General features: G+C 53.2%; 48 protein-coding genes and 1 riboswitch (1 of these 49 only partly in view). Of the genes, 27 read left to right on the forward strand and 21 right to left on the reverse strand.

All coding sequences use genetic code 11. The annotated features are described in order from the left end of the window. The 13 genes from ftsW to leuO form a co-directional block, all read right to left on the reverse strand. A protein-coding gene (ftsW, locus tag ABIB59_RS21715; RefSeq protein WP_047371825.1) for a cell division protein FtsW crosses the window boundary here: on the reverse strand, positions 1-1,046 show its 5' portion. The gene continues 199 nt to the left of window position 1, outside the view; only the first 1,046 of its 1,245 coding nucleotides appear in the window; the start codon lies at positions 1,044-1,046; its stop codon lies beyond the left edge, outside the window. Continuing rightward, entirely contained in the window at positions 1,046-2,362 is a 1,317-nt protein-coding gene (gene murD / locus ABIB59_RS21720) for a UDP-N-acetylmuramoyl-L-alanine--D-glutamate ligase (protein ID WP_071193646.1), read from the reverse strand. Before murD ends, ftsW begins: the two co-directional genes overlap by 1 nt. A 2-nt stretch (positions 2,363-2,364) precedes the next feature. Then, on the reverse strand, positions 2,365-3,447 hold the full coding sequence (gene mraY / locus ABIB59_RS21725; protein WP_039078364.1) for a phospho-N-acetylmuramoyl-pentapeptide-transferase: 1,083 nt from the start codon (positions 3,445-3,447) through the stop codon (positions 2,365-2,367). Then, a complete protein-coding gene (gene murF / locus ABIB59_RS21730; RefSeq protein WP_354037006.1) occupies positions 3,441-4,799 on the reverse strand; it encodes a UDP-N-acetylmuramoyl-tripeptide--D-alanyl-D-alanine ligase in 1,359 nt (452 codons plus the stop codon). The genes mraY and murF overlap by 7 nt, the downstream gene beginning before the upstream one ends. Then, a complete protein-coding gene (gene murE, locus ABIB59_RS21735; protein ID WP_354037008.1) occupies positions 4,796-6,283 on the reverse strand; it encodes a UDP-N-acetylmuramoyl-L-alanyl-D-glutamate--2,6-diaminopimelate ligase in 1,488 nt (495 codons plus the stop codon). The genes murF and murE overlap by 4 nt, the downstream gene beginning before the upstream one ends. Next, complete coding sequence (gene ftsI, locus ABIB59_RS21740) at positions 6,270-8,039, reverse strand: peptidoglycan DD-transpeptidase PBP3 (protein ID WP_039078361.1); 1,770 nt, start codon at positions 8,037-8,039, stop codon at positions 6,270-6,272. Before ftsI ends, murE begins: the two co-directional genes overlap by 14 nt. Before the next feature lie 15 nt (positions 8,040-8,054). Then, a complete protein-coding gene (gene ftsL, locus ABIB59_RS21745; RefSeq protein WP_039078360.1) occupies positions 8,055-8,420 on the reverse strand; it encodes a cell division protein FtsL in 366 nt (121 codons plus the stop codon). Further along, positions 8,417-9,358 (reverse strand): 16S rRNA (cytosine(1402)-N(4))-methyltransferase RsmH, encoded by a 942-nt coding sequence (gene rsmH / locus ABIB59_RS21750; RefSeq protein ID WP_039078470.1) that lies wholly within the window; start codon positions 9,356-9,358, stop codon positions 8,417-8,419. Before rsmH ends, ftsL begins: the two co-directional genes overlap by 4 nt. A gap of 2 nt (positions 9,359-9,360) precedes the next feature. After that, entirely contained in the window at positions 9,361-9,819 is a 459-nt protein-coding gene (gene mraZ / locus ABIB59_RS21755; RefSeq protein WP_039078359.1) for a division/cell wall cluster transcriptional repressor MraZ, read from the reverse strand. 607 nt (positions 9,820-10,426) lie between these two features. Further along, positions 10,427-11,431, reverse strand: a complete 1,005-nt coding sequence (gene cra, locus ABIB59_RS21760) for a catabolite repressor/activator (RefSeq protein ID WP_039078358.1) — start codon at positions 11,429-11,431, stop codon at positions 10,427-10,429. 181 nt (positions 11,432-11,612) lie between these two features. After that, positions 11,613-12,104: an acetolactate synthase small subunit gene (ilvN, locus tag ABIB59_RS21765; protein ID WP_039078357.1), complete on the reverse strand. Its 492-nt coding sequence runs from the start codon at positions 12,102-12,104 to the stop codon at positions 11,613-11,615. 2 nt (positions 12,105-12,106) lie between these two features. Next, positions 12,107-13,831 (reverse strand): acetolactate synthase 3 large subunit, encoded by a 1,725-nt coding sequence (ilvI, locus tag ABIB59_RS21770; protein ID WP_335257398.1) that lies wholly within the window; start codon positions 13,829-13,831, stop codon positions 12,107-12,109. Positions 13,832-14,216: 385 nt separating this feature from the next. After that, positions 14,217-15,161: a transcriptional regulator LeuO gene (leuO, locus tag ABIB59_RS21775; RefSeq protein WP_052249223.1), complete on the reverse strand. Its 945-nt coding sequence runs from the start codon at positions 15,159-15,161 to the stop codon at positions 14,217-14,219. Between the two features lie 636 nt (positions 15,162-15,797). Here leuO and leuL point away from each other — a divergent pair. From leuL to aroD, 9 genes are all read left to right on the forward strand, one after another. Beyond that, positions 15,798-15,884 (forward strand): leu operon leader peptide, encoded by an 87-nt coding sequence (gene leuL, locus ABIB59_RS21780; RefSeq protein ID WP_103244949.1) that lies wholly within the window; start codon positions 15,798-15,800, stop codon positions 15,882-15,884. Positions 15,885-15,975: 91 nt separating this feature from the next. Then, entirely contained in the window at positions 15,976-17,547 is a 1,572-nt protein-coding gene (gene leuA / locus ABIB59_RS21785) for a 2-isopropylmalate synthase (RefSeq protein WP_071193643.1), read from the forward strand. Next, positions 17,547-18,638, forward strand: coding sequence for a 3-isopropylmalate dehydrogenase (gene leuB / locus ABIB59_RS21790; RefSeq protein WP_039078353.1), 1,092 nt, complete (start codon positions 17,547-17,549; stop codon positions 18,636-18,638). Before leuA ends, leuB begins: the two co-directional genes overlap by 1 nt. A gap of 2 nt (positions 18,639-18,640) precedes the next feature. Beyond that, positions 18,641-20,038, forward strand: coding sequence for a 3-isopropylmalate dehydratase large subunit (gene leuC, locus ABIB59_RS21795; RefSeq protein ID WP_039078352.1), 1,398 nt, complete (start codon positions 18,641-18,643; stop codon positions 20,036-20,038). A gap of 11 nt (positions 20,039-20,049) precedes the next feature. Next, the gene (leuD, locus tag ABIB59_RS21800) at positions 20,050-20,655 is read left to right on the forward strand and encodes a 3-isopropylmalate dehydratase small subunit (RefSeq protein ID WP_039078351.1); all 606 of its coding nucleotides are present in this window, start codon (positions 20,050-20,052) and stop codon (positions 20,653-20,655) included. A 397-nt stretch (positions 20,656-21,052) separates the two neighbouring features. Continuing rightward, positions 21,053-23,086: an oxidoreductase gene (locus ABIB59_RS21805; protein ID WP_354037013.1), complete on the forward strand. Its 2,034-nt coding sequence runs from the start codon at positions 21,053-21,055 to the stop codon at positions 23,084-23,086. Between the two features lie 10 nt (positions 23,087-23,096). Next, positions 23,097-23,960, forward strand: coding sequence for a shikimate dehydrogenase (locus ABIB59_RS21810; RefSeq protein ID WP_039078349.1), 864 nt, complete (start codon positions 23,097-23,099; stop codon positions 23,958-23,960). Between the two features lie 11 nt (positions 23,961-23,971). Continuing rightward, positions 23,972-25,183: an MFS transporter gene (locus ABIB59_RS21815; RefSeq protein ID WP_071193641.1), complete on the forward strand. Its 1,212-nt coding sequence runs from the start codon at positions 23,972-23,974 to the stop codon at positions 25,181-25,183. A gap of 30 nt (positions 25,184-25,213) precedes the next feature. Then, the gene (gene aroD / locus ABIB59_RS21820; protein WP_071193640.1) at positions 25,214-25,969 is read left to right on the forward strand and encodes a type I 3-dehydroquinate dehydratase; all 756 of its coding nucleotides are present in this window, start codon (positions 25,214-25,216) and stop codon (positions 25,967-25,969) included. 33 nt (positions 25,970-26,002) lie between these two features. Here aroD and ABIB59_RS21825 read toward each other — a convergent pair whose 3' ends face one another. Beyond that, a complete protein-coding gene (locus tag ABIB59_RS21825) occupies positions 26,003-26,899 on the reverse strand; it encodes a LysR family transcriptional regulator (protein WP_039078469.1) in 897 nt (298 codons plus the stop codon). 228 nt (positions 26,900-27,127) lie between these two features. On the opposite strand from ABIB59_RS21825, the gene ABIB59_RS21830 reads away from it, so the two are divergent. Then, positions 27,128-28,438, forward strand: a complete 1,311-nt coding sequence (locus ABIB59_RS21830; protein ID WP_039078346.1) for an MFS transporter — start codon at positions 27,128-27,130, stop codon at positions 28,436-28,438. Between the two features lie 54 nt (positions 28,439-28,492). On the opposite strand, the gene ABIB59_RS21835 is transcribed toward ABIB59_RS21830, so the two are convergent. Both ABIB59_RS21835 and sgrT read right to left on the reverse strand, forming a co-directional pair. After that, the gene (locus ABIB59_RS21835) at positions 28,493-29,671 is read right to left on the reverse strand and encodes a sugar efflux transporter (protein ID WP_071193638.1); all 1,179 of its coding nucleotides are present in this window, start codon (positions 29,669-29,671) and stop codon (positions 28,493-28,495) included. A gap of 100 nt (positions 29,672-29,771) precedes the next feature. Beyond that, the gene (gene sgrT / locus ABIB59_RS21840; RefSeq protein WP_132439681.1) at positions 29,772-29,924 is read right to left on the reverse strand and encodes a glucose uptake inhibitor SgrT; all 153 of its coding nucleotides are present in this window, start codon (positions 29,922-29,924) and stop codon (positions 29,772-29,774) included. Between the two features lie 87 nt (positions 29,925-30,011). Between sgrT and sgrR the strand changes: the two genes are divergently transcribed. The 4 genes from sgrR to thiQ all read left to right on the forward strand — a co-directional run bounded on the left by sgrR (position 30,012) and on the right by thiQ (position 35,125). Beyond that, on the forward strand, positions 30,012-31,667 hold the full coding sequence (gene sgrR, locus ABIB59_RS21845; RefSeq protein ID WP_335257394.1) for an HTH-type transcriptional regulator SgrR: 1,656 nt from the start codon (positions 30,012-30,014) through the stop codon (positions 31,665-31,667). Between the two features lie 76 nt (positions 31,668-31,743). Further along, positions 31,744-31,844, forward strand: a riboswitch (TPP riboswitch). Between the two features lie 32 nt (positions 31,845-31,876). After that, positions 31,877-32,860 carry a thiamine ABC transporter substrate binding subunit gene (gene thiB / locus ABIB59_RS21850; RefSeq protein ID WP_354037017.1) on the forward strand — a complete coding sequence of 328 codons (984 nt, stop codon included), beginning with the start codon at positions 31,877-31,879 and terminating at the stop codon, positions 32,858-32,860. Beyond that, the gene (gene thiP, locus ABIB59_RS21855; protein WP_354037019.1) at positions 32,836-34,446 is read left to right on the forward strand and encodes a thiamine/thiamine pyrophosphate ABC transporter permease ThiP; all 1,611 of its coding nucleotides are present in this window, start codon (positions 32,836-32,838) and stop codon (positions 34,444-34,446) included. The genes thiB and thiP overlap by 25 nt, the downstream gene beginning before the upstream one ends. Continuing rightward, a complete protein-coding gene (gene thiQ / locus ABIB59_RS21860; protein ID WP_039078341.1) occupies positions 34,430-35,125 on the forward strand; it encodes a thiamine ABC transporter ATP-binding protein ThiQ in 696 nt (231 codons plus the stop codon). The genes thiP and thiQ overlap by 17 nt, the downstream gene beginning before the upstream one ends. Here thiQ and ABIB59_RS21865 read toward each other — a convergent pair. Then, on the reverse strand, positions 35,118-35,882 hold the full coding sequence (locus ABIB59_RS21865) for a DedA family protein (RefSeq protein WP_354037021.1): 765 nt from the start codon (positions 35,880-35,882) through the stop codon (positions 35,118-35,120). The two genes, thiQ and ABIB59_RS21865, sit on opposite strands and share 8 nt — an antisense overlap. A gap of 127 nt (positions 35,883-36,009) precedes the next feature. After that, complete coding sequence (gene araC, locus ABIB59_RS21870) at positions 36,010-36,855, reverse strand: arabinose operon transcriptional regulator AraC (protein ID WP_039078339.1); 846 nt, start codon at positions 36,853-36,855, stop codon at positions 36,010-36,012. A gap of 335 nt (positions 36,856-37,190) precedes the next feature. Here araC and araB point away from each other — a divergent pair, with 335 nt between their 5' ends. From araB to rluA, 7 genes are all read left to right on the forward strand, one after another. Then, on the forward strand, positions 37,191-38,885 hold the full coding sequence (araB, locus tag ABIB59_RS21875; protein ID WP_039078338.1) for a ribulokinase: 1,695 nt from the start codon (positions 37,191-37,193) through the stop codon (positions 38,883-38,885). Positions 38,886-38,895: 10 nt separating this feature from the next. Further along, positions 38,896-40,398, forward strand: a complete 1,503-nt coding sequence (gene araA / locus ABIB59_RS21880) for an L-arabinose isomerase (protein ID WP_039078337.1) — start codon at positions 38,896-38,898, stop codon at positions 40,396-40,398. A 51-nt stretch (positions 40,399-40,449) separates the two neighbouring features. After that, positions 40,450-41,145 (forward strand): L-ribulose-5-phosphate 4-epimerase, encoded by a 696-nt coding sequence (gene araD, locus ABIB59_RS21885; protein ID WP_039078336.1) that lies wholly within the window; start codon positions 40,450-40,452, stop codon positions 41,143-41,145. Positions 41,146-41,290: 145 nt separating this feature from the next. Next, complete coding sequence (locus ABIB59_RS21890; RefSeq protein WP_394373784.1) at positions 41,291-41,923, forward strand: YdcF family protein; 633 nt, start codon at positions 41,291-41,293, stop codon at positions 41,921-41,923. Positions 41,924-42,024: 101 nt separating this feature from the next. Continuing rightward, a complete protein-coding gene (polB, locus tag ABIB59_RS21895; protein ID WP_354037024.1) occupies positions 42,025-44,382 on the forward strand; it encodes a DNA polymerase II in 2,358 nt (785 codons plus the stop codon). A 284-nt stretch (positions 44,383-44,666) separates the two neighbouring features. Continuing rightward, complete coding sequence (rapA, locus tag ABIB59_RS21900) at positions 44,667-47,573, forward strand: RNA polymerase-associated protein RapA (protein ID WP_071193632.1); 2,907 nt, start codon at positions 44,667-44,669, stop codon at positions 47,571-47,573. An 11-nt stretch (positions 47,574-47,584) separates the two neighbouring features. Next, a complete protein-coding gene (gene rluA, locus ABIB59_RS21905; RefSeq protein ID WP_039078332.1) occupies positions 47,585-48,244 on the forward strand; it encodes a bifunctional tRNA pseudouridine(32) synthase/23S rRNA pseudouridine(746) synthase RluA in 660 nt (219 codons plus the stop codon). Between the two features lie 257 nt (positions 48,245-48,501). Here the strand turns inward: rluA and djlA are convergent, their stop codons facing one another. Continuing rightward, positions 48,502-49,317, reverse strand: coding sequence for a co-chaperone DjlA (gene djlA / locus ABIB59_RS21910; RefSeq protein ID WP_047371858.1), 816 nt, complete (start codon positions 49,315-49,317; stop codon positions 48,502-48,504). Positions 49,318-49,512: 195 nt separating this feature from the next. On the opposite strand from djlA, the gene lptD reads away from it, so the two are divergent. From lptD to apaH, 6 genes are read left to right on the forward strand one after another with little or no spacing between them, the layout of a single operon-like run. Then, positions 49,513-51,915, forward strand: a complete 2,403-nt coding sequence (gene lptD / locus ABIB59_RS21915; RefSeq protein ID WP_354037026.1) for an LPS assembly protein LptD — start codon at positions 49,513-49,515, stop codon at positions 51,913-51,915. 45 nt (positions 51,916-51,960) lie between these two features. Continuing rightward, positions 51,961-53,247 carry a peptidylprolyl isomerase SurA gene (gene surA / locus ABIB59_RS21920; RefSeq protein WP_079497271.1) on the forward strand — a complete coding sequence of 429 codons (1,287 nt, stop codon included), beginning with the start codon at positions 51,961-51,963 and terminating at the stop codon, positions 53,245-53,247. After that, the gene (gene pdxA, locus ABIB59_RS21925; protein ID WP_354037028.1) at positions 53,247-54,233 is read left to right on the forward strand and encodes a 4-hydroxythreonine-4-phosphate dehydrogenase PdxA; all 987 of its coding nucleotides are present in this window, start codon (positions 53,247-53,249) and stop codon (positions 54,231-54,233) included. The genes surA and pdxA overlap by 1 nt, the downstream gene beginning before the upstream one ends. Continuing rightward, on the forward strand, positions 54,230-55,051 hold the full coding sequence (gene rsmA, locus ABIB59_RS21930) for a 16S rRNA (adenine(1518)-N(6)/adenine(1519)-N(6))-dimethyltransferase RsmA (RefSeq protein WP_039078327.1): 822 nt from the start codon (positions 54,230-54,232) through the stop codon (positions 55,049-55,051). Before pdxA ends, rsmA begins: the two co-directional genes overlap by 4 nt. A gap of 3 nt (positions 55,052-55,054) precedes the next feature. Then, complete coding sequence (apaG, locus tag ABIB59_RS21935; protein ID WP_039078326.1) at positions 55,055-55,432, forward strand: Co2+/Mg2+ efflux facilitator ApaG/CorD; 378 nt, start codon at positions 55,055-55,057, stop codon at positions 55,430-55,432. A gap of 4 nt (positions 55,433-55,436) precedes the next feature. Then, positions 55,437-56,285 carry a bis(5'-nucleosyl)-tetraphosphatase (symmetrical) ApaH gene (apaH, locus tag ABIB59_RS21940; protein WP_071193628.1) on the forward strand — a complete coding sequence of 283 codons (849 nt, stop codon included), beginning with the start codon at positions 55,437-55,439 and terminating at the stop codon, positions 56,283-56,285. 90 nt (positions 56,286-56,375) lie between these two features. Here apaH and ABIB59_RS21945 read toward each other — a convergent pair whose 3' ends face one another. Next, positions 56,376-57,056, reverse strand: a complete 681-nt coding sequence (locus tag ABIB59_RS21945; RefSeq protein ID WP_317077156.1) for a plasmid pRiA4b ORF-3 family protein — start codon at positions 57,054-57,056, stop codon at positions 56,376-56,378. Between the two features lies 1 nt (position 57,057). After that, entirely contained in the window at positions 57,058-57,537 is a 480-nt protein-coding gene (gene folA, locus ABIB59_RS21950; protein WP_039078324.1) for a type 3 dihydrofolate reductase, read from the reverse strand. Positions 57,538-57,671: the final 134 nt, after the last annotated feature.

Genomic DNA, 57,671 nt, shown 5'->3' on the forward strand with positions numbered 1-57,671 from the left:
CCGATCGAGCAGGCCAGAAAACCCGAAAACCGCTGATCGATTTCCAGCGCCTTGCGTCCGATGGACATGGCGCGGAAAGCGACGAAGAATACCATTAAAAGTGCCAGTACCACACCGATATAACCCAGTTCTTCGCCGATAATGGCGAAGATGAAGTCGGTGTGTGCTTCGGGCAGATATTCCAGCTTTTGTACCGAGTTCCCAAGCCCCTGCCCCCACAGCTCACCGCGACCAAATGCCATCAGCGACTGCGTTAGCTGGTAGCCGCTACCAAACGGATCATCCCAGGGGTTCCAGAACGATGTCACACGACGAATACGGTATGGCTCAGCCAAAATCAGCAGAATCACCGCTGCAATACCAGAGCCGATAATGGCGATGAACTGCCACAGTTTTGCCCCCGCCAGGAATAACATCGCCAGCGTGGTAATAAAGAGCACAACCACGGTCCCGAGGTCAGGCTGTGCCAGCAGCAGCACGGCGAGCACCATAATGACGCCCATCGGTTTAAGGAAGCCGCGCAAGTTATTGCGCACCTCATCAACCTTACGCACCAGGTAGTTCGCCAGATAACAAAACAGCGACAGCTTGGTAAATTCCGCAGGCTGGAAACGCATCACCCCAAGGTCAATCCAGCGCGATGCCCCGTTGATTGAGCTACCCACCACCAGAACTACCAGCAGCATGACAATGGCGGCCACCAGCATTACCGAGCTCCAGCGCTGCCAGAACTCCATCGGCAATCGCAGCGTTACCAGTCCCAGACAAAACGCCAGAAACAGATACAGCGCATGGCGTTTGGCAAAGAAAAACGGGTCCGCCGTCAGTCGCTGCCCTACCGGCATGGATGCCGAAGTCACCATGATGAATCCGATCGCCGCCAGGCCCAGCGTCAGCCAGAACAGCGTGCGGTCGTACATGACCAGGCTGTCGTTGTCCTTCTGGCGTGAGCCCATCACCCAACCTTTTAATGCCCCAAATAACCAGCTCAGGATCCCAAATCCTGGCAGGTGCGGCATTCTCGGGCGGGGGAGACTTAAACGCATCAACCTAACTCCTGCGCCAGGCGGGTAAAGACATCGCCACGCTGTTCAAAATTCTTAAATTGATCAAGGCTGGCGCAGGCGGGTGATAACAACACCATATCGCCCGGTTGCACACGCGTCGCAATCAGGCGCATCGCCTGTTCCATATCCTGTGTTTGATCGGTAATTTCCGGACGCAACGTAGCCAGTTCTGCGCCGTCACGGCCAAAGCAATACAAGCGAACATTACTGCCTTCGAGATAACGTTTCAGCGGAGAGAAATCTGCCGATTTACCGTCGCCACCGAGCAGCAGGTGCAGCGTGCCATCTACATGCAGGCCGTTCAGTGCCGCCTCTGTACTGCCGACATTGGTCGCTTTGGAATCGTTAATCCAGCGCACGCCGTTGTGCTCCAGCGCCAACTGGAAGCGGTGCGCCAGACCAGTAAACGTGGTCAACGCTTTCAGGCTGCTGGCGCGCGGTAACCCCACGGCATCGGCCAGGGCCAGCGCCGCCAGCGCGTTCGTATAATTGTGCTGGCCGCTAAGCTTCATTTCTTTAACGTTCAGCACCTTCTCACCTTTCACGCGCAGCCAGGTTTCCCCCTGCTGGCGATTGAGATGGTAATCACCGACATCCACGCCAAAGCTGACGCAGCGCTCATCCGCACCACGCACTGGCATGGTCAGCGCGTCATCTGCATTCACCACGCAAACCTTCGCATTTTCATAAACACGCAGTTTCGCCGCACGGTACTGCTGGAGACCAAACGGATACCTGTCCATATGATCTTCGGTAACGTTGAGGATGGTCGCCGCCGCCGCATGCAGGCTGGATGTGGTTTCAAGCTGGAAGCTCGAAAGTTCCAACACGTAAAGATCGCAGGCAGATTCCAGCAGCATCAGCGCGGGCAGGCCAATATTGCCGCCAACGCCGACGTTCTTGCCGGCGGATTTCGCCATTTCGCCAACCAGCGTGGTGACTGTGCTTTTGCCATTCGACCCGGTGATCGCCACGATCGGCGCCTGCGCTTCACGGCAAAAAAGCTCAATATCACCAACGATCTCTACGCCCGCATCTGCCGCTGCGCTCAGCGACGGATGCGCCAGAGCGATCCCAGGGCTCGCGACGATCAGATCGGCCGCCAGCAGCCAGTCATCATTCAGACCACCAAGATAGCGCTCCACCTCTTCCGGGAGCTTATCCAACCCCGGAGGCGAAACGCGGGTATCCATCACTTTCGGCGTTACGCCGCGCGCGCGGAAAAATTCCACGCACGAGAGTCCCGTCAGACCAAGACCAATAATGACGACTTTTTTACCCTGGTAATCTGCCATGATTAACGTACCTTGAGCGTTGCCAGGCCAATCAGGACCAGCATCAGCGAAATAATCCAGAAGCGCACAATAACGCGCGGCTCCGGCCAGCCTTTCAGTTCATAGTGATGGTGAATCGGCGCCATACGGAAAATACGCTGACCACGCAATTTGAACGACCCAACCTGCAAAATGACAGACAGGGTTTCGACGACGAAGACGCCGCCCATAATGACCAACAGGAATTCCTGACGCAGCAGCACGGCGATAATGCCCAGTGCGCCGCCTAACGCCAGCGAGCCCACATCCCCCATAAAGACCTGAGCCGGATAGGTGTTAAACCACAGAAATCCCAGCCCCGCGCCGACAATTGCCGTACAGACGATAACCAGCTCGCCCGCATGACGCAGATACGGAATGTGCAGATAACTGGCAAAGTTCATGTTACCTGTCGCCCAGGCTACTAACGCAAAACCCGCCGCCACAAACACGGTGGGCATAATCGCCAGACCATCCAGGCCGTCAGTCAGGTTGACCGCGTTACCTGTTCCCACAATCACGAAATAAGCAAGCAGGATGTAGAAAATGCCCAATTGCGGCATAACATCTTTAAAGAACGGAACCACCAGTTGCGTAGCGGGCGTATCGTTGCCCGCAAGGTACAATGCAAAGGCGACGCCCAGGGCAATCACCGACATCCAGAAATATTTCCAGCGCGCAATCAGGCCTTTCGTGTCTTTGCGCACCACTTTGCGGTAGTCATCAACAAAACCAATAATGCCGTAGCCAACCAGGACAACCAGAACGCACCAGACGTATGGATTGGACGGGTAAGCCCACAGCAGCACAGAAACCACGATCGCTGTCAGAATCATGATGCCGCCCATGGTCGGCGTACCGCGTTTACTGAAATGCGACTCCGGACCATCGTTACGCACGACCTGGCCAAAAGAGAGTTTTTGCAGACGGGCAATCATGCGCGGCCCCATCCATAAAGAGATGAAGAGCGCAGTCAGCAGGCTGACGATGGCGCGAAACGTCAAATAGGAGAAGACGTTAAAGCCAGAATAATATTTGACCAAATGTTCGGCCAGCCAAACTAACATGCCCTTTTCTCCTGTAATGCGCGTGCGACCTCTTCCATGGCGGCACTACGTGAACCTTTCACCAAAATGGTAATAATTTGCTTCTCGGCAATCAGCGCCTCTAAACGCGCAATCATTGCCGCCTTATCATCAAAATGCTCGCCAACGCCACTGGCATCACTGATGGCTTTACTGAGCTTGCCGACGCTTAACACATGGTCGATACCAACAGCTTTTGCCGTTTCACCCACCTGAATGTGACACGCCTCGCTTTCATCACCCAATTCCGCCATGTCGCCGACCACCATGACCCGATAGCCTGGCATTTCAGCTAGCACATGCGCTGCCGCCGTCATCGACCCCACGTTCGCGTTGTAGCTGTCGTCCAGCAGTAATTGGTTGTCTCCAAGTTGCACCGGGAAAAGACGCCCCGGAACAGCTTTCAGATTTGCCAGACCTTTTTTCACTGCGTCATGCGGTGCCCCTACCGCCATCGCCAGCGCGGTTGCGGCCAGCGCATTCGCGATATTGTGGCGCCCAGGTAATGGCAACGTGACATCAATACCGCCCGTTGGGGTTTGCAGCGTAAATTCAGTACCGTGGGAGGTCACATGAATATTGGTCGCGGTAAAATCGCTGTTGGCGGCATTTGGCGAGAAACGCCAGACTTTGCGATCGCCAATGATGTTTTGCCAGTTCAGCCAGTCATTGTTATCGCCATTCATAATGGCGATGCCATTGGCAGGCAGGCCGGTATAAATCTCGCCTTTAGCCTTTGCCACCCCGGCCAGAGAGCCAAACCCTTCAAGATGCGCTGCCGCAAGATTGTTAACCAGCGCCGCTTCCGGGCGGGTCAGCGACACAGTCCAGGCGATTTCGCCCTGGTGGTTGGCGCCAAGCTCAATCACCGCGTACTGATGTTCTTTGGTCAGACGCAGCAGGGTCATCGGCACACCGATGTCATTGTTCAGGTTCCCGGCGGTATAGAGCGTATTGCCACATTCGCTGAGGATGGCGGCCGTCATCTCTTTCACCGAGGTTTTGCCAGACGAGCCGGTCAGCGCCACAACGCGAGCAGGAACCTGCTGGCGAACCCAGGCTGCCAGTTCGCCAAAGGCGAGACGGGTATCCTTCACCACCAGTTGCGGCAGGTCGATATCCAGTTTGCGACTGACTAACAGCGCGCCAGCACCGCCCTCTTTTGCTTTATCAGCGAAATCGTGGGCATCGAAACGTTCGCCTTTCAGCGCCACAAACAGGCAACCAGAGGTCAGCTTGCGGGTGTCCGTAGTGACCGCCTCAATGGTTGCGTCTGCACCATGCAGTTCGCCATGCAAAATGCCGCTGAGCTGGCTAAGCGTTACGCTAATCATGCGAGGACTCCCAACAGACGCGCCGCGGTTACACGGTCTGAATAATCGAGACGGTGGCTACCGACAATCTGATAATCTTCGTGTCCTTTACCTGCGAGCAGGACAACGTCATTTTCTTTCGCTTGCATGATGGTGTTGGTAACCGCTTCTGCGCGGCCTTCCATCACATGTGCACGGCCCGGATCGAGCATGCCCGCCAGAATATCGTCGATGATGGCGCGCGGCTCTTCGGTACGCGGATTGTCATCCGTCACGACCGGAATATCGGCGAACTGTTCAGCAATTGCGCCCATCAACGGACGTTTGCCTTTATCACGATCGCCACCGCAGCCAAATACGCACCACAGATTTCCGGTGCAGTGCAGTCGTGCTGCCTGCAGCGCTTTTTCCAGCGCATCCGGCGTGTGGGCATAATCCACCACCACGGTCGGTTTGCCCGGCGCGCTGAACACTTCCATACGCCCGCATACCGGCTGCAGACGTGCGCCAGTATTGATTAAATCGGCCAGCGGATAGCCCAGCGCCAGCAGTGTCGAGAGCGCCAGCAGCAGGTTGCTGACGTTAAAGGCGCCCATCAGACGGCTTTCAATATCGCCCTCGCCCCAGGAGGAGGCAAAGCGGATAGTCGCACCGCTGTCGTGGTACACCACCTCGGTTGCTTTCAGCCAGCGGCCATGGCAATTCGGGTTGATATGGTCTTCCATCGACACGGCGACTGCATCAGGCAGTTTTGCTAACCAACGGCGTCCGACTTCATCATCCGCATTGACGATGGCCTGGCCGAAATGGTGAGCAGAAAACAGCAGCCATTTAGCCGCTTCGTAATTGGCCATGTCACCGTGATAGTCCAGATGATCGCGGCTCAGGTTCGTGAAGACAGACGCGGCGAATTTCAACGCCGCCACGCGGTGTTGAACCAGCCCATGAGAGGAGACTTCCATCGCGGCGAAAGTTGCGCCTTGCTGAGCAAGGCTTGCAATCACATGCTGTACGTCAACGGCGGAACCGGTGGTATTTTCCGATGGGATAACTTTGCCCAACAGACCATTCCCCACCGTGCCCATTACCGCGCTGGTTTCGCCAAGCAATTGGCTCCATTGCGCCAGCAATTGCGTAGTCGTGGTTTTACCGTTAGTGCCGGTCACACCAATCAGACGCAGTTGCTCAGAAGGCTCGTTATAAAAACGCCCCGCCAGCGCAGAAAGACGCTCATTTAACTGGCTCAGATAGATAACCGGAACGCCGTGCATCTCGCGAATTTCGCCGTCAGTAGCCTCATCTTTAGCCTCGGCAATAATGGCAGCCACACCTTGCGCAATCGCCTGCGGGATATATCGACGCCCGTCCGCCTGATGACCCACTACTGCCACAAAAAGATCACCCGACGCCGCTACCCGGCTGTCGAGTGTCATTTCTCGCAGTGCTCGCTCCGGCGCACCTGGCACCCACGGAGCAAGAAGGTCGCGCAAATTACGATCTGCCACCTGTCCCCTCGCCTTGATTAATTACGAATTCATTCTTATCGCCCGTTGTCAGTGCATCCGGCTCGATGTTCATGGTGCGTAAAACACCGCCCATGATGGCACCAAACACCGGCGCAGAAACGGCGCCACCGTAGTATTTACCTGCTTGTGGATCGTTAATAACGACCACCAGCGCAAAGCGTGGATTACTGGCGGGCGCAACACCCGCGGTATAAGCAATGTATTTGTTGATGTAGCGGCCATCCGGCCCCACCTTCTTCGCCGTACCGGTCTTAATTGCGATGCGGTAGCCTTTAATCGCCGCTTTCACACCGCCGCCGCCCGGCAGGGCCACGCTCTCCATCATATGTACGACATTGCGTACGATAGACTCATTGAAGATGCGTTCGCCCGGAACAGGTGGATCAACTTTGGTTATCGACAGTGGACGGTACACACCGTAGCTGCCGATGGTTGCATAGACTCGCGCTAACTGTAACGGCGTTACCATTAACCCGTAGCCGAAAGAGAAGGTGGCCCTCTCTATGTCAGACCACCGTTGTTTTTGAGGAAATAAGCCACTGCGTTCTCCGACCAACCCCAAATTGGTCGCCTTTCCCAGTCCAAAACGTGAGTAAGTATCTACTAACGCTGAGGACGGCATCGCTAACGCCAGTTTAGAAACACCAACGTTACTCGACTTCTGTAGTACCCCGGTCAGGGTCAATTCGCTGTAGCGCGCCACGTCTTTGATTTCGTGGCCGTTAATTCGATAAGGAATAGTGTTCAACACGGTGTTAGGTGTCACGACGCCACGCTGGAGCGCGGTCATCACTACCATGGGTTTAACCGTCGAACCCGGTTCGAAGACGTCGGTAATCGCGCGGTTACGCATGGCGTCTTTCGCGGTACCGGTAAAATTGTTCGGGTTGTAAGAAGGGCTGTTCGCCATCGCCAGCACTTCACCGGTGCTCACATCCACCAGTACAGCACTGCCCGATTCCGCTTTGTTAAATGCCACCGCATTATTCAGCTCGCGATAGACCAGTGCCTGAAGACGTTCGTCAATGCTCAGCGCAAGGTTATGCGCCGCCTGGCTGTCAGTGGAGGAGATATCCTCAATCACGCGGCCATAACGGTCTTTACGTACAATACGTTCACCCGGCTGACCGGTCAGCCACTTATCAAAGCTTTTCTCAACCCCTTCGATGCCTTCACTGTCGACGTTAGTAAAGCCGATAAGGTGAGCAGTTACTTCGCCCGAAGGGTAATAACGGCGCGACTCTTCGCGAAGGTGAATGCCCGGCAGCTTAAGCTTTTTAATGTACTCGCCAAGGTCGGGGTTGACCTGACGCGCCAGGTAGATAAAGCGCCCTTTCGGGTTCGCATTAATGCGCGAGGAAAGCTGATCGAGCGGGATGGTCAAGGCGTCGGACAGGGCTTTCCAGCGATTATCGAGCGTTACGCCACCGGCATCCTGCACCTCTTTCGGGTCGGCCCAAATAGCTTTGACCGGCACACTCACTGCCAGCGGACGTCCGGAACGATCGGTAATCATGCCGCGCGAGGTCGCGACTTCCTGAACGCGCAGCGAGCGCATATCCCCTTCACGCACCAGCATATCGGGGTTTACAATTTGCAAATACGCGACGCGGCCCAGCAAAAAGCCCAGCGCCAGCAAAATGCAGCCGCAAAGCAAGGCAAAACGCCAGCTCACAAAGCTGGCCTGTTCTTCCTGGCGTTTCGGTTTTGGCGTTTTAACCGCTGCGGCTTTCATGCGTCGCGTGGTTCCTTATTTCTGTACAACAATGTTTTCCTGGGACGGATCGACATGCTGCATTTGCAGCTTCTCGGTCGCGATCCGCTCAACCCGGCTATGATCGCCGAGCGCATTCTCTTCAAGGATCAAGTTGCGCCATTCGATATCCAGCGCATCGCGCTCCAGCACGAGTTGTTCACGCTGGGCCGTCAACAGACGGGTATGATGCGAAGTGGTGACAACCGTCACCGCCGTCATGATGATGCAAATGAACAGGCAGAGTGGCAGTTTCCCAAATCGCAAAAGGTCGTCGCCGATCACGCCAGGCAAGGCATGGCGCTCGTTGCTTCCTAACGACACTTTAACTTTGCTAAGGGTCTCTGACACTCTGCCGATCATGCGTTCGTCCTCTCTGCAATACGCAGAACTGAACTACGGGCACGTGGATTTTCAGCCACTTCTTCTTCGCCCGGCATCAACTTGCCTAGTGCTCGTAACTGACGTCCACCCAGTTTCCTGAGTTGCTCTTCCGTCATCGGTAACCCTGCCGGAACCTGCGGACCGCGGCTTTGTTCACGCATGAAACGTTTTACAATGCGGTCTTCCAGCGAGTGGAAACTGATGATCGAGAGCCGCCCTCCCGGGGCCAATACGTCGATCGAGCTTTTTAGCGCCAGCTCTATCTCCTCCAGTTCACTGTTTACCCAGATGCGCACCGCCTGGAAGGTACGGGTCGCAGGATGTTTGAATTTATCTTTCACCGGTGTCGCTGCCGCCACCACCGCAGCCAGCTCTTTGGTGCGGGTCATCGGTTCTTCACGGTTACGTTCAACGATGGCGCGCGCGATGCGTTTACCAAAGCGCTCTTCACCAAAGGTTTTTATCACCCATGCGATATCGGCTTCATCGGCCGTTCGTAACCACTCCGCAGCAGATTGACCGCGGGTGGGGTCCATACGCATGTCAAGCGGACCGTCACGCATAAAGGAAAAACCGCGTTCAGCATCATCGAGTTGCGGAGAAGAGACACCAAGATCGAGCAGAATTCCGTCGATCTTACCGGTGAGGCCACGCTCGCTGACATACTCAGCCAGCGCGGAAAAAGGACCATGTACGATGGAAAAGCGGGGATCATCAATGGTTTTTGCGACGGCAATCGCTTCTGGATCACGGTCAATAGCCAGCAAACGTCCTTCCGCTCCCAGTTGGGAGAGGATCAGGCGTGAGTGACCACCGCGGCCAAAAGTGCCATCAATGTAAATGCCATCCGGACGAATGTTCAGGCCATTAACGGCCTCATCCAGTAGCACCGTTGTGTGTTTAAAATTTTCCATCATCATTACAGAGACAAATCCTGCAACCGGTCTGAAAGTATCTCAGTACCCGTTTGCTCAGCGTCGATATCTTCCTTGACCTGTTGATACCAGGTCGTTTCGTCCCACAGTTCAAACTTATTGAACTGTCCGACCAGCATCACTTCTTTCGTCAGCCCGGCGTGTTGCCGCAAAACGGGCGCGATTAATAAGCGCCCTGCGTTATCCATCTGACATTCGCTGGCATGCCCCAACAAGAGACGTTGTACCCGGCGCTCTTGCGGATCCATGCTCGACAGACGCGACAATTTTTGCTCAATAATTTCCCATTCGGGTAAGGGGTAAAGCAGCAGGCAGGTGTGACGGATGTCAATGGTACAAACCATTTGACCGGAAGCTTTCTCCAGCAGCAAATCCCGATAACGGGTCGGCACGGCTAACCGGCCTTTGCTGTCGAGATTGACTAATGTAGCTCCACGGAACATACCAGCCCCACCCCTGAGTGACCTATTTCACCACTTTATCCCACAAATCCCCACCGAAGGAGTTTACGGAGCGGAGGAAAAGCTTGTCAAGCCAGTGCAAAGGCTAACCAGAATAAAAGATCCCTTATTCGCGGTTACATTCCACTTTGGTGAAATACCGCTCAACTAATGAGGCAAATTAACGTCATGAATATTTGTAAGAAAAAAACTGAATATGCATTGGGGCGTTAAAAACCAGTTATTTCATGCGTGCCAAATATAAAGTGTCAGTTTGCGACGCGGGCGGCATTTTAAGACATATTGCAGGCAGATAACAGTGCCAGATAGCGCTTGCGCGCCGCGGAAGCGATAAGAAAAACCGTAGGGTTAAAGCCCATAATCAAAAAGCGGTTGTTATTTCAACGATTACAGCGGGAAATGTAACAAAGTAATACAGGGGACACGTTCAGTTACGTCTTAATTACTTTAAAATGTGTCACAGGTGAAATAAGGCAAATTAATTAAATTAACGGCCTTAAAAATAAGGATTTATCTGAATTGGCTATAAAATTAATTATCGCCTTTCATTCGCAACAAAAAGGCAGCAATGACTGCCTTTATTGGAATACTAAACGCGGCTTAATACACCACGACGGTAGAGGTTGCGACGAATACGGCTCAAACCCGCTTTAGGTTTACGCGGCTCGTCCAGACTTGCCAGTACAATCTCCAGCACGCGCTCAGCAACATCACGATGACGCTGTGCCACCGCCAGAACCGGGCATTGCAGGAAGTCCAGCAGTTCATGATCACCAAAAGTAGCAATAGCAAGGTCAGACGGTAGCTTACCATCGCGGCGTAGCGTAACGTCCAGCACACCTTGTAGAAGTGCAAAAGAGGTAGTAAACAGCGCCTGCGGCATGCTGTGCGTTTCCAGCCATTTTTCAAATAACTGTGCAGCGGCTTCACGCTCATAGCTATTGGCATAGAGATAATCCACTTCGCGCGGATCGTCCTTCCAGGCCGTACGGAAGCCCTGTTCACGTAAAAAACTGACAGAAAGCTCAGGTAACGCGCCCAGATACAGTACTTTTTCCGCCGGGAATTTACGTAATTCCGCCGCCAGCATTTCCGAGTCGTCCTGATCGGCGCCGACAACGCTGGTGAAGTGTTCACGATCCAGCGCGCGGTCAAGTGCGACTATTGGAAACGCGTCATTGGCCCAACGCTGATAGAAAGGATGCTCCGGCGGCAACGATGTTGAAACGATTATGGCGTCGACCTGGCGCTGAAGCAGATGTTCAATACAGCGCATTTCGTTATCTGGCTGATCTTCCGAGCAGGCGATAAGTAGTTGATAACCGCGCTGACGCGCCTGACGTTCCAGATAATTCGCAATCCGCGTATAACTGGTGTTCTCCAAATCCGGAATAACCAGCCCAATGGAGCGAGTACGTCCCGCTCGCAACCCAGCCGCCACCGCATTCGGGTGGTAATTATGCTCACGTACGACCGCCATAACTTTCTCGACGGTTTTATCGCTGACACGATATTGCTTTGCCTTTCCATTAATGACATAGCTTGCCGTGGTACGTGAGACGCCGGCTAGCCGGGCGATTTCATCCAGTTTCACAATTGCCCCTCAAAAAATAAAAGATACTCCATAACCTTTTTAGGGATATAGGTTAAATTCCATAACATCTAAGCGCAGAATAGACACTGCGGCAACCGCTTTTGTGTTTGCTTCCGGCGGATTTCGCAAAAAAAAAGCCCAGCGGATAGCGCCAGGCCAGGAAAATGACGTATGCGTAACACTAACGCATGATTTTGTCGCCGCGAGATAAACCAACTACGCCAGACCTCGCCACCTCAACAATTTTCGCCACATCGCGAATGGTCGCCAGAAAAGCATCAAGCTTATCACTGGTGCCGGCGAGCTGAACCGTATAAATAGAAGGCGTAACATCAATGATCTGCCCACGGAAGATTTCCGCGTTGCGTTTGACCTCTTCGCGGCCATATCCGCTGGCCTGGATTTTCACCAGCATGATCTCGCGCTCAACGTAAGCGCCCTGCCCAAGCTCATTCACACGTAACACATCCACCAGCTTGTGCAGTTGCTTTTCAATTTGCTCCAGCACTTTGGCATCCCCGACTGTCTGAATCGTCATCCGCGAAAGCGTCGGATCATCTGTCGGTGCCACAGTCAGACTTTCAATGTTATAGCCGCGCTGGGCAAAAAGGCCGATCACGCGCGATAACGCGCCCGATTCATTTTCCAGTAAAACAGATAATATCCGGCGCATAATCAGGTCCTCTCCGTTTTGCTCAACCACATTTCATCCATGCCACCGCCACGGATCTGCATCGGATAAACATGTTCACTTCCGTCGACGGTCACATCGACAAAGACCAGGCGGTTATTTTTAACCTGCTCAAGCGCCTCAATCAGCTTCGCTTCAAGTTCTTCCGGACGGGTTATATTGATCCCTACATGACCGTAAGCTTCGGCTACGCGTGCAAAATCGGGTAACGACTGCATATACGATTGTGAATGACGACCCGAATAGATCATATCCTGCCACTGCTTCACCATCCCCAGATAACGGTTGTTCAAGTTCAGTACCAGCACCGGAAGCTCATATTGCATTGCGGTAGACAACTCCTGAATATTCATCTGGATACTGCCGTCGCCCGTAACGCAGATAACCGTTTCATCCGGGAGCGCCATTTTCACACCCAGCGCGGCTGGCAGACCAAAGCCCATCGTGCCCAGACCGCCAGAGTTTATCCAGCGACGCGGTTTATCAAAACGGTAATAGAGCGCCGCAAACATCTGGTGCTGGCCAACATCCGAAGTGACGTAGGCGTCACCCTTCGTTAAGCGCCAGATCGTTTCGATCACCGCCTGCGGTTTGATCTTCTCACTTTGCGTGTCGTATTTCAGGCACTGGCGGGCACGCCATTGCTCAATCTGCAACCACCAATCGCGAATATCGTCCAGGGGTTGCTGAAACTCTTCTTGCCCCAATAACTCCAGCATCTGCTCAAGTACCAGCCGGGCATCCCCAACAATCGGCACATCTGCCTGTACGGTCTTTGAAATCGATGTCGGGTCAATATCAATATGCAGAACCGTGGCATTCGGGCAGTACTTCGCCAGATTGTTGGTTGTACGGTCATCAAAGCGCACCCCAACGGCAAAGATCACATCCGAGTGATGCATAGTCATGTTGGCTTCGTAGGTACCGTGCATACCCAACATACCCAACGCCTGACGATGCGATGCTGGAAACGCCCCTAGCCCCATAAGCGACGAGACCACAGGAAGATTCAATTTCTCTGCCAGCGTACGCAGTTGCGGTTCGCAGGCAGACGTGATCGCACCACCGCCCACATAGACAACGGGATGTTTCGCCGCTACCAGCGTTTGCAAAGCACGTTTGATTTGCCCTTTATGACCGTGAGTTGTCGGGTTATAGGAGCGCATACTCACCGAATCCGGCCATACATAAGGGAGTTTATTCGCTGGATTGAGAATATCTTTCGGTAAATCGACGACGACCGGGCCAGGACGACCACTGGAAGCAAGCCAGAACGCTTTTTTCAGCACGCCAGGAATGTCTTCGGTCTGTTTTACCAGGAAACTATGTTTTACCACCGGGCGGGATATCCCCACCATGTCGCATTCCTGGAAAGCATCATAGCCGATGAGGGAGGTCGCAACCTGCCCTGAAAGAACCACCAACGGAATCGAGTCCATATAAGCTGTTGCAATCCCGGTGATGGCATTCGTGGCTCCCGGTCCGGAGGTGACGAGCACAACGCCAATTTCACCGGTCGCCCTTGCCAGACCATCAGCCATATGCACAGCAGCCTGCTCATGGCGCACCAGGACATGATCGATTCCACCGACCGTATGTAGCGCATCGTAAATATCGAGGACCGCGCCCCCAGGATAACCGAATACTTGCTTCACGCCCTGATCGATAAGCGATCGGACGACCATCTCGGCTCCAGACAACATCTCCATGGTTTGCCTCCAGGCTTGGGTTTGGCGACTGACGACAGAACGCGTGTCCGTCTTGTCGCTCTGTTCAGTACAGGAAGTCCCTGCATTCTGATTATGAATGGCAGTTACCATAACCGCTGAAAATCTGGCAGGCAATTAGCAAACGATTCACCTCACCTTGCCCCAAAAGAGGAATAATAAGGTTAACAGGCGGGAATTGGTGAAATTGTCTGTAATAAGCAAAGACGATGATAATTCATCATTCGAATCACTTCCTGCTCAGTAATTCATGCATTTTTACGTCGCGATTTGATGCGCCAGTAAAATAGCTCAGCATAAAATTTCGCGCCAGGATGGCCAAACAGAAGAAAGCAGCCATCGGCGCATTCAACGCATTGGATGCCTTTTAACGGCGACAAACTGAGACCAGTAACTCTTCCATCCACTGGTGGCCTTTATCCCGTCCCGCCGCTTCATGCCATGAAAGATAACAGGTACGGCTATTCAGTTTTAACGGTAAAGGTAAAACCTGGAGCTCTAATTTCCCGGCAAACTCTTCGGCTAACCAACGCGGGGCAATCGCTACAAGCTGCGTTTGAGAAACCACATTGAGTACACTCGTCAATGCCATTCCCTGATAAGCAACACAGGTTTGTTTATCCGTCGTGTCATACCACGGCTGGCTAAAAGATGCATAACGATCCAGCGCAACTACTGCGTGCTGTTCACAATAAATATCACTTTCACGAAGTGGCCCATTAATACGTGGATGTTTTTTACTGGCAACCAGCACCATCTCATCTTTAAACAACGGCACGCATGAGAATTCTGGTCGACGAAATTCATCGTAGCCGATGACAAATTCTATTTCCTGGTAACGAAGTTGGTGTTCTGTATTTTGATTTAATGATGATTTAAAGGCCAGATGTATATTCGGCGCAACCTCATTCACTCTATTATAGATGACAGAAGTGAGGAGATTATCAAGCGGACTGCACACGCAAAGATTAAAAACACGCTCGCTGGTCACGGGTTCAAAACCCGATCCCGGCAGCTCATTTTGCACGAGTTGTAACGCCTGCCTGACCGAACCAAACAATTGGAAGGCGCGTGCCGTAGGCTGTATTCCTCGACCATAGCGCACAAAGAGTTCATCATTAAACATGACCTTAAGCCTGGCCAGGGCATTGCTCACTGCCGGTTGCGACATTCCCAAAGAATGAGCTGCCCGCGTGATATTTTGTTCCTGCATAACCGCATCAAAAATAGTTAACAAATTGAGATCAACTTTGCGCAGTTGCGGTTTCGTTACCTCACTAATATGGGTGTTTTCAACTTGTTCTTCTGACATATCCTTCTCCGATATCATGCTAAATTCCATTTATCCCGGCAGCAATAACCTAAAGAAATATGATTTATCACGCATATAAGATAAGGAAAAGAGGAATTCAACAAAATAGGAATACATAAAGATAATTTAATGCCGGGATTTTTCCAACCCCATAAAAAGCACTAAATCATATGTTCCCGTTCAAATGAAACGGCAGACCAGAATCAAAACATAAATAGCGTGAATGCACAATACAGCCTCATTAAGCAATAAATGCGATCCAACAGAGATATTTCAATAGCACGAACAATATAATTTAACTTAATTTTATCATTTCGTCGCATTAGTTAAGAAAAATAATAACCCCAACAAATTAATCATGACTAATCATCAGGATAGCAAGCCCTCTTCAAAAATGTAAAAATATAACCAACTGCAAAGAAATGTTCATGAAAGGCACAAACAACGTCAAGTATGAAATAGCACTAATACCTTATTTTGATTTTTAACGGAATTACAGCACGATTAACTAAAATAGAACGCAGTGCCAAATCCGTTTTCATGCGCTTTTAAGGGGCCAGGTGTTGACTTTGATTTCTGAATCCAGTACCACTAATGGCATATCGCATTTAATCGCATTCATCTGGAGCATGGTTAATGATTCGCAATGTTCGCTTCCTCGGTCTACTACTACTAAACGCATCCCATGTGCGCGGTAGACCGGTGGGCGACACTCAGCGTTGAGTCATCCTCCAGTTACACTAAGAACCCGCGCCTTGGCGCGGGTTTTTTTATGCTCGTAGCAAGGCGACCGAAGAGAGATAAGGACCAAACCATGAGCCAGCAAGTCGTTATTTTTGATACAACCTTACGTGATGGTGAACAGGCATTACAGGCAAGTCTGAGTGTAAAAGAGAAGCTGCAGATCGCTCTGGCGCTGGAACGTATGGGTGTTGACGTCATGGAGGTCGGCTTTCCGGTCTCTTCTCCGGGCGATTTCGAATCCGTACAGACTATCGCGCGTCAGGTTAAAAACAGCCGTGTCTGTGCGCTGGCACGCTGTGTCGAGAAAGATATTGATGTAGCGGCTGAATCATTGAAAGTTGCCGAAGCATTCCGCATCCATACTTTTATTGCCACCTCCCCCATGCATATCGCCACTAAACTGCGCAGTACGCTGGATGAAGTGATTGAACGCGCCATTTATATGATTAAGCGCGCCCGTAACTACACCGACGACGTTGAATTCTCTTGCGAAGACGCAGGCCGTACTCCGATTGCTGACCTGGCGCGTGTGGTTGAAGCCGCCATCAACGCGGGTGCGAAAACCATTAATATTCCGGACACCGTTGGCTACACCATGCCGTTCGAATTCGCCAATATCATCACTGGCCTGTATGAACACGTGCCAAATATCGACAAAGCCATTATCTCCGTTCATACCCACGATGATTTAGGTCTGGCTGTCGGCAACGCTATTGCTGCTGTCCATGCTGGCGCACGCCAGGTTGAAGGGGCGATGAACGGCATCGGTGAGCGCGCAGGAAACTGTTCGCTGGAAGAGGTCATCATGGCCATCAAAGTGCGCAAAGACATCATGAATGTGCACACCGGCATTAATCATCACGAAATCTGGCGTACCAGCCAGACAGTTAGCCAGATTTGCAACATGCCAATCCCGGCGAACAAAGCCATTGTCGGCACCGGTGCCTTTGCTCACTCCTCCGGTATCCACCAGGATGGCGTGCTGAAAAACCGTGAAAACTACGAAATTATGACCCCGGAATCCATCGGTCTGAATCAGGTACAGTTGAACCTGACGTCCCGCTCTGGCCGCGCGGCGGTGAAACACCGTATGGAAGAGATGGGCTACAAAGATACCGACTACAACATGGATCACCTGTACGACGCGTTCCTGAAACTGGCAGACAAAAAAGGCCAGGTCTTCGATTACGATCTGGAAGCGCTGGCGTTCATCAATAAACAGCAGGAAGAGCCGGAACATTTCCGTCTGGATTATTTTAGCGTGCAGTCCGGCTCCAGCGATATCGCTACCGCCTCCGTGAAGCTGGCCTGTGGCGAAGAAACGAAAGCCGAAGCCGCCAACGGCAACGGCCCGGTAGACGCTGTTTATCAGGCGATTAACCGCATCACCGGTTATGACATTGAGCTGGTTAAATATGATCTCAATGCCAAAGGTCAGGGTAAAGACGCGCTGGGTCAGGTGGATATCGTCGTCACTTACAACGGGCGTCGTTTCCATGGTGTGGGTCTGGCAACTGATATCGTGGAATCCTCTGCCAAAGCGATGGTACACGTGCTGAACAACATCTGGCGCGCCGCAGAAGTCGAAAAAGAATTGCAACGCAAAGCTCAAAATAAAGAAAACAACAAGGAAACCGTGTGATGTCGAAGAATTACCATATTGCCGTGTTGCCGGGTGACGGCATTGGCCCCGAAGTCATGGCGCAAGCCTTAAAAGTACTGGACGCCGTTCGTAGCCGTTTCGAAATGCGTATTACCACCAGCCACTATGATGTGGGCGGCATCGCAATTGACCGCCATGGCAATCCGCTGCCGCAGGCAACCGTCGAAGGCTGCGAGCAGGCAGACGCTATCCTGTTTGGCTCCGTAGGCGGTCCGAAATGGGAAAACCTGCCGCCAGCACAGCAACCGGAGCGTGGTGCTCTGCTGCCGCTGCGCAAACATTTCAAATTATTCAGCAACCTGCGTCCGGCTAAACTGTACCAGGGGCTGGAAGAGTTCTGCCCGCTGCGTGCCGATATTTCCGCTAACGGCTTTGACATTCTCTGCGTGCGCGAGCTGACGGGCGGTATTTACTTCGGTCAGCCAAAAGGCCGTGAAGGCAGCGGGCAGCACGAGAAAGCGTTTGATACCGAGGTCTATCACCGTTTTGAGATTGAACGTATTGCGCGTATCGCGTTTGAATCTGCGCGCAAACGCCGTAAAAAAGTGCATTCTATTGATAAAGCGAACGTGCTGCAGACCTCTCTGCTGTGGCGTGAAATCGTCAACGAAGTGGCACAGGAATACCCGGACGTTGAGCTGGCGCATATGTATATCGACAACGCCACCATGCAGTTGATTAAAGACCCGTCCCAATTTGACGTGTTGTTGTGTTCCAACCTGTTCGGCGACATCCTCTCTGATGAGTGTGCGATGATCACGGGTTCAATGGGCATGTTGCCGTCTGCCAGCCTGAACGAACAAGGTTTTGGTCTGTACGAACCGGCTGGCGGCTCCGCGCCGGATATCGCGGGCAAAAATATTGCGAACCCGATAGCTCAAATTCTTTCTCTCGCACTGCTGTTGCGTTACAGCCTGGATGCCGACGACGCGGCAACCGCCATTGAAAGCGCCATCAACCGCGCATTAGAAGAAGGTGTGCGTACCGGTGATTTAGCCCGTGGCGCCGCAGCTGTTAGTACCGATGAGATGGGTGATATCATCGCCCGTTATATCGCAGAAGGGGTGTAATTATGGCCAGGACGTTGTACGAAAAATTGTTTGATGCGCATGTTGTGTACGAAGCGCCAAACGAAACCCCATTGTTGTATATCGACCGCCATCTGGTGCACGAAGTCACTTCACCACAGGCGTTTGACGGCCTGCGCGCGCATAATCGCCCGGTGCGTCAGCCGGGCAAGACCTTTGCGACCATGGATCATAACGTTTCCACGCAGACCAAAGACATCAATGCCTCCGGTGAGATGGCGCGTATCCAGATGCAGGAACTGATCAAGAACTGCAAAGAGTTCGGCGTTGAATTGTATGACCTGAACCACCCGTATCAGGGTATCGTGCACGTGATGGGGCCTGAACAGGGTGTCACCCTGCCGGGCATGACCATCGTCTGCGGCGACTCCCACACCGCCACTCACGGCGCGTTTGGTGCTCTGGCGTTCGGTATCGGGACCTCCGAAGTGGAGCACGTGCTGGCGACGCAGACCCTGAAACAGGGTCGCGCAAAGACCATGAAAATTGAAGTGAAAGGCAAAGCGTCGGCAGGTATTACTGCTAAAGATATTGTACTGGCGATTATCGGCAAAACCGGCAGCGCCGGCGGTACCGGGCACGTAGTCGAATTCTGTGGCGAGGCGATTCAGGCACTGAGCATGGAAGGTCGTATGACCCTGTGCAATATGGCTATCGAAATGGGTGCCAAAGCGGGCCTGGTCGCGCCGGATGAAACCACCTTCAACTATGTGAAAGGTCGTTTGCATGCGCCGAAAGGCAAAGACTATGACGATGCGGTAGAGTACTGGAAGACGCTGAAAACCGACGACGGCGCGACCTTCGATACAGTTGTGACGCTGCAAGCCGAAGAGATTGCCCCGCAGGTCACCTGGGGGACTAACCCGGGTCAGGTCATCTCCGTTAATGACATCATTCCGGACCCGGCCTCCTTCGCCGATCCGGTTGAGCGTGCCTCAGCAGAGAAAGCGCTGGCCTATATGGGCCTGCAGCCAGGTGTACCTCTGACCTCCGTCGCCATTGATAAAGTCTTTATCGGCTCCTGCACCAACTCACGTATTGAAGATTTACGCGCCGCCGCAGAGGTTGCCAAAGGGCGCAAAGTTGCACCGGGCGTACAGGCGCTGGTGGTTCCAGGCTCTGGCCCGGTGAAAGCGCAGGCCGAAGCCGAAGGGCTGGACAAGATCTTTATTGAAGCCGGTTTCGAATGGCGTTTACCAGGCTGCTCTATGTGCCTGGCAATGAACAATGACCGTCTGAACCCGGGCGAACGTTGCGCATCCACCAGTAACCGTAACTTTGAAGGTCGTCAGGGGCGCGGTGGTCGTACGCACCTGGTCAGTCCGGCAATGGCAGCCGCGGCTGCGGTAACCGGTCATTTCGCTGATATTCGCAGCTTGTAAAGGAGATAATCATGGCAGAGAAATATACACAGCACACAGGCCTGGTTGTCCCACTGGATGCCGCCAATGTCGATACCGACGCCATCATTCCAAAACAGTTTTTGCAGAAGGTCACGCGTACTGGCTTTGGCGCACATCTGTTTAATGACTGGCGGTTCCTGGATGATAAAGGGGAAGTTCCGAACCCGGAATTCGTCCTGAACTTCCCGGAATATAAAGGCGCCTCTATTTTGCTGGCGCGTGAAAACTTCGGTTGCGGCTCATCACGCGAACATGCGCCCTGGGCATTAACCGACTACGGCTTTAGAACCGTTATCGCCCCAAGCTTCGCAGACATTTTCTACGGCAACAGCTTCAATAATCAGTTGCTGCCGGTGAAACTGAGCGATGAAGAAGTGGACGAACTGTTCAAACTGGTCCAGGCCAATCCGGGCATCTCGTTCGAGGTGGACCTCGAGGCGCAGGTAGTGAAAGCCGGGGGGAAATCGTACCCGTTTGTTATTGATGCATTCCGCCGCCACTGCATGCTGAACGGTCTCGACAGTATTGGCCTGACTCTGCAGCATGAAGATGCCATCTCCAGCTACGAAAACAAGCAGCCCGCGTTTATGAATTAAACCTTTCTGCTGCTCTGGTGCCCGGTTTTTCGCCGGGCCTTTCACGTTTTATTTTGTGATTATCATCACAAAAACCATCACTTCTTTCTATCATATGCACAGATATTTGAACTTTTAAAATTTAATTATCTACTGTATCGCTCTTATTCTGTGCATTTCTTCTCTCTTTTTGTATAAACCCGGCAACACAAGTAAAAATACAGCTCAATTATTTAATATAAGAATACAAGCATGTGAAAAAACGGTTAATTGCATAGAAAGACACTATGGTTTCATGCAAAAAAAAGCATTATTTTTCCTCTCCCCCCCTCGTTATCTTTCCCACAGAAACATTTTAACTTTGGATATATCAGGGCCTCCGCATGTCGGCCTCCTGGATTTCCCGTGGAGAGAGCAAATGAGCCACTACCAACACCTTTTCACCCCGCTAACCATTAACGGGATGACGATAAAAAACCGGATCATCATGCCGCCAATGGGCACCAACCTGGCGAGCCTGAACGGTGAAGTCTCTCAGGAACAGTTGGAGTACTATGAACTGCGGGCAAAAGGGGGCACAGGCTTAATTACGATTGAGAATATTTGTATCGACTTCCCGTTCGCCTCAAATGGCACAACGCAGCTGCGTATCGATAACGATCAATATATTCCTGGGTTATTCAAATTAACTGAGACGCTGCATAAACACGGAGCCTGCGTCTCTATTCAGCTAAATCATGCGGGTGCTTCTGCTTATGCTTATCGCCTGAATGGCGAACAACCGCTCTCCTCTTCGAATATACCGTCGAAAAAGAACGGTAATATTCCTCGCCCCATGACACATGACGAAATATATCATGCGGTTAATAAATTTGGTGAAGCGGCAGAACGTGTAAAACGTGCGGGTTTTGATAGTGTGGAAATTCACGCAGGCCACTCTTATTTAATAAGCCAGTTCTTATCGCCTCTGTTTAATAAACGTACCGATGAATTTGGCGGCTCCCCGGAAAACCGCGCCAGAATATTAACGCTGGTGGTTGATAAAGTGCGCGCCAGCGTCGGTCCTCGCTTCCCGATTAGCCTGCGTTTCAGTGCCGATGATTTCCTTAAGGGCGGCAACACGCTGGAGGATACGCTACGTATGCTGGCACTTTGCCAGGATAAGGTCGACATTCTCAATGTTTCCGCCGCGCAAAACGACAACCTGAATCTGCAAATTGATCAGATGTCACTGGAAGATGGCTGGAAGCGTTATCTCTCCCGCGCCGTACGCGATAAGTTTAATAAACCGACTGTTATTGCTGGCAATATTCGCTCACCGAAAGTGGCCGAAGACATTATCGCAACGGGCGATGCAGACCTGATTGCTATCGGCCGTGGCCTGATTGCCGAACCGGAATGGGTGCAAAAGGTCCAGAGCGGCAATGAACGCCTGATGCGCAAATGCATCTCCTGCAATATCGGCTGCGCCGACCACCGTATCGCGCGCTCTCGTCCGCTGCGTTGCTCCATCAATCCGGACATTATCCATGGCGACGCTTATAAACTGCGCAGGGTAAATCGCGACACCCGTGTCGTGGTTATCGGTGCGGGAACCGCAGGTATGGAAGCCGCATGCACCGCCGCAGAAGTCGGTTGCCATACCTGGTTGCTGGAGAAGAAAAACAGCCTCGGCGGACTGGCCTCTGAAATCTCGCGCCTGCCGGAGAAAAAGCGTATCGCCGACTTCCCGCAATTTATGAAAAACCGGATGGCCGGTTTAGACAATTTAATGCTGCAGGTTGGTCAGAAGGCTACTGTTGAGCACATTGCCGGGCTACGGCCGAACCTGATTGTCAACGCCACGGGCTCAACACCGCTGCTGCCGCCGATTAACGGACTGAAAGAGTGCATTGACGTTGAGGGCGGCCGCGTCTTCTCCATTATCGGCATGATTCAGCACCTGGAGCAATTTGCGAATGTTCAAGGAAAACGCATCGCCGTTGTCGGCGGCGGTGCTGTTGGCCTGGATGTTATCGAATATTTCTCTGCACGCGGTGCTACTACCGTGCTGATTGAGATGCAGGAAGGTCCAGGACGCGATCTGGATATCATTACCAAAAATGCCATGTTGACCATGCTGGATGAGCACCACGTGGAACAGCACATGCAGACACAACTCATCGCCGTTCACCCCACACACTTTAGCGTCAAGAAAGCCGATCACGCTTGCGACATTCCTTTTGACTACGGCTTTGTGTGCCTGGGAATGCGCGCCAACACCAGCGGTCTCAATGAAATTGAGCAATGGGCAAGAGCCAATAACGTAAAAATAATGAACATCGGCGACAGCCTGATGGCCCGGCGAATCATTGATGGCGTGCGCGAAGGGCGCAACGTGCTGGACACCCTCGAGGATATGGGTGCTCTGGGCAACCGCGAATCAACCAAAATTCCACTTCTAACATATTAAGGACTTTATCATGGCTGAACGTATTACGGGTCACACTGAGCTGATTGGACTGATTGCAACACCGATTCGCCATAGCATGTCGCCGACAATGCATAACGAAGCCTTTGCGCATCTGGGTCTGGATTATGTCTACCTGGCATTTGAAGTAGACAACCAGGAGCTGAAAGATGTTGTACAGGGTTTCCGGGCGCTTAAACTGCGCGGGTTTAACGTATCCATGCCGAACAAAACCGCCATTTGCCAATACCTGGACAAACTTTCCCCGGCGGCAGAGCTGGTCGGTGCGGTGAATACCGTGGTTAATGACAATGGCGTACTGACGGGTCATATCACCGACGGTACCGGTTATATGCGCGCATTGGCTGAAGAAGGTATCGATATTATCGGTAAGAAAATGACGGTCCTGGGTGCGGGTGGCGCGGCAACGGCGCTCTGCGTTCAGGCGGCACTGGATGGCGTAAAAGCGATCTCCATTTTCAACCAGAAAGATAAATTTTTCGCCAATGCGGAGCAAACTGTCGCCAAGATCCGCAATAACACCAACTGTGAAATTCATCTGTACGATCTGGCCGATCACGACAAACTGCGTCAGGAAATCGATAGCAGTGTGATCCTCACCAACGCTACCGGTGTCGGTATGAAACCGTTTGAAGGCCAGATGCTGCTGCCGAACGACAGCTTCCTGCGACCAGATCTCATCGTCTCTGACGTGATTTATAACCCGCGCAAAACCCACCTGTTGCAAGTGGCTGAGAAGAAAGGCTGCCGCACACTCAACGGCCTGGGAATGATGCTCTGGCAAGGGGCGAAAGCCTTTGAAATCTGGACAGGTAAAGAGATGCCGGTCGATTACGTCAAAAATATCCTTTTTTAAGGGTAAACATGATGAAAAATAAATATGTCCCAACTGCGGCCGGGCTGTACCTCAATTACCTGATCCATGGCATGGGGGTACTATTAATTACCCTCAACATGGCGAATTTACAGGAACAGTGGGGAACAGACAGAGCCGGCGTTTCGATTGTTATTTCGTCTTTAGGTATCGGCAAACTCGCCACCATCGTGACGGGTTTTCTGTCCGATCGCTACGGACGTAAGCCTTTTATTTATCTGGGTATTCTGAGCTATTTGCTCTTTTTCTTAGGTATTTTGCTGACCAAAAACATCTATGTTGCCTATTTCTTTGGCATCCTGGCTGGCCTGGCGAACAGCTTCCTCGACTCCGGGACCTACCCGGCGCTGATGGAATCTTTCCCGAACTCAGCAAGCCGTGCGAACGTGTTAATCAAAGCCTTTGTCTCGGCCGGGCAATTCCTGCTGCCCTTCATTATTAGCCTGTTGATTTGGGCGAATCTGTGGTTTGGCTGGTCATTTATCATTGCGGCTGTGTTGATGGTTATTAGCGCCATCTATTTGATCAAAATGCCCTTCCCTGACAACGGGGCCAAAAAAGAGACCGCAGAGAAACCTGGTGCAGCGACAACAACGCAGTCAGATGCCGGTACCATGGATATGCTGGTGTTCACGCTGTATGGCTATATTGGCATGGCGACCTTTTACCTGGTCAGTCAGTGGCTGGCGCAGTACGGCCAGTTCGTTGCGGGTATTCCCTACGAATCAGCAATCAAGTTACTGAGTATCTACACGGCGGGCTCGTTGACCTGTGTATTTGTCACCGCGACCTTTGTGAAAAACGTCATTAACTCGGCCGTTGCGATGATTCTCTACACCGGCATCTCGATGATTTCGTTGTTGATTGTTTGCATGTTCCCGACGCCGATGATTGTGACCGGTTTTGCTTTCGTGATCGGTTTCTCAGCCGCAGGCGGGGTATTGCAGTTGGGTGCGACCATCATGGCAATGAGTTTCCCGCAAGGGAAAGGTAAAGCCACCGGGATCTTCTACACTGCCGGCAGTATTGCCAGCTTCACGATCCCGTTGATCACGGCGAAACTGTCCAAAATCAGCATCGCCAGCATTATGTGGTTTGATTTGATTATCGCCATAATCGGCTTTGTGATTGCGTTGTACATCGGTTATCGTCAGTTTCAGGCTCGCGCTGCCCAAAAAACGGTCCGCGCAACCGCCACAGCCTGACGGTTCGGCGAGAATATTATGGATACCAACATGACTAAAGCAGTAACGGTTAAAAACATCACCTTTCAGGAAGGAAGCACGCTTATCTGTGTGCCGCTGATCGGCAAAACGCTCGACGAACTGAAAGCAAATGCACGGACTCTGGCCACCGCAGGTGCCGATCTTATCGAATGGCGTGTCGACCACTTCACACAAGTTCGCGAACCGCAGCTTGTGCAACAGGCGCTGAGCGACATTCGTCAGATTCTGGCTGATATTCCGCTGTTGTTTACCTTCCGCAGCAAAAAAGAAGGCGGCGAAACAGAAATCAGCGATGAGGCCTATTTCGAGCTTAATCGTCAGGCAGCCATCAGCGGTCTGGCCGATCTTATCGATATTGAGCTGTTCAACGATGAAGCGCATATTCGTGCAGTCATCGATGTGGCCCATGGCGCTGGTGTGAAGGTCATCATGAGTAATCATGATTTCCACAAAACGCCCGCCCAGGAAGATATCATCTATCGTCTTCGCCGCATGCAGGAGCTGGGCGCAGATCTGCCAAAGATCGCGGTTATGCCGCAAACGCCGCAGGATGTGCTGACACTGCTCTCCGCCACGCTGACCATGAAAGAGAAATATGCGACACGCCCAATTATTACCATGTCGATGGCAAAAATGGGTGGCGTCAGTCGTGTAACGGGTCGCCTGTTTGGTTCAGCGATGACGTTCGGTACCGTAGGCCAGGCCTCGGCACCAGGGCAGATCGCCATCAAAGAACTGCGTGAAATGATGGATATTCTGTACTAAAACAAGAACCCGGAGCCTGTCTCCGGGTTCTTGTTAGCGCTTTTGCTGGCTGTCATCAATAATAAAGTTTCTAAAGGATTGAATCGCTGGTGAAAGCACGCGATCTTTCATAGTCGCCAGGTAGATATAACGCGGCGGGATCTTATTTTTAATCGCCAGAATATGGACGTTATAATACGAGAGTGCAGAAATTCTTGGCATGATCGCAATACCGTAATCAATACTGACCAGCCCCGCCATCGCCGTATCCTCATCAACATAACAGGCGATATCAGGCACCAGTTTTTGCTGCATAAAGACGTTATCAATAAACGGCCGTAAGCCGCTGTTCTCCGAAAAGTAGATATACGGGTAATGGATTGTCTCAACAAGATCCACTTCATTTTGATACAAGCGCGCCAGTGGATGATCCTTCGCGGTGACGACGACCAATTCCTGTTGAATAATAGGGATAAAATCAATATCCGGTTCATCCGGGATATATGAGCAAATCGTTAAGTCGCTCTTGCCAGCTTTCAACTCCTGCAATAAAGTCAGAGACGTCCCCTGAGTAAAGGAGAAGGTCACGTTATGTCGGGCTGGAAGTGTAGAATATTTGTGAATTAGCTGCGGGACAACATATTCACCCATTGTATATATAAAGGCAATGCGAATATTCTCCTTATTTTCCAGGCCACTTTTCTGCAAAGTCATGCGGCCATTTTCCAGAGACGTTAGCGCATCTTCGACATAGGGAAGAAAGCGTTTTCCGTTTTGCGTAATTTCGACATTCCGACCTTTTCTGGCAAACAAGGATACACCAAGCTCCTTCTCTAACTCAGAGATAGCGTGGCTTAGGGAGGGTTGAGTGATGAAGAGACTGGAAGCCGCCTCCGTGTAGTGCTCCGTTTCCGATAAACGCTTAAAATAATAAAGTTGCTTTAGGTTCATTATTTTTGACCGTATAATATAAAATTGATATTGCATTGAATATAGCACAGCACAGGCCGTCCCCTGTGGGTAAAACATGAATTCTTGGGCAATATCAAATATTCATATGATGCGGTGAATAATATGTTAAGCGTTAGTTTATAGCGTGAAAATAAAGAGCGGAAAGATAAAGTATTTCTGCATATTAAGGAATATGCAAAAATATTTTAAATATTAAAGGAAACTACTATGAGGACAAGTATCAGCCAGGAAAGTGCTGTGCCTTTAGCAGGCCAACAAAAGCGAACCAAAGCGCGAATTGTAATTTTATTGTTACTATCTATCGGTACGATGATCAATTATCTGGATCGTACCATATTAGGTATTGTCGCTCCGGCACTCAGCAATGAGATCCATATCGATCCCGCCATGATGGGTATCGTGTTCTCAGCCTTTGCATGGACCTACGCGCTGGCGCAAATCCCCGGAGGAATGTTTTTAGATCGCTTCGGAAACAAAATAACCTACGCCCTTTCTATCTTTTTCTGGTCAGCTTTCACCTTACTGCAAAGTTTTTCAGTGGGCTTAAAATCTCTACTGCTATTTCGTTTAGGCCTTGGGATCAGTGAAGCTCCCTGTTTCCCGGTTAACAGTCGCGTCGTAGGAACATGGTTTCCACAGCATGAACGCGCCCGGGCAACGGCAACATATACCGTTGGGGAATATATTGGCCTGGCCGCTTTCTCGCCGATTTTATTTTTAATCCTTGAACACCACGGCTGGAGAACATTATTTTTCATCACCGGCGCACTCGGCATCGCCTTTACGTTTGTATGGTGGAAATTTTATAAAGAGCCCCACGAATCAACAACGGCAAATAAAGAAGAGCTGGAATACATTGGGGTTGGTAATAAAGAAAAAGGTAGTGAAAACATCCCTTTTAACTGGCCGGATGCCAAAAAACTGCTGTGCTGCCGACAGGTCATTGGCGCCAGTTTAGGGCAATTCGCAGGTAACACCACGCTGGTGTTCTTTCTGACATGGTTTCCCACATATCTTGCCCACGAGCGGCATCTCCCGTGGCTGCACGTCGGTTTTTTTGCGACCTGGCCGTTTCTCTCGGCGGCGGTAGGCATCATTTTTGGCGGATGGATTTCAGATAAATTATTGAAGAAAACCGCATCGGTAAATATCAGCAGGAAGCTGCCGATCATCTCCGGCCTGCTGCTCTCAAGTTGTATTATCACAGCGAACTGGGTATCGAATAACACGCTGGTGATTGTGATTATGTCGATTGCCTTTTTCGGCCAGGGCATGGTCGGACTAGGCTGGACGTTAATTTCCGACATTGCGCCGAAAAATATGGCGGGGCTGACAGGTGGGATCTTTAACTTCTGCGCTAATATGGCGTCCATTATTACGCCGCTGATCATAGGGTTTATTATTTCCGGGACCGGGAATTTCTTCTACGCGCTTATCTATATTGGCCTGACGGCGCTGATTGGCGTTGTCGCTTATATTTTTATCATTGGCGATATCAAACGCATTGTACTGAAATAACCCACCGCTTAACCCACCGCTCCCGGCAACCGTCAGCCGGGAGCGTTTTTCGCCTCAGACGTCTTTGACCCGGCTGGTCAGAAAAAGCGTCACCAGCGAAAGCACCGCTATCACCCAGTACACCTTCCCATGGCCGAAGCTTTGTGCCAGCGCGCCCTGTATCACCCCGGCGAGGATCACCCCCGTAGAGATACTGTTAGTGAACAGCGTCGTTGCGGATCCGGCGCGGCCTGGCATCAGATCCTGAAACCATAGCATGCCTATACCGGCAATAATCCCAATAAAGATAGCGTTAAAGAGCTGCAGACCAAGCAGAGCTTCACGGCTATGGAACATGATAAGCCCCACATAGAAGACCACGCCCGCCGCCACTGCGCTGACCATCATCCTGCGTTTACCAAAGCGCTTAACGTAGTAACCTGCCAGGATCATTGCCGGGATCTCAAGCCCCGCGGCCGTTCCCATTAACACGCCCGCCAGACTGTCCGGTAACCCCAGCTCGCTGCTGATCCACAGCGGCATATCAATGATGTACATCGTGTTGCAGGTCCACATCATCGTCGAGGCGATAAACAACATACGGACGTTCTTATTGCCCCAGCCACTGACTTCCGTGACGGCAATATCCGCAGGCTGTTCAATTCGCTTCACGGAGGGCAACCACAATGCCACCAGTACCAGGCTGATTACGAAGATACCGGCGGCAATCGAGTACATGGCGGTAAAGCCATAGTTGAGTGCCAGCATGAAGGCCATCGGCGGGCCAATAACCCATGCCACCGAAATTTGCGCACGCATGATCGAGCTGAACATCACCACTTCACGCGCCGAACTGTCCGCGTATTCCCGCGCCAGCGCGAAAAGCTGCGGCATAGCAGTACTGGCCAGCGACGCCAGCATCACGCCACAGGTGATTAAGGTCAGATAATGTCGATTGAAGGCAAACAGAAGAGCGTTACCCACCGCCATCAGACAGCAAAACATAATCAGTTTTTTGCGATCGCCCTGTTGGTCAGAGCGTTTTGCCAGCCCGAGGCTGACCAGGATCCCGGCAATGGCGTTAACGGTATAAAACAGTCCAACCCAAAACGGTTGCGCCCCCACCTCGCGACTCAGAAACAGGCTCAGCGTTGGGGCCTGCAAAGCACCAGCAACACCGATCATAAACGCGACGATCATAAAAGCGATGAAGACCCCATTCAGGCGACGTCCCATCGTGACTAACCAGAGCATAAAGATCCCTTGCATGCGAAAGAAACGAAAAAAGCCAGCAGATAATAACTGCTGGCGTGGTGATTAGCACCAATACTCAGTCACACATGATGGACGCGTTTCAGGGTTTCGAGACCGGGATTGTCACTTCCCACTGCATTAATTCTTCGAGCATTTTCAGCCGCTGATTCGTACTCAAACGAAAGAGCCGGGACGCATTCTGCGTAGCACGAAAATACGCTAAGTAAAATTGCTGTGTAGACGATCTCTCCATAACCACCTCCTCGCTTCATCACGGAAGATTATTGGCTTAATATAGGGATTAATAAATTGCTGACTTTTCATCAGGAGTTCCCCTTTTATGCCATCAGGTCGCCTGCAACAACAGTTCATTCGTCTGTGGCAATGTTGCGACGGGAAATCTCAGGAGACAACGCTCAATGAGTTGGCCGATCTGCTGAGCTGTTCCCGTCGCCATATGCGGACCCTGCTCAATACCATGCAAGAGCGCGGCTGGCTGACGTGGGAGGCTGAAGCCGGTCGCGGCAAGCGTTCGCGCCTGACTTTTCTTTATACCGGCCTCGCTTTACAGCAACAGCGGGCAGAGGATTTGCTGGAGCAGGATCGTATCGAGCAACTGGTTCAACTGGTGGGTGATAAGAGCGCCGTCCGCCAGATGCTAATCTCGCATTTGGGCCGCAGCTTCCGCCAGGGGCGGCATATTCTGCGGGTTTTGTACTACCGTCCGCTGCGTAACCTGCTGCCAGGCACCGCCCTGCGGCGCTCTGAAACCCACATGGCGCGGCAAATTTTTAGCGCTCTGACTCGCATAAATGAGGAAAATGGGGAACTGGAAGCCGATATCGCGCATCACTGGAAAGCGATCACGCCACTCCACTGGCGTTTTTATTTGCGCCCCGGCATCCATTTTCACCATGGCCGTGAACTTGAGATGCGCGATGTTATTGCGTCCCTCGAACGAGTTTGCACGCTGCCGCTCTACTCGCATATCACCCAGGTTATCTCCCCGACGCCCTGGACGCTGGATATTCATCTGTCACAGCCGGACAACTGGCTGCCCTGGCTGATGGGGCATGTACCCGCCATGATCCTGCCGCAGGAGTGGAACTCGATGGCCATCTTCGCCAGCCATCCGGTCGGCACCGGACCTTACGCTGTCACCCGCAACAACAATAACCAACTGAAAATCCATGCGTTTGATGATTACTTCGGGTATCGCGCGCTTATTGATGAAGTCAATGTCTGGGTACTGCCGGAAATTGGTGATGAACCGAACGGCGGTCTGACCATCGACGGGCCAACCGACGGTGAAAAAGCGGTCGAAAGCCGCCTTGAAGAGGGCTGTTATTACTTGCTCTTCGACGCACGCTCGCACCGGGGAGCAAACCAGGGGGTTCGCGACTGGATAAGCCAGGTGCTCTCCCCTACCCGGCTGCTCTATCACGCCGAAGAACATTATCAGCAGTATTGGTTCCCGGCGTACGGACTGCTGCCGCGCTGGCACCATGCGCGACCAGGCAGTGGTGAAAAACCGGCGGGGCTGGAATCGCTCACGCTGACCTTCTACCGCGATCACAACGAGCATAAAGCCATTGCCAACACCATGAGCAAACTACTGGCGCAACATGATATACGCCTGGAGATACAAGAGGTGGATTATGAAGAGTGGCACCGTGGCGATATCGTCAGTGATATCTGGCTTAATAGCGCCAACTTCACGCTGCCGCTCGATTTTTCTCTCTTCACGCATTTGTATGAAGTTCCGCTGATTCAACACTGCGTTCCGCTGGACTGGCAGGCCGATGCTGAGCGCTGGCGCGCCGGGAAAATGAATCTGGCCGTCTGGTGCCAGCAGTTACTGGAAAGCAAAGCCATGGTACCGCTGATTCACCACTGGCTGCGGATTCAGGGCCAGCGGAGTATGCGCGGTCTGCGTATGAACACCCTTGGCTGGTTTGACTTTAAATCCGCATGGTTCGCTCCGCCGGACCCGTAATCACGGAGATTCCGGCTCTTCCTGCTGAATGATGAAGGGGCGCTTTCAGAAAACTTACAAAATCATTACAATGGCGCGGTGCTCAACGGGGTGCTGCGCCAAAAGCGTGTGCTGAGAAAATACCCGTCGAACCTGATCCGGATAACGCCGGCGAAGGGATTTGAGGCTATCGCTTAAATCCTCTTTGCCACCCATTTTTGAGGTGCAAAGTGCTTAAAAAAGTTCTGCCATTCCTGCTGCTTGCCGCAGCGCCTGCTTTCGCGAAACCGACCCTGACCGTTTACACCTACGACTCCTTCTCTGCGGAATGGGGACCGGGGCCTGCGGTAAAAAAAGCCTTCGAAGCCGACTGCAACTGCGAACTGAAATTTGTCGCGCTGGAAGATGGCGTATCGCTGCTTAACCGCCTGCGCATGGAAGGTAAAAACAGCAAAGCGGACGTGGTGCTGGGGCTGGATAACAATCTGCTTGAAGCCGCCACGCAGACCAAACTGTTCGCCAAAAGCGGTATTTCACCCGACGCCGTTACCGTGCCTGGCGGCTGGAAAAACGACACCTTCGTTCCCTTCGATTACGGCTGGTTCGCGTTCGTTTATGACAAAAATAAACTGCAAAACCCGCCGAAGAGCCTGAAAGAACTGGTAGAAAGCTCGCAGAAATGGCGTGTGATTTATGAAGATCCGCGTACCAGCACACCAGGTCTCGGCCTGCTGCTGTGGATGCAGAAAGTGTACGGCGATAAAGCCCCGGAAGCCTGGCAAAAACTGGCGGCCAAAACCGTGACGGTCACCAAAGGCTGGAGCGAAGCGTACGGTCTGTTCCTGAAAGGGGAAGGCGACCTGGTGCTGAGCTATACCACCTCTCCGGCCTATCCCATCATTGAAGAGAAGAAAGACAACTACGCAGCCGCAGCATTTACCGAAGGCCATTATCTGCAAGTTGAAGTCGCAGCCCGAACCGCCGCCAGCAAGCAGCCGGAACTGGCAGAGAAGTTCCTGAAATTTATGGTCTCTCCGGCATTCCAGAATGCCATCCCGACCGGCAACTGGATGTACCCGGTCAGCAATGTCTCGCTGCCCGCCGCATTCGACACATTGGTGAAACCGCAGACCTCGCTGGAATATACCCCGCAAGACGTCGCAACCCAGCGCGGCGAATGGATTAACGCATGGCAACGCGCCGTCAGCCGCTAACCTTCGGCTGGCTGGTTCCCGGACTGGCCGCCGCCGCCCTGATGGTGGCGGTGGCCTTCTCCGCGTTTCTCGCGCTCTGGCAAAACGCGCCCGTGGCCGATCTGGCGGCACTCCTGCACGATAGTTATCTGTGGCACGTGGTGCGTTTCTCTTTCTGGCAGGCCTTTCTGTCGGCGCTGCTCTCCGTCGCACCGGCTATCTTTCTCGCCCGCGCGTTCTATCGGCGACGCTTCCCTGGCCGTCTTGCCCTGCTGCGTCTGTGCGCCATGACGCTGATCCTCCCGGTGCTGGTTGGGGTATTTGGTATTCTGAGTGTTTATGGCCGCCAGGGCTGGCTTGCCTCGGCGTTTCGCGCAGCAGGTCTGGAGTGGACATTTTCACCGTACGGATTGCCCGGCATTCTGCTGGCGCACGTCTTTTTTAACCTGCCGATGGCGGCCCGTCTGCTGCTCCAGACGCTGGAGCAGATCCCCGGCGAGCAGCGACAACTGGCCGCGCAGTTGGGTATGCGCGGCTGGTCTTTCTTCCGCTATGTCGAGTGGCCCTGGCTACGCCGCCAGATCCCGCCTGTCGCCGCCCTGATTTTCATGCTCTGCTTTGCAAGCTTTGCCACTGTGCTGTCGCTGGGCGGCGGCCCGCAAGCAACGACGATTGAATTGGCTATCTATCAGGCGTTGAGTTACGACTTCGACCCAGGCCGCGCAGCGCTGCTGGCGTTAATCCAGATGATCTGTTGCCTGGGGCTGGTTCTACTTAGCCAGCGCCTTAGCAAAGCCATTTCCGTGGGCAGCCATCAGATTCAGGGCTGGCGCAACCCGGAAGATCGCTTTTTCAGCCGTATCGCCGACTACACGCTCATCGCACTGGCGCTTCTTCTTCTGTTGCCCCCCCTGCTGGCGGTCATTATCGATGGCCTGAACCTCAGCCTTCTTCATGTACTTGCTCAGCCCGTGCTCTGGCAGGCAATCTGGACCTCTGTGCGCATTGCCCTGGGAGCGGGGTTGCTGTGTGTCACGTTAACCATGATGCTGCTCTGGAGCAGCCGTGAGCTACGCGCCCGCCAGCATCAACTGGCCGGACAAGCGCTGGAGATGAGCGGCATGCTGATTCTGGCGATGCCTGGTATTGTGCTGGCGACCGGCTTTTTCCTGCTGCTCAATAACAGCATCGGCCTGCCCTCGTCCGCCGATGGCATCGTGATTTTCACCAATGCGTTGATGGCTATTCCCTATGCCCTGAAAGTACTGGAGAACCCCATGCGGGATGTGACGGCACGCTACAGCCTGCTCTGTCAGTCTCTGGGGATTGAAGGTTTCAACCGGTTAAAGGTCATCGAACTGCGTGCCCTTAGAGCACCGCTGACGCAGGCGCTGGCCTTTGCCTGCGTGTTGTCGATTGGTGATTTTGGCGTTGTGGCGTTGTTTGGCAATGACGATTTCCGTACGTTGCCCTTCTATCTTTATCAGCAAATTGGCGCCTATCGCACGCAGGATGGTGCGGTTACCGCGCTGATTTTGCTGCTACTGTGCTTTTTACTGTTCACCCTTATCGAAAAACTTCCGGGCCGCCATGCTAAGACTGACTGATGTAACCTGGCTGTATCAGCATTTACCCATGCGTTTTACGCTGTCGATCCAACAGGGCGAACAGGTCGCCGTGCTTGGGCCTAGTGGGGCCGGGAAAAGTACGCTGCTCAATTTAATCGCCGGTTTTCTCTCCCCGGCCAGCGGCGTCATTATGATTGAGAATAGCGATCATACGCGCACGCCACCTTCGCGGCGCCCGGTGTCGATGCTATTTCAGGAGAACAACCTCTTTACCCATCTCACGGTGCGGCAAAATATTGGTCTGGGGCTGAACCCGGGCCTAAAACTGTCTTCTGCGCAAAATACAAAACTTGAGGCCATTGCCAGCACTATGGGGCTGGATACGTTGCTTGGCCGCATGCCGGATCAGCTTTCTGGCGGCCAGCGGCAGCGTGTGGCACTTGCCCGTTGTCTGGTGCGTGAACAACCCGTGCTCTTGCTGGATGAACCCTTCTCCGCGCTCGATCCGGCCCTGCGCCAGGAGATGCTTGCACTGGTAAAAGAGGTTTGTCATCGCCAGCAGTTAACGCTGTTGATGGTGTCGCACAATGTGGAAGATGCCGCCCGTATCGCGTCGCGCGCGTTGGTGATTGCCGATGGTCGTATCGCCTGGGACGGGCAAACAGACGAACTGCTCAGCGGCAACGCGCCTGTCTCCTCGCTGCTTGGGATCAGGTAACCACTTTTTGCAAAATAGACAGGTAGATGGGCATTAAAGGGTGGCGAACCAGAATTGTTACCGCAAACACGGCCCCCACCGTCAGCAGCGGCGCCAGCCAGAACAATCGGCGACGCGGCAGATATATCGTTAAACGATCCAGTCCGGCTTTACCACTACGCCACAGGCGCCAGCACATCCAGAACGCCAGCCAGAGCAGCACCGCTGCCAGCAGCAGCAGCCATTTAAAGTTACCGCTCTGCTCCCCCGCCGGGATATCAATCGCCGCTCCCGCCAGAATGCCAGGCAAGAAATAGAAAGGCGGCCACAGCAGGCAACCAAGGATGTTTGGCGGGATAAACTTCGTGACCGGCAGATCAAGCATGCCCGCGACCATCGGCACAACCGGACGCGTCGGCCCCACAAACCGCCCCACCAGAATGGTGAACATGCTGTGCTGATGCAGCGCATGCTCGGTTTTATTCAACAGCGCTTTGTTCTTGCGAATGAATGACCAGCGGTGCAGCGGTTTTTTGAAACGCCAGCCGAGCCAGAATGAGATCCAGTCCCCCAGCAGACATCCCACAATCCCCGCCATCCAGGCGTGCCAGAAATTCACTTCACCGCTGCCAATCAGCGCCCCGAGTGCCGCCATCATCACGGTGCCGGGTAGAATAAGCCCCACCAGCGCCAGCGACTCCAGAAAAGCCACGAGCGCAATCGCAATCAGCGTATAGGCCGTAGATTGGGTAACAAAGTGTTCCAGCAGTGCTTGCATATGTTTTCCGGTCAAAAAATGAAGCTGGAATTCTCCAGGCGCATACCCTGAGGGTCAAGCTTCAATTATCTGAATATTTTGCCGGTTATGACAGGTTGCCGGGCCACTCCTTGCCTATCTTTACGCTCTATTCACATCCTGCACGAAATTCACTGGGGCTGGCGCCGGTACATTTTTTAAAAACGCGTGAGAAATAGAGCTGATCTTCAAAGCCGACATTGCGCCCCACGCTGGCGATTGGCATACGCGTAGTGCTCAACAGCAGCTTCGCCTGACTGATACGCTGATCCTCGCGCCAGCTCAGCACGCTTACCCCCAATTGCTGACGGAACAGGTGCGAGAGACGGGACGGCGACAGACACACATGCTGCGCGACGCTGGCGATATCAAAATGGTTGTCCGCCAGATGATCGCTGATGTACTGGCAGGCGTCGCGAACGCGGTTATCGAGCGGTGGATGCAGTGATTCATTGATGGCATCCATACGGCGCAATAACAGTTGTTCGAGCAGATTTATCGCCAGCAATTCTGCGTAACGTCCTCCGCTCTGCCCGGCATCGATAATCTGCCCAAAGAGTTCGCTAAACTGCGCCAGCCAGGGCTCTTCCGGGCGAAAGAAACCAGTCTGCGCGAAAATGGTCGGCCAGCTTAGCCACTCATGCCAGTAGGCGCGCGGACGGAAGTAGACCCATTGGTGATACCACTCTTTGGCATCCGGGTGGCGACCATAGTGATGAATTTCTCCCGGCGGGAACAAAATCATGTCGCCGGGGCGGCAAACGTACTGTTTCCCGTGGTTATTAATGACCCCCTCACCGCGAATGGTGAAATTGAGAATGTACCCCTTCATTCCCAGCGGACGATCGATAAAGAAATCGAGATAGCCCTCGGACTCGATAGGGGTCAACCCCGCCACCAGATGGGCGTTAAACGAGTAACCAGGCAACAGAGGATCATTTTGTGACTCAGCCATAAACTCGATACTCCGGGCATCATGAAGGAAACCAATTGTCCATATTGATACGCTTTTCATTAATCAGGCGTTTTGACCAGGCACAAGGAAAACGCCGCCACTTTTAACCCCGCCAGATAAAAGCAATTACGCCATTTTTATGACGCAAAGGGGACAAAAAGGGTCAACCAAAGTGTCTATAAAGGCGATTAAAATGTCCACATAGAATTTTTGCACACGGTCACACTTTGCACTCCCATAGCATTTTCGTCCATAAGATTAGCGAATCCTGCCTGACGCTTTTTCCCGCCGATCACTATGTTTCTCCATAAGGTTATTCTTCATGGAGCAACACGATGGCAATCACAATTGGCCTCGATTTTGGCAGCGACTCCGTTCGCGCACTGGCGGTGGACTGTACCTCTGGGGCAGAAATCGCCACCAGCGTGGAGTGGTATCCTCGCTGGCAAGAAGGGCGTTACTGCGACGCGGCACATAATCAATTTCGCCACCATCCCCGGGACTATATCGAGTCGATGGAAATGGCGCTTAAAAGCGTGCTGGCAGAACTGACGCCTGAACAGCGTGCCCAGGTCAAAGGCATTGGCGTGGACAGCACCGGTTCAACGCCTGCTCCTGTCGACGCAGAAGGCCGGGTTCTGGCACTGCGTCCGGAATTTGCAGACAACCCCAATGCGATGTTTGTGTTGTGGAAAGATCATACGGCGGTCGAAGAAGCCGAAGCGATCACCGCCCTGTGCCACGCAACGGGTAAAGTCGACTATTCACGCTACATCGGCGGGATTTATTCCAGCGAATGGTTCTGGGCAAAAATCCTGCACGTGACCCGCGCCGACAGCAATGTCGCTCAGGCTGCCGCATCGTGGATTGAACTGTGCGACTGGGTGCCTGCCCTGCTCTCCGGCACTACCCGTCCGCAGGATATCCGCCGTGGTCGCTGCAGCGCCGGGCATAAATCTCTGTGGCATGAAAGCTGGGGTGGTTTACCCCCCGCCAGCTTCTTCGATGAACTGGATCCAATCCTCAACAAACACCTGCCCTGCCCGCTCTTTACCGACACTTATACCGCCGATATCCCGGTTGGCACGCTGACGGCGGAATGGGCGCAACGCCTTGGCTTACCGGAAACGGTGGTTATTTCCGGCGGCGCGTTCGACTGCCATATGGGGGCAGTAGGCGCAGGCGCACAGCCCAACACGCTGGTCAAAGTCATTGGTACGTCGACTTGCGACATTCTTATCGCTGATAAGCCGAGCGTCGGCGACCGTGCCGTGAAAGGCATCTGTGGTCAGGTGGATGGCAGCGTGGTACCCGATTTTATTGGTCTGGAAGCAGGTCAATCGGCGTTCGGCGATATCTACGCCTGGTTTGGCCGCATCCTCGGCTGGCCGCTGGAGCAACTGGCGCTGCAACATCCTGAACTGAAGACGCAAATTAAAGCCAGCCAGAAACAACTGCTGCCAGCCCTGACAGAGGCCTGGGCGCAAAACCCATCGCTGGAACACCTGCCGGTTGTCCTCGACTGGTTCAACGGCCGCCGTACGCCGAACGCGAACCAGCGCCTGAAAGGGGTGATCACCGACCTGAATCTTGCAACCGATGCCCCGGCGCTCTTTGGCGGGCTGATTGCCGCTACTGCCTTTGGCGCACGCGCCATTATGGAATGTTTCACCGAGCAAGGTATCGCGGTGGACAACGTCATGGCGCTGGGGGGTATCGCCCGTAAAAACCGCGTCATCATGCAGGCCTGCTGCGATGTGCTTAATCGCCCGCTGCAAATTGTCGCCTCGGATCAGTGCTGTGCACTCGGTGCGGCTATTTTTGCCGCCGTCGCCGCAGGGGTTCACACCGATATTCCTGCTGCACAGCAGCAAATGGCCAGCCAGATCGAAAACACGCTGCAACCCGCACCTGCGCAGGCTCAACGCTTTGAACAACTCTACCGCCGCTACCAGCAATGGGCGAAAAGCGCCGAGCTTCACTATCTCCCTGTAGCTGCGCCAGCAACGCAGGCAGCGCTCACTCACTAAGGACACAATAATGACGATTTTTGATAATTATGAAGTTTGGTTTGTGATTGGCAGCCAACACCTTTACGGACCCGAAGCCCTGCGTCAGGTGACGCAGCATGGCGAGCAAGTGGTTAACGCGCTGAACGCTGAGGCCAAACTGCCCTGCAAACTGGTTCTTAAACCGCTCGGCACCTCGCCGGATGAGATAACGAATATCTGCCGTGACGCCAACTATGACGACAAATGCGCCGGTATGGTGGTGTGGCTGCATACCTTCTCACCGGCAAAAATGTGGATTAACGGCCTGACAATCCTCAACAAACCGCTTCTGCAATTCCACACTCAGTTTAACGCTGCCCTGCCGTGGGACAGCATCGACATGGACTTTATGAACCTGAACCAGACCGCGCACGGCGGCCGTGAGTTCGGCTTTATCGGCGCACGCATGCGCCAACAGCATGCGGTGGTGACCGGCCACTGGCAGGACAAAAAAGCGCATCAGCGTATTGGTGCCTGGATGCGCCAGGCCGTGTCCAAACAGGATACCCGTCATCTGAAAGTGTGCCGTTTCGGCGACAACATGCGTGAAGTGGCGGTGACCGACGGCGACAAAGTAGCCGCACAAATCAAGTTCGGTTTCTCCGTCAACACCTGGGGTGTGGGCGATCTGGTTCAAGTAGTGAACAGCATCAGTGAAGGTGATGTTAACGCGCTGGTCGACGAGTATGAAAGCAGCTACCGCCTGACCGCAGCCGCACAGGTGAACGGCGACAAGCGTCAGAATGTGATTGATGCCGCACGCATTGAGCTGGGTATGAAACGCTTCCTGGAACAGGGGGGCTTCCACGCCTTTACCACCACATTCGAAGATTTACACGGCCTGAAACAGCTTCCGGGCCTGGCGGTTCAACGCCTGATGCAGCAGGGCTACGGCTTTGCGGGCGAAGGCGACTGGAAAACTGCCGCTCTGCTTCGCATCATGAAGGTGATGTCGACCGGTCTGCAGGGCGGCACCTCCTTTATGGAGGACTACACCTATCACTTCGAAGAGAACAACGATCTGGCACTCGGCTCGCACATGCTGGAAGTGTGCCCGTCTATCGCGCTGGATGAGAAACCGATCCTGGATGTTCAATACCTCGGCATTGGCGGTAAAGCCGATCCGGCACGCCTGATTTTCTCTACCAAAACCGGCCCGGCCATTAACGCCAGCCTGATCGATTTGGGGGATCGCTTCCGCCTGCTGGTGAACTGCGTTGATGCCGTTAAAACGCCGCACGATCTGCCGAAACTGCCGGTTGCGAACGCATTGTGGAAAGCACAGCCGGATCTACAGACCGCCTCCGAAGCCTGGATTCTGGCGGGCGGCGCGCACCATACCGTGTTCAGCCACGCCCTGAACCTTGATGACATGCGCCAGTTCGCTGAGCTACACGGTATCGAAATTGTGACTATCGATAACGAAACCCGCCTGCCTGCCTTTAAAGACGCTTTGCGCTGGAACGAAGTGTATTACGGCTCCAAACGTTAACAGGGGAACATTAGGCCTGCTCCGGCAGGCCGCTTTTTCCTGGAGGAAAGCATGTTAGAAGCATTGAAACAGCAAGTGCTGGAAGCCAATCTGGCGCTGCCAAAACACAACCTGGTGACCCTCACCTGGGGCAATGTCAGCGCCGTTGACCGCGAACGTGGCGTACTGATAATTAAACCGTCCGGCGTTGATTACAGCGTCATGACCGCCGGGGATATGGTGGTGGTCAGTCTCGAAACCGGGGAAGTGGTGGAAGGGAAAAAGAAACCCTCTTCCGACACCCCAACGCATCGCCTGCTCTATCAGGCGTTCCCGACCATTGGCGGCATTGTGCATACCCATTCGCGCCACGCTACCATCTGGGCACAGTCCGGCCAGGCCATTCCGGCGACCGGAACAACCCACGCAGACTATTTCTACGGCACCATTCCCTGTACGCGCAAAATGACGGATACCGAAATTAACGGTGAATACGAGTGGGAAACCGGCAACGTGATCGTTGAAACCTTCAGAAAGCAGGGTATCGATCCGGCACAAATGCCCGGCGTACTGGTGCACTCACATGGGCCGTTCGCTTGGGGGAAAAACGCCGACGACGCGGTGCACAATGCCATCGTGCTGGAGGAAGTGGCCTATATGGGCATTTTCTGCCGCCAGCTCGCGCCAGAGCTCCCGGCTATGCAACAGACACTGCTGGACAAACACTATTTGCGCAAACACGGCGCAAAAGCCTATTACGGACAGTAAGTTTTACCCTCTCCCGACCCGTAGCCTGGCTATGGGTCGGTCATTTTTAACTTCCTAATTTTCCGCCTTATATCCAGCATGTCGTTGCCATTTCACGGCAAACTGGCAATGCTATGCGATACGGCAACCGGCGGGAGAAAAGCCAGTGAAAATAAAGGGAGCAGGAAAATGGATACTGCTGGGGCTCGTCACGGCGGCGTTCGTGATCATTTATAACGCCATCGCGATTTACCGCTTTAGCCAACAGGACCAGACACGCAAGGCAGATTGCGCGATTGTTGCCGGAGCCGGTATCAATAAAAAATCCCCCAGCCCGGTTTTTACCGCCAGATTAGACCACGCGATTTGGTTATATCAGGAAGGCAAGGTGAACTCGCTGATCCTGACAGGCGGTCTCAGTAATGGCGCAACCGAGTCCGATGCCGCCATCGCCCGAAATTATCTCTTAAATCGGGGTGTCCCTGAGTCGGTCATTTTTATCGACGAGCAATCTACCGTTACCCGTGAAAATATCCAAAACGCCAAAATAATCATGACACGCCAGAATATGCAGACAGCGCTGCTGGTCAGCGATCCTTTGCATATGCTGCGCATGCGGCTTATCGCACACGATAACGATATTGTGAGCTGGACCTCGCCCACCACCACAAGCCGATATCGTTCCTGGCAAACGCAACTGCCTTTTCTGCTCAGGGAATCGTTCTACTACACCGGTTATCGCATACTGCGATATCTCCCGCGTATTCCGATACAAAAAGTCGACCGCCAGCCCGGCTGAGTGCAGCGGCGGGCGGGCATCCGCATACCTGTACAAAAAATCAGTATCCCCGGGCAAACCAGGCTATAATCTCGCCGATAATGAGGCGATGAGAGAATGGTGTGACGCAAGCGCGAGAAGGCTTTTTACTGACCCGACACTGGCGGGACACGCCACAGGGAACCGAGGTGGAATTCTGGCTGGCGACGGATAACGGGCCGCTACAGGTCTTTTTGCCGCCACAAGAATCAGTTGCGTTTATCCCCAGTGCGCAAGTCAGCCAGGCACAGCGTTTACTCGCCGGAGAAAACCAGTACCGCCTCACGCCGCTGCAACTTAAGGATTTCCACCGCCAGCCCGTTCACGGGCTATATTGTCGGGCGCACCGCCAGTTGATGTGCTATGAAAAACTGCTGCGCGACGGTGGCGTCACGGTTTATGAAGCCGACGTCCGCCCGCCAGAACGCTTTTTGATGGAGCGCTTTATTACCGCGCCGGTATGGGTGGATGGCGAGCCGCGCGGCGAGCAACTGACCAACGCGCGCCTGAAACCCAATCCGCATTATCGCCCGCCCCTCAAATGGGTCTCGCTGGATATCGAAACCACCCGTAACGGCGAACTTTACTGTATCGGGCTGGAGGGGTGCGGCCAGCGCACGGTCTATATGCTCGGTCCGGAAAACGGTGATGCCAGCGGGCTGGATTTCACTCTTGAGTATGTCGCCAGTCGTCCGCAACTTTTGGAAAAGCTCAACGCCTGGTTTGCGCAGCACGATCCCGACGTGATTATCGGCTGGAACGTCGTGCAGTTCGACCTGCGCGTGCTGCAAAAAAGCGCGGAACGTTATCGCCTGCCTTTATTGCTCGGGCGCGGCAATCAACCGCTCGAATGGCGTGAGCACGGGTTTAAAAACGGCGTTTTCTTCGCCCAGGCAACTGGTAGGGTGATTATCGACGGGATTGAAGCGCTTAAATCCGCTTTCTGGAATTTTTCCTCTTTTTCGCTGGAAACGGTATCGCAGGAGTTACTGGGTGAAGGCAAAGCGATCGATAACCCATGGGATCGCATGGACGAAATCGATCGCCGTTTCGCCGAAAACAAGCCCGCCCTTGCCACCTATAACCTGAAAGATTGTGAACTGGTAACGCGTATCTTCCACAAAACGGACATCATGCCGTTCTTGCTGGAACGCGCTACGGTGAACGGTCTGGCGATTGACAGGCATGGTGGTTCGGTGGCGGCGTTTAGCCACCTCTATTTTCCACGGATGCACCGCGCGGGGTATGTCGCGCCAAACCTTGGTGATGTGCCACCGCAGGCCAGTCCCGGCGGCTATGTGATGGACTCATGCCCGGGCCTGTACGATTCCGTGCTGGTGCTGGACTACAAAAGCCTGTATCCCTCGATCATCCGCACCTTCTTGATCGATCCCGTCGGTCTGGTGGAAGGGATGGCGCATCCGGATCCTGAACACAGCACAGGCGGCTTTCTGGGCGCACGCTTTTCCCGGCAGACCCATTGCCTGCCCGGGATCGTCGGTCAAATCTGGCATGGCCGCGATGAAGCCAAACGAGTGGGAAACAAACCGCTGTCGCAGGCGCTTAAGATCATCATGAATGCGTTTTACGGCGTGCTGGGTACCAGCGCCTGCCGTTTTTTCGATCCGCGTCTTGCTTCATCGATCACCATGCGCGGCCACGAGATCATGCGCCAGACCAAAGCGCTGATTGAGTCTCAGGGCTATGACGTCATTTACGGCGATACGGATTCCACCTTTGTCTGGCTCAAAAAAGCACATAACGAGGCCGATGCGGCACGTATTGGTCACGAACTGGTGGCCTATGTGAACAACTGGTGGGAAGCACATCTGTCCGCTGAGCACTTGACCAGTGCGCTGGAACTGGAATTCGAAACCCACTTTTGCCGTTTTTTGATGCCAACCATTCGCGGCACAGAACAGGGAAGTAAAAAGCGCTACGCCGGATTGATACAAGAAGGTGAAGAACAACGGATGGTGTTCAAAGGGTTGGAGACCGTACGAACCGACTGGACGCCGCTGGCGCAGCAATTTCAAAAGACACTTTATTTGCGTATCTTTCGCAATGAGCCCTATCAGGATTATGTGCGCGAAACAATCGATAAGCTGATGGCAGGTGAACTGGATGCGCTGCTGGTCTACCGCAAGCGCCTGCGCCGCCCGCTGGCCGATTACGAGCGTAACGTGCCGCCTCATGTTCGCGCAGCACGACTCGCCGATGAACAGAACCTGAAACGCGGCCGCCCGCCCCAGTATCAAAATCGGGGCACCATCAAATATGTCTGGACGACACAGGGGCCGGAACCGGTGGATTATCAGCAATCGCCCCTGGATTACGACCACTATCTGACCAAACAACTTCAGCCGGTCGCTGATGGAATACTGCCCTTCACCGACGATGATTTTGCTACACTACTGACAGGGCAACTGGGACTGTTTTGACTTCGTATCCGGCTGGCGCAGTAACAGAGGCCAGCCTTCGAGCCTCTGGATTGCGGGTTGCTTCGCGGCCATTGTTGAGCTGGTTTTCGGCATACAGCGAACAAGGTGATCAACGTGCCAACAACGCGGTGACTTGCAAAACAACGGGCATAACGAGAGTGACGAAAGCATTGCCATCCAGTACCATAGCGCCCTTTCTATTCCTGGCCCCAAACTTAGCCGTCCGCCTGATTCTCAGGCGGTGACGAACTATTGCCTGCAATTTGAGATATAGAGTTCAATTTATGCCCTTTACACTTGGTCAACGCTGGATAAGCGACACGGAAAGCGAACTCGGACTGGGTACAGTCGTAGCGATGGATGCGCGAACCGTTACTCTGCTTTTTCCCGCGACGGGAGAAAATCGTCTGTATGCACGCAGCGATTCCCCCGTTACACGCGTCATGTTTAATCCTGGCGATACGGTAACCAGCCACGAAGGCTGGCAGCTGACTGTTGAAGACGTAAAAGAAGAAAACGGCCTGCTCGCCTATACCGGTACGCGCCTGGATACGCAGGAAACCAACGTCATGCTGCGCGAGGTCTTTCTCGACAGCAAACTGGTCTTTAGCAAACCGCAAGACCGCCTGTTCGCCGGGCAAATCGACCGTATGGACCGTTTCGCGCTGCGTTATCGCGCGCGTAAATATCAAAGTGAACAGTACCGTATGCCGTGGAGCGGGCTGCGCGGCCAGCGTACCAGCCTGATCCCTCACCAGTTGCATATCGCCCACGATGTTGGCCGTCGCCATGCGCCACGTGTGCTGCTGGCGGACGAAGTTGGCTTAGGTAAAACCATTGAAGCCGGGATGATCCTCCACCAGCAGTTGTTGTCCGGCGCCGCGGAACGTGTGCTGATCATCGTGCCGGAAACGCTGCAGCACCAGTGGCTGGTCGAAATGCTGCGTCGCTTCAACCTGCGCTTTGCGCTGTTTGATGACGAACGCTATGCCGAAGCGCAGCACGATGCCGACAACCCATTTGAAACGGAACAACTGGTGATTTGCTCACTGGACTTCGTGCGCCGTAATAAACAGCGCCTGGAGCACCTGTGTGACGCCGAATGGGATTTAATGGTGGTGGATGAAGCTCATCACCTGGTGTGGAGCGAAGAGGCTCCAAGCCGTGAATACCAGGCCATTGAACAGCTTGCTGAGCGCGTGCCGGGCATTTTGCTGCTTACCGCGACACCGGAGCAACTCGGCCTTGAGAGCCACTTTGCGCGCCTGCGCTTGTTGGATCCAAACCGTTTCCACGATTTCGCTCAGTTCGTTGATGAACAACAGAACTATCGCCCGGTTGCTGATGCGGTTGCCTTGTTACTGGCAGGCAAACGCCTGAATGATACCGAGCTCAATACGCTTAGCGACCTGATTGGCGAACAGGACATCGAGCCGCTGCTGCAGGCCGCCAACAGTGACCGTGACGACGCTGAGGCAGCGCGTCAGGAGCTGATTTCGATGCTAATGGACCGCCACGGCACCAGCCGCGTGCTGTTCCGTAACACCCGTAACGGCGTGAAAGGCTTCCCGAAACGCGAACTGCACACCATCAAGCTGCCGCTACCGACCCAGTATCAGACGGCAATTAAAGTCTCCGGCATCATGGGCGCGCGTAAAAGTGCTGAAGACCGTGCCCGCGATATGCTCTACCCGGAACAGATCTATCAGGAATTCGAAGGCGACAGCGGTACCTGGTGGAACTTCGATCCGCGCGTCGAATGGCTGATGGGCTATCTGACCAGCCATCGTTCACAGAAGGTTCTGGTGATCTGCGCCAAAGCGGCCACCGCGCTGCAACTGGAGCAGGTCTTGCGCGAGCGTGAAGGTATCCGTGCCGCAGTGTTCCATGAAGGCATGTCGATAGTAGAACGTGACCGCGCGGCGGCCTGGTTTAGCGAAGAAGACAGCGGCGCGCAGGTATTGCTGTGCTCTGAAATCGGCTCCGAAGGACGTAACTTCCAGTTTGCCAGCCATCTGGTGATGTTCGATCTGCCGTTCAACCCGGATCTGCTCGAACAGCGTATCGGTCGTCTGGATCGTATCGGCCAGGCGCATGACATTCAGATCCACGTGCCTTATCTGGAAAAAACGGCGCAATCCGTGCTGGTGCGTTGGTACCACGAAGGTCTGGACGCGTTCGAACACACCTGCCCGACAGGGCGGACGATTTACGACAAGGTCCACACCGATCTGATTAATTACCTTGCATCGCCGGAAAATACCGACGGTTTTGATGACCTTATCAAGGCCTGCCGCGAGCAGCATGACGCGCTGAAAGCGCAGCTTGAGCAAGGTCGGGACCGTCTGCTGGAAATTCACTCCAACGGCGGTGAAAAAGCGCTGGCTCTGGCAGAAAGCATTGAAGAGCAGGACGATGATACCGGGCTTATCAATTTCGCCATGAACCTGTTCGATATCGTCGGTATCAACCAGGACGATCGCGGCGAGAACATGATTGTGCTGACGCCATCCGATCATATGCTGGTACCGGATTTTCCGGGCCTGCCGGAAGATGGCTGCACCATCACCTTTGAGCGTGAGGTGGCACTGTCCCGCGAAGATGCGCAGTTTATTACCTGGGAACATCCGCTGATTCGCAACGGGCTGGATCTGATCCTTTCTGGCGATACCGGTAGCAGCACCATTTCATTGTTGAAAAATAAGGCGCTGCCTGTCGGTACACTGCTGCTGGAACTGATTTATGTCGTTGAGGCACAGGCGCCGAAACAACTGCAGCTTAACCGCTTCCTGCCGCCGACGCCGATTCGTCTGCTGGTGGATAAAAACGGCACTAACCTTGCCACACAGGTCGAGTTCGAGAGTTTCAACCGTCAGCTCAGCGCGGTTAACCGCCACACCGGCAGTAAGCTGGTGAACGCCGTACAGCAGGATGTACACACCATTCTGCAAAAAGGTGAAGCGCAGGTCGAAAAAGCCGCACAGGCATTGATCGACGCCGCGAAGCGCGAAGCGGATGAAAAATTGTCAGCGGAGCTGTCGCGCCTCGAAGCCCTCAAAGCCGTTAACCCGAATATTCGTGATGACGAGCTGAGCGCTATTGAGAGCAACCGCCTGCAGGTGCTGGAAAGCCTTTCTCAGGCAGGCTGGCGTCTTGACGCGCTGCGTCTTATCGTTGTGACGCATCAGTAACGGAGCAGGCTATGGTAATGGAGTCCTACAATCCGCCTCAGGATCCCTGGCTGACCATCCTCTATCAGGATGAGCACATTATGGTGGTCAACAAGCCGAGCGGGTTGTTGTCTGTGCCAGGGCGTCTTGAAGAGCATAAAGACAGCGTGATGACGCGCATTCAGCGCGATTTCCCGCAGGCGGAATCCGTGCATCGTCTGGACATGGCGACCAGCGGCGTGATTGTGGTGGCTCTGACCAAAGCGGCGGAGCGCGAGCTCAAGCGCCAGTTCCGCGAGCGCGAACCGAAAAAGCAGTATGTGGCGCGCGTTTGGGGACACCTGGAGCACGAAGAGGGGCTTGTCGATCTGCCTCTGATTTGCGACTGGCCGAATCGTCCGAAGCAGAAAGTCTGCTACGAGACCGGTAAACCCGCGCAGACAGGGTATGAAGTGCTGGAATTCGCCGCCGACAATACCACGCGCGTGCGGCTTAAGCCGATTACCGGTCGCTCGCACCAATTGCGTGTGCATATGCTGGCGTTGGGGCATCCGATTCTGGGCGACAGGTTTTACGCGACGCCAGAGGCTCTTGCTCTGGCGCCACGCCTGTTACTGCATGCGGAAACGTTGACGATAACCCACCCGGCGTATGGCAACAGCATGACATTCAGGGCGCCGGTGGATTTTTGACTTAACGCGGCTTACGGTCCCGGATGGCGGCTGCGCCTTATCCGGGTTACCGTCAAAACCAGCAGGTAGCCCGGGCAAGGCGTTTTACGCCGACTCCCGGGGTTATTGCGAAGCCTACCGCCAGGCCATCGACGGCGGGCGTCAGCGGCGCAGGCAGATTATTCACGGCCTGCGCACAGCAACCGGAGCGGACTCAAAGTACGTGAGGATTGCGAGCACAGCCCGGGGATAATCTGGCAAGTAAGCTAGCCCGCAACTTACTTAAACCCTTTCTGCTCTTTAATGAGCTCATAAGCCTTCTGAATCTCCTGCGCTTTCTGCTTCGCCATCTCCATCATCTCCGGCGGCAGCCCTTTCGCCACCAGCTTATCCGGATGATGTTCGCCCATCAGCTTACGGTAGGCGCGCTTAATGGTGGTGGCATCATCCGTTGGCTTCACACCCAGCACATTGCAGGCATCTTCAAGCGTAGGGCCGCGTTGCGCCTGCTGCTGCCAGCCGCCGCCCGCTTGCTGCTGATAGCCACCGCCAAACTGCGCCCCACCCTGCATCATACGTAAAAACTGATCGAACTGACCACGAGAGATCCCCAGTTCTTCGGCAATGACGTACAGCACTTCGCGCTCATTAGGATGCAGCGAGCCATCGGCGAATGCCGCCTGAATCTGGATTTCCAGGAACATTCTGATTAAATCAAAGCGTCCGAAGCAAACACTGCGAAACTGACGCATTTTGTCACGTAATGGGTAGTTATCCGCTTTGCCCACGCGAAACGCCTGCTGCGCCGCCGCGCGTGAGTCACCGTGCAGGTTCATCCGGTCCATAAACAGACTGGCAACCTGAATATCGGCCTGCGTCACGCGACCTTTGGATTTTGTTAAATGGCCCATCACCTCGAAGGTGGTGGCAAAAAAGAGCGTCTGACGTTCCCGTTGATTGGCAAACCACGCCATTTTTCGGCTGCGAGCCTTATCAAACATATGGCCGATTAACAGCCCGAGAACCGCGCCCCAAAAGCCTCCGCCCATGATCAGAGCGAAAACCACACCAACCACTTTTCCCCAATACTGCATATACTCCCCAAATCGTCATGCCGTCGGCTAAAATTTGCTTTATCATACCCGTCATTCTATGCCGTGCACAGGCACAGTCTTCTCTGACCTGGCTCGAAAACGGGCAGGATTAACTAGCGCTGCGAAGATGAGTACGTTAGTCTCTGACCGTTTGCCAGCGTAAAGCCACAGATGACGGAACAACAAATACAACGTATGAAAAAACGTATTCCCACCCTCCTGGCCACAATGATCGGCACAGCCCTTTATAGTCAACAAGGGATGACAGCCAGTCTCGCCTCGCAATGTATGCTTGGCGTTCCGAGCTATAACCGTCCATTGGTAACAGGCGATACTAATAATCTGCCTGTGACCATCAATGCCGATGACGCCAAAGGTAACTACCCTGACGACGCCAATTTTAAAGGCAATGTGGATATTAATCAGGGCAATAGCCGCCTGCGTGCTGATGAAGTTCAACTTCACCAGAAACAGGTGGAAGGCCAGGCTGACCCGGTGCGTACAGTGGATGCACTGGGTAATGTGCACTACGACGACAATCAGGTCATCCTGAAAGGTCCGAAAGCCTGGTCAAATTTAAATACGAAAGACACCAACGTCTGGCAAGGCGACTACCAGATGGTGGGGCGCCAGGGACGTGGTGATGCAGACCTGATGAAACAGCGTGGCGAAAACCGTTACACCATCCTTGAAAACGGTTCATTCACCTCCTGCTTACCGGGTTCAAATACCTGGAGCGTCGTGGGTAGCGAAGTCATCCATGACCGTGAAGAACAGGTTGCAGAGATCTGGAACGCGCGCTTTAAACTCGGCCCGGTGCCGGTTTTCTACAGCCCGTACCTGCAATTGCCGGTGGGTGATAAGCGCCGTTCTGGTTTCTTGATTCCAAATGCCAAGTACAGCACGAACAACGGCTTTGAGTTTTATTTGCCGTACTACTGGAATATCGCCCCCAACTTCGATGCGACCATCACACCGCACTACATTCAAAAACGCGGCAATACTCAGTGGCAGAACGAATTCCGCTACCTGACGCAAGCGGGAACAGGTCTCATCGAATTTGATTATCTGCCGTCGGATAACGTCTATCAGGACGACCATTCTTCTACCGAGTCGAATCGCCATCGTTGGTTGTTCTATTGGAATCACTTTGGCGTGATGGACCAGGTTTGGCGTTTTAACGTCGATTACACCAAAGTCAGCGATCCATACTATTTTACCGACTTTTCGTCGAAATACGGTACCAGTACTGACGGTTACGCCACCCAGAAATTCAGCATGGGTTATTGGCTGGAGAATTTTAACGCCACAGTATCGACCAAACAGTTCCAGGTATTTAACCGGCAGAACAGTAATTCCTACGCCGCAGAACCACAGCTAGACGTGAATTACTACAAAAACGACCTGGGTCCGTTTGACGCACATATCTATGGCCAGGCGGTGCATTTTGCTAACACAAACAGCACCTTCCCGGAAGCCACACGTGTTCACCTTGAACCAACGTTAAATCTGCCGCTGTCGAATAACTGGAGCAGCCTCGATACTGAGGTAAAATTGCTGGCTACTCATTATCAGCAAACTGGTTTGGATTCTTATCTTAATTATGCTCAACAGCAGTACAACAGCAATCCATCGAGTACCAGCAATCAAGACCGTTTGAGATCGGCTAAAGAACTTAAGGACTCGGTGAATCGAGTGTTGCCGCAGTTTAAGGTCGACGGGAAGCTAGTTTTCGAGCGTGATATGACTCTGGCGGAGGGATATACCCAGACGTTAGAGCCAAGGGCACAATATCTCTATGTGCCGTATCGTAACCAGAGCGGCATTAACAACTACGACTCCTCCCTGCTGCAATCCGACTACAGCGGCCTGTTTCGCGACCGTACCTACGGCGGTCTGGATCGTATCGCATCGGCAAACCAGGTTACCACCGGCGTCACATCCCGTATTTATGATGATGCTTCTGTTGAACGTTTTAACGTTTCTGTTGGTCAAATCTACTATTTCACACAGTCACGCACTGGCGATGACAACATAAATTGGGAGAAAGACAACAAAACGGGTTCACTGGTATGGGCGGGAGATACCTACTGGCGCATTTCGGATCGCTGGGGCTTGCGTGGCGGCGTGCAGTATGACACGCGTCTGAACAATATCGCTAACGGTTCCACATCAATTGAATATCGCCGCGATGAAGACCGTATGGTACAGCTCAGCTATCGCTATGCCAGCCCGGAATACATCCAGGCAACACTGCCGAACTACGCAGCCTCGGAACTCTATAAAGACGGCATTTCGCAAGTTGGTGCGGCAGCAAGCTGGCCGATCGTCGACCGCTGGTCTGTCGTCGGGGCTTACTACTACGATACCAATACAAACAAGCCTGCCGACCAGATGTTAGGTCTGCAGTATAACTCCTGCTGTTATGCGATTCGCGTTGGGTATGAACGCAAAATCAACGGCTGGGAAAACAACCAAAGCAAGTATGACAACGTCATCGGTTTCAACATTGAGTTGCGCGGTTTGAGCTCAAATTACGGTCTGGGCACGCAACAAATGTTGCGCTCGAACATTCTGCCGTACCGTAGCTCATTATGATGTGGTTGATTTGCAAAGTTATCGGTTAATTGAAATGGAAAAAGTATGAAGAACTGGAAAACGCTGCTTCTCGGTATCGCTATGGTTGCGAATACCAGTTTCGCTGCACCGCAAGTTGTCGATAAAGTAGCTGCCGTCGTGAATAACGGCGTGGTGCTCGAAAGCGACGTTGATGGTTTGATGCAATCCGTGAAACTTAACGCGGGCCAGGCGGGTCAACAATTGCCTGATGACGCTACGCTGCGTCATCAGATTCTTGAACGTCTGATCATGGATCAAATCATTCTGCAAATGGCGACGAAAATGAACATCAAGGTGACCGATGATCAACTCGATCAGGCCATCGCCAATATCGCCAAACAAAACAATATCTCCATGGATCAGATGCGCAGCCGTCTGGCTTACGACGGTGTGAATTTCAACACCTACCGTAGCCAAATCCGCAAAGAGATGCTCATTTCCGAAGTCCGCAACAACGAAGTTCGCCGCCGCATTACCGTGCTGCCGCAGGAAGTTGAAGCGCTCGCGAAACAAGTAGGCAACCAAAACGACGCCAGTACCGAACTGAACCTGAGCCACATTCTGGTTCCGTTGCCGGAAAACCCAACCTCTGACCAGGTAAATGAAGCAGAAAGCCAGGCACGTTCTATCGTTGACGAAGCGCGTAAAGGCGGCGATTTCGGTAAACTGGCAATTACCTACTCTGCCGACCAGCAGGCGCTGAAAGGTGGCCAGATGGGTTGGGGGCGTATTCAGGAACTGCCGTCAATCTTCGCTCAGGCGCTTAGCACGGCGAAAAAAGGCGACATCATTGGCCCCATCCGTTCAGGCGTTGGCTTTCATATTCTGAAAGTGAACGATCTGCGTGGCCAAAGCCAGAGCATATCCGTGACCGAAGTTCACGCTCGCCACATTCTGCTGAAACCGTCGCCGATCATGAGTGACGACCAGGCACGCGTGAAACTGGAACAGATCGCGGCTGACATCAAGAGCGGTAAAACCACCTTTGCTGCAGCGGCAAAAGAGTTCTCTCAGGATCCAGGTTCTGCCAATCAGGGCGGCGATATGGGCTGGGCGGCAGCCGATATCTACGATCCGGCATTCCGTGATGCGTTGATGAAGCTTAGCCGTGGTCAGATGAGCGGCCCGGTACACTCCTCCTTTGGCTGGCATCTGATAGAGCTACTGGATACCCGTAACGTCGATAAAACCGATGCTGCGCAAAAAGATCGTGCTTACCGCATGCTGATGAACCGCAAATTCTCCGAAGAAGCGGCAACCTGGATGCAGGAACAGCGCGCCAGCGCTTACGTTAAAATCCTGAGCAACTAATGAACGCACATCGTGTCGTTATCACTCCCGGCGAACCCGCCGGGATTGGTCCTGATTTAGTCGTACAACTCGCCCAGCGTGACTGGCCCGTAGAGTTAGTGGTGTGTGCAGATCCAACGCTGCTCACCGAGCGTGCGGCGCTGCTGGGTTTGCCCCTCGGCCTGCGCGAGTACCACGCCGGACAACCGGCCCGTGCACAACAGGCAGGCAGCCTCACCGTATTACCCGTTGCACTCAAAACGCCAGTTGTGCCAGGCGAGCTGGACGTCAACAATGGACCATACGTGGTCGACACGCTGGCCCGTGCCTGCGATGGTTGCCTGAGCGGCGAGTTTGCTGCGCTGATCACCGGCCCCGTGCATAAAGGGGTGATCAACGACGCGGGTACGCCGTTTACCGGACACACCGAGTTCTTCGAAGAGCGTTCGCGCGTCAGCAAAGTCGTGATGATGCTGGCAACAGAGGAACTCCGCGTTGCGCTGGCCACGACCCATCTGCCCATCAAAGCGGTTGCCGAGGCCATCACGCCAGATTTGCTGCGCGACGTCATCACCATTTTGTATACCGATTTGCAGCAAAAGTTTGGTATCCGCCAGCCACATGTTCTGGTGTGCGGCCTGAACCCACACGCCGGGGAAGGCGGACATATGGGCACCGAAGAGATCGATACGATCATTCCGGTTCTTGATGAAATGCGCGCAAAAGGCATGAATCTTAGTGGTCCACTGCCTGCCGATACGCTTTTTCAGCCTAAATATCTTGATAATGCCGACGCCGTACTGGCGATGTACCACGATCAGGGCCTGCCCGTGCTAAAATACCAGGGCTTTGGCCGTGGCGTGAACATTACGCTCGGTTTACCTTTTATTCGTACATCTGTTGATCATGGCACCGCGCTGGAACTGGCGGGCCAGGGAAAAGCCGATGTCGGCAGTTTTATCACGGCGCTTAATCTCGCCATCACCATGATTGTTAATACTCAATGACTAATCGAGTCCATCAGGGCCACTTAGCCCGTAAACGCTTCGGGCAAAACTTCCTCAACGATCAGTTTGTGATCGACAGTATTGTTTCAGCTATCAATCCGCAAAAAGGCCAGGCGATGGTCGAAATCGGCCCGGGCCTTGCCGCACTGACCGAGCCGGTAGGTGAACGTCTGGATAAGCTCACCGTTATCGAGTTGGATCGCGATCTGGCTGCGCGTCTGCAAACTCATCCGTTTCTCGGGCCAAAGCTGACAATTTTTCAGCAAGATGCGATGACCATGAATTTCGGCGAGCTGTCGCAGACTATGGGTCAGCCGCTGCGCGTATTTGGCAACCTGCCTTATAACATCTCAACACCGCTAATGTTCCATCTGTTTAGCTATACTGATGCCATTGCCGACATGCACTTTATGTTGCAAAAAGAGGTCGTCAATCGTCTGGTTGCAGGGCCAAACAGTAAGGCGTATGGTCGTTTAAGCGTCATGGCGCAATACTATTGCCAGATTATTCCGGTGCTGGAAGTGCCGCCAACAGCCTTCACCCCACCGCCTAAGGTGGATTCCGCTGTCGTGCGCCTGGTACCACATCGCACGTTGCCACATCCGGTCAAAGAAGTCCGGGTGCTGAGTCGGATCACGACGGAAGCCTTTAACCAGCGCCGTAAAACGATCCGCAACAGCCTTGGCAACCTCTTCTCCGTTGAGGTATTGACGGAGCTGGGCGTTGATCCGGCGATGCGTGCGGAAAACATCTCTGTTGCGCAGTATTGCAAGATGGCGAACTATCTGACTGATAATGCGCCGCCGAAGGAGAGTTAAGTCATGATCAATTCGCCCCGAGTTTCTGTTCAGGTGCAAAGTGTCTATATTGAATCGCAATCTTCACCCGATGAAGAACGCTATGTTTTCGCTTACACCATCACTATTCGGAATCTGGGGCGAGCGCCGGTCCAGTTGCTTAAACGGTACTGGCTTATCACCAACGGGAATGGCCGTGAAACTGAGGTTCAGGGTGAAGGTGTGGTCGGCGTTCAGCCGCACATTGAACCCGGCGGAGAATATCAGTATACCAGCGGTGCGGTAATTGAAACGCCGTTTGGTACCATGGAAGGCCATTATGAAATGATCGATGCGCAAGGGAAGGCGTTCCGCATCGCTATCCCGGTCTTCCGACTTGCCGTTCAAACACTAATCCACTGAGACAATGTCTACATATCTTATTGGCGACGTTCATGGTTGCTATGATGAACTGCTCGCATTGTTAAATCAGGTGCAGTTTGTACCTGGGCAGGACACCTTATGGTTAACGGGTGATTTAGTCGCGCGCGGCCCCGGCTCCCTGGATGTATTGCGCTACGTTAAATCGCTGGGCGACAGCGTTCGCCTGGTCCTCGGCAACCACGATCTGCACCTGCTGGCGGTGTTTGCCGGCATCAGCCGCAATAAACCCAAAGATCGGCTTAATTTGCTTCTGGAAGCGCCCGATGCCGACGACCTCATCAACTGGCTGCGTCGTCAGCCGCTGTTGCAGGTCGATGAGGAGAAAAAGCTGGTGATGGCCCACGCGGGTATTACGCCGCAGTGGGATCTGGAGACGGCTCAGCAATGCGCACGCGACGTTGAAGCCATTCTCTCCAGCGACTCCTACCCGTTCTTCCTTGACGGGATGTATGGCGACTATCCGAACAGTTGGTCAACGGAACTGAGCGGAATGGCACGGCTGCGTTTTATCAGCAATGCCTTTACGCGGATGCGCTACTGTTTCCCGAACGGGGAGCTGGATATGTATTGCAAAGATGTTCCGGAATACGCACCGGCACCGTTGAAGCCCTGGTTTACCATTCCCGGACCTGTCTCGCAGGCGTACAGCATCGTGTTTGGTCACTGGGCATCACTGGAAGGGAAAGGCACGCCAGAAGGCATTTACGCACTGGATACCGGCTGTTGCTGGGGCGGCACACTAACCTGCCTGCGCTGGGAAGATCAAGCCTGGTTTGTGCAACCGTCGAACCGTCAAATGGATTTAGGTGAAGACGAGGCGGTCGCCTCTTAGTGGCAAACGTCTGCTTTAAGCTGAATCTTCACCGTTTTGCTAAAAACTCATAACATACAGCGCGAAGTTTGCCCACCGCGCTGTACCATTTTATTCAAATTCGTCCATCAATGGTAAAGCCCGATCCCGCGACCAGCGCAAGTATATATTTAAAAGTAAGTTGATGGCGTTAATATCATATTGAAATATAAGGCTTTGGACATCACTAACCTGAATATTCTCATCCAGACCAATAATTTCCAAAAAAGCTTCATAGTCTTCTTCATTATTTTGCGGGTCGAAAACTGCCCGAAGCAGATGCATATAAGCATGTGCACCACCACAGTCCTCTGGCGGGCAGGCCATAATCCCTTCTATACACTCAATAGGTTGCATTTCATCTAAAGAGAAATTTTTATCTTCGAGAACAATTTCGTGCTCCCAGCTGTCACCAAAATCATAAAGATACGTTAATTTATTGCCGCTGCGTTTGAGCAATGTATTCAGACGAATCACTGATTCATCTTCATCGTTAATCGATTCTGGATGTTCGGTGAAAATTTGCTTTTTGAACATAAACTGATGCAGATGGTAGTCTTGCCAGCCCATGACAATTTGTACCACATCATGCAAACGATCGAGTGTAATGTTGGAAGGAACAACAAATCGGCGCCAAACAACCGGGTCTATGTCTTTGAGGGTGATTTTGAGTTGATAAAATGTATTCATTCCAGCCTCAATTTGGCCTGCGTACATTTTTCCCGGCGGATGCACACCACCGGGTATATTCATTTTACCGACGTTCCAGAATCTCGAAGCAATAGCTATGAGAATTCTGCTCATCCGCATCGTTAAACTCGCTAAATACCGACTCCCAGTCATCCGGATCGTAATCCGGAAAATGGGTATCCCCTTCGACTTCGGCATCAATGTGCGTCAGATAGAGCTTTTGTGCCTTCGGCAGGAACTGCTCATAAACACGGCCACCGCCGATCACCATGATCTCTTCCGCGTCACCGCACTCGGCAATCGCCGCGTCAACCGAGGTGACCCACTGTACGCGATCGTCAGTGCCTGGCTTGCTGCTGATGACAATGTTTTTACGACCTGGCAGCGGGCGCCCAATCGACTCCCATGTCAGGCGTCCCATAACCACAGGTTTGTTTAGCGTATTACGTTTGAACCAGGCGAGATCGGCAGGTAGGTTCCATGGCATGGCATTCTCCATGCCAATGACGCGATCCACCGCTAACGCCGCAATCAGACTGATCATTGATAATTTCCCGGATGCAAAAAATTGTCGCCACTATACGGAAAGCGCATTCTTTCGTCGACTGGCGACAGGGTAAAGAGACAGAAAATTTTCGTAATCTGTAAGCAAACCCGCGCTGCACGATCGCATACCTT

It is taken from the genome of Citrobacter sp. UYEF32, assembly GCF_040546205.1.
Classification (GTDB): Bacteria; Pseudomonadota; Gammaproteobacteria; order Enterobacterales; family Enterobacteriaceae; genus Phytobacter; species Phytobacter diazotrophicus.

What these genes read in the sequence shown, in the direction of transcription:
- mraY (WP_039078364.1), bottom strand. Translation starts at nt 3,447, where the DNA reads ATGTTAGTTTGGCTGGCCGAACATTTGGTCAAATATTATTCTGGCTTT.
- pdxA (WP_354037028.1), top strand. Translation starts at nt 53,247, where the DNA reads ATGAACGCACATCGTGTCGTTATCACTCCCGGCGAACCCGCCGGGATT.
- thiP (WP_354037019.1), top strand. Translation starts at nt 32,836, where the DNA reads ATGGCAACGCGCCGTCAGCCGCTAACCTTCGGCTGGCTGGTTCCCGGA.
- ABIB59_RS21835 (WP_071193638.1), bottom strand. Translation starts at nt 29,671, where the DNA reads ATGCTCTGGTTAGTCACGATGGGACGTCGCCTGAATGGGGTCTTCATC.
- rsmA (WP_039078327.1), top strand. Translation starts at nt 54,230, where the DNA reads ATGACTAATCGAGTCCATCAGGGCCACTTAGCCCGTAAACGCTTCGGG.
- araC (WP_039078339.1), bottom strand. Translation starts at nt 36,855, where the DNA reads ATGGCTGAGTCACAAAATGATCCTCTGTTGCCTGGTTACTCGTTTAAC.
- apaH (WP_071193628.1), top strand. Translation starts at nt 55,437, where the DNA reads ATGTCTACATATCTTATTGGCGACGTTCATGGTTGCTATGATGAACTG.
- rluA (WP_039078332.1), top strand. Translation starts at nt 47,585, where the DNA reads ATGGTAATGGAGTCCTACAATCCGCCTCAGGATCCCTGGCTGACCATC.
- djlA (WP_047371858.1), bottom strand. Translation starts at nt 49,317, where the DNA reads ATGCAGTATTGGGGAAAAGTGGTTGGTGTGGTTTTCGCTCTGATCATG.
- apaG (WP_039078326.1), top strand. Translation starts at nt 55,055, where the DNA reads ATGATCAATTCGCCCCGAGTTTCTGTTCAGGTGCAAAGTGTCTATATT.
- ftsL (WP_039078360.1), bottom strand. Translation starts at nt 8,420, where the DNA reads ATGATCGGCAGAGTGTCAGAGACCCTTAGCAAAGTTAAAGTGTCGTTA.
- leuD (WP_039078351.1), top strand. Translation starts at nt 20,050, where the DNA reads ATGGCAGAGAAATATACACAGCACACAGGCCTGGTTGTCCCACTGGAT.
- ABIB59_RS21945 (WP_317077156.1), bottom strand. Translation starts at nt 57,056, where the DNA reads ATGAATATACCCGGTGGTGTGCATCCGCCGGGAAAAATGTACGCAGGC.
- thiQ (WP_039078341.1), top strand. Translation starts at nt 34,430, where the DNA reads ATGCTAAGACTGACTGATGTAACCTGGCTGTATCAGCATTTACCCATG.
- ABIB59_RS21825 (WP_039078469.1), bottom strand. Translation starts at nt 26,899, where the DNA reads ATGAACCTAAAGCAACTTTATTATTTTAAGCGTTTATCGGAAACGGAG.
- sgrR (WP_335257394.1), top strand. Translation starts at nt 30,012, where the DNA reads ATGCCATCAGGTCGCCTGCAACAACAGTTCATTCGTCTGTGGCAATGT.
- murF (WP_354037006.1), bottom strand. Translation starts at nt 4,799, where the DNA reads ATGATTAGCGTAACGCTTAGCCAGCTCAGCGGCATTTTGCATGGCGAA.
- ftsI (WP_039078361.1), bottom strand. Translation starts at nt 8,039, where the DNA reads ATGAAAGCCGCAGCGGTTAAAACGCCAAAACCGAAACGCCAGGAAGAA.
- ABIB59_RS21830 (WP_039078346.1), top strand. Translation starts at nt 27,128, where the DNA reads ATGAGGACAAGTATCAGCCAGGAAAGTGCTGTGCCTTTAGCAGGCCAA.
- leuB (WP_039078353.1), top strand. Translation starts at nt 17,547, where the DNA reads ATGTCGAAGAATTACCATATTGCCGTGTTGCCGGGTGACGGCATTGGC.
- ABIB59_RS21815 (WP_071193641.1), top strand. Translation starts at nt 23,972, where the DNA reads ATGAAAAATAAATATGTCCCAACTGCGGCCGGGCTGTACCTCAATTAC.
- mraZ (WP_039078359.1), bottom strand. Translation starts at nt 9,819, where the DNA reads ATGTTCCGTGGAGCTACATTAGTCAATCTCGACAGCAAAGGCCGGTTA.
- surA (WP_079497271.1), top strand. Translation starts at nt 51,961, where the DNA reads ATGAAGAACTGGAAAACGCTGCTTCTCGGTATCGCTATGGTTGCGAAT.
- rapA (WP_071193632.1), top strand. Translation starts at nt 44,667, where the DNA reads ATGCCCTTTACACTTGGTCAACGCTGGATAAGCGACACGGAAAGCGAA.
- ABIB59_RS21805 (WP_354037013.1), top strand. Translation starts at nt 21,053, where the DNA reads ATGAGCCACTACCAACACCTTTTCACCCCGCTAACCATTAACGGGATG.
- ilvI (WP_335257398.1), bottom strand. Translation starts at nt 13,831, where the DNA reads ATGGAGATGTTGTCTGGAGCCGAGATGGTCGTCCGATCGCTTATCGAT.
- leuC (WP_039078352.1), top strand. Translation starts at nt 18,641, where the DNA reads ATGGCCAGGACGTTGTACGAAAAATTGTTTGATGCGCATGTTGTGTAC.
- rsmH (WP_039078470.1), bottom strand. Translation starts at nt 9,358, where the DNA reads ATGATGGAAAATTTTAAACACACAACGGTGCTACTGGATGAGGCCGTT.
- sgrT (WP_132439681.1), bottom strand. Translation starts at nt 29,924, where the DNA reads ATGGAGAGATCGTCTACACAGCAATTTTACTTAGCGTATTTTCGTGCT.
- lptD (WP_354037026.1), top strand. Translation starts at nt 49,513, where the DNA reads ATGAAAAAACGTATTCCCACCCTCCTGGCCACAATGATCGGCACAGCC.
- leuL (WP_103244949.1), top strand. Translation starts at nt 15,798, where the DNA reads ATGATTCGCAATGTTCGCTTCCTCGGTCTACTACTACTAAACGCATCC.
- araB (WP_039078338.1), top strand. Translation starts at nt 37,191, where the DNA reads ATGGCAATCACAATTGGCCTCGATTTTGGCAGCGACTCCGTTCGCGCA.
- leuO (WP_052249223.1), bottom strand. Translation starts at nt 15,161, where the DNA reads ATGTCAGAAGAACAAGTTGAAAACACCCATATTAGTGAGGTAACGAAA.
- ABIB59_RS21865 (WP_354037021.1), bottom strand. Translation starts at nt 35,882, where the DNA reads ATGCAAGCACTGCTGGAACACTTTGTTACCCAATCTACGGCCTATACG.
- ilvN (WP_039078357.1), bottom strand. Translation starts at nt 12,104, where the DNA reads ATGCGCCGGATATTATCTGTTTTACTGGAAAATGAATCGGGCGCGTTA.
- aroD (WP_071193640.1), top strand. Translation starts at nt 25,214, where the DNA reads ATGACTAAAGCAGTAACGGTTAAAAACATCACCTTTCAGGAAGGAAGC.
- araA (WP_039078337.1), top strand. Translation starts at nt 38,896, where the DNA reads ATGACGATTTTTGATAATTATGAAGTTTGGTTTGTGATTGGCAGCCAA.
- araD (WP_039078336.1), top strand. Translation starts at nt 40,450, where the DNA reads ATGTTAGAAGCATTGAAACAGCAAGTGCTGGAAGCCAATCTGGCGCTG.
- murD (WP_071193646.1), bottom strand. Translation starts at nt 2,362, where the DNA reads ATGGCAGATTACCAGGGTAAAAAAGTCGTCATTATTGGTCTTGGTCTG.
- ABIB59_RS21810 (WP_039078349.1), top strand. Translation starts at nt 23,097, where the DNA reads ATGGCTGAACGTATTACGGGTCACACTGAGCTGATTGGACTGATTGCA.
- leuA (WP_071193643.1), top strand. Translation starts at nt 15,976, where the DNA reads ATGAGCCAGCAAGTCGTTATTTTTGATACAACCTTACGTGATGGTGAA.
- folA (WP_039078324.1), bottom strand. Translation starts at nt 57,537, where the DNA reads ATGATCAGTCTGATTGCGGCGTTAGCGGTGGATCGCGTCATTGGCATG.